This window comes from Paraburkholderia sp. XV (assembly GCF_020177535.1).
In the GTDB taxonomy this organism is placed as follows: Bacteria; Pseudomonadota; Gammaproteobacteria; order Burkholderiales; family Burkholderiaceae; genus Paraburkholderia; species Paraburkholderia caribensis.
In genome coordinates this window covers 57,672-113,310 of record NZ_JAGUUD010000011.1, presented here as the reverse complement: position 1 = coordinate 113,310, position 55,639 = coordinate 57,672, and the positions used below count along the sequence as shown (strand labels likewise).

Sequence of the window (55,639 nt, the reverse complement as noted above, 5' to 3'; positions counted from 1 at the left end):
CTGTGGAGCGCGCGTGGCAATGCGCCCGGCGACTTCCCCGACATTTCGGAGCGAGCCAAGGACATCCAGTATTCGAGCCGGACGCGCGCGATCACCAACATGCTCGCCGAGCGTCAAAAGCACGCGCGCTTCATCAAGGAACTGCTCGAACATGTGCCAACGTCGGTGCTGAAGGCGGACCCGCTGTTCCGTCTCGCCCAGCAGGCAGCGGACGGCAGCGCGATCAACGTCGTGCATCTGATCTACAGGAACAAGCCGTACGAAGGCCATTACAAGGACTACGAGTTCAGCGTGGACACGATGCTCGAACACTGGCAGAGCGGCCTCGACGATATCCGCGACTCGTTCTCGCATCGTGACTGGTTCGACGTGCCGAGCCGCGAACTGGGTTTCGTCACGCATGACGTGCACCGCCCCGCCGGGTCCGTGCCCGAGTCCGACAAACCGCCCGTCGAAACCGAACTCGGCAAGCGACGCAAGACAGCAGCTTGAACGCTGCCGTACGGCGCGCATCATGAATTGCGGCTCTGCGACACACGTCGCAGAGCCGCAATGGCATCGAGCCGTGCAAACAGCGCGCAGAATTTACATTCCGCCAGGGAATCCTAGCGCGGTCGCTTTCGCGCGCAAGTCGGCAAAGCGTCCGCCGGGCGCGTTGGCCGCCGCTGCCTGAGATGCTGCCTGAGATGCTGCCTCAGGTGCCACCTGCGAGTCCGAGGTAGACGGCACCTGCTGGCTGTGATCGACGCCGCCCAGCCCCGGAATGATGCCCGCTGTCGAGCACGCGACGCCGAACGTGCCTTGCGTCACCGCAATCGCGGGCGCGTCGGTTCGCGCGGCGTCGGTGAAGTCGAGCGCGTACGCCATGTTGAAGGTGCTCGTGTCGCTCGCGCGCACGCCCAGCGGATCGAGGCCGAAGCGCCACGCAATCAGTTGATGAATCGAGCTGGGATCGAACGGATAGCGCGACACCATGTTCGCGCGCACGCGCGGCCCGAGTAGCATGCACGGCACGCGAAAGCCGAGCCGTCCGTCGTTGCCGACAGCCTGCTCCGCCGCCGATACGGGCTTGACAGGCGGGACCGCGTGCTCCATGAAGCCGCCCCACTCGTCATACACGAGAATCATCAGCGTCGTGCTCCAGTTCGGACTGGTGCGCAGCGCGTCATAGATCCGGCCGAGCAGTACCTGACCGTTGCGCACGTCGGCGTGCGGATGATCGTCGTTCGACGTGCCTTGCGCCTCGCCCGCGAAACTGGGATCGACCATGCAGAACGACGGCAGATTGCCGGAGGCCGCATCCGAGAGAAACTCCGCGAACAGTTTCGAGCGGCCGACATAACGTGAGCCATACAGTGCGGTGAACGGAACGTCGTGGAAGTAATACGTCGATGAGACGCTCTTCGCATCGAGCCGGTCCCAGATGGTCGGCAGCGTCGACGTATCGACGCTGTCGTCGAGTCGGTCGGTCTCGCCGCTATGCAGATAGAGACGGTTCGGAAACGTGGCGGACAGAATGCCGCTCATGTAATAGTCGCAGACCGTGTATTGCGGGACGGCGCCGCGGTAGAAGTCGAGATCGCCTGCGCCGAGATAGCCGATGGGCAGCAGGTCGCCGCGCATGAGGCTCGTACCCGGCGTGAGCAGAAAGCCATTCATCGCACCGTTGGCAAGATGCGTGCGCCCTGCGCTATACAGATGGTTCGGGTCGGAAAAACTGCAAGCCTGGAAACCGTACGCGTCGTTCGACGTCAACGCGAACGACGACCGTGTTTGACCGAATGCGTCGGTAAACTGGCGGGCCTGCTGATGCTCCGCGTTCGGCACCCAGCCAAACATATGATCGAACGAACGGTTCTCCATCGTGACGAGCACGATGTGATCGATGCCCGACGTGGCGGGAGCCGGCAACGCCGGCCGTGGAAGGCTTGCGCGATCGGGCGGAATGCCGTTCGTCGAACCCGCGCTGCCCGACGAGCCGCCGCCCCCTCCCCCACCACACGCCGATAACGCGACACTGCCCGCGAGCGCTGCCAGGATCTTGCGGCGTGTGGGATCGGGTGCATTCGAAGAGTTTGAATCGCTCATGGCCTTACCTCCGTTGTTATCGGTCGGTTCGCCGTTGCCTGATCGCGCGGCGGAGTCAGCCTTTGTCAGCACTTTACGTACCCGTGTGCGACGCAAAACTTGCACTGCGGCGCAGCGCACATCGTTCCTTCCCATCGATACAGGTTTTGGACTGTATTTTTTATTTACAGTTTATAGACTGTATCTTGCTAATACAGGCTTTGACCTGTATTCTGTATCGGCAGAGGCAGCGCGTTCGGCGCCAGCGGCGTGCTGAAGCTCTACCCGCATCTATCCGTCTAATCGAGACCAGCCGTGGACTATTCCGTCAAGACGCTCAGCCAGTTGCGACCCGTTCTGCGCGGCTTTCGCAAAGCCGCAGGACTCACGCAGGCCATGATCGCCGAGCGGCTCGGCATCACGCAGCAAAGCTATGCGCAGTTCGAGGCAGACCCCGCCGCCGCAGGGGTCGAGCGGCTCTTCAAGGTCTTGCGGCTGCTGAACGCCGGGATCACGCTCAGTCAGGACGAGCCTTCGCTCGCAAGAGCGGCGCCCGTGGCAAAGATGGCATCGTCGAACCGCGTGAGCGCATCGCGCCCTGCCGCGTCAAAAGCAGCGACAAAAGCAGCGCCGGAAACGGCGCCGAAACCAGCGGCGCGCAAACACGCAGCGCAGCCCGCAACTGAACGCGCCGCACCCGCCCTGAAAGCGATGCAACGCGCGCCCACAGGCGTGGCCGCGCAAGGCGCCCGACCCGCACCGCGCAAGCCCGCGGCCACGCCGGATACGCGCGCTGCCGCACGCGCCCCGCGCACGGCTAGTGCACCGAAGAAACGGGAGCAGTGGTAAGCATGGGGCGCCCGTCACAGACTCAACGCCTCGACCTGTGGATGAACGGACTCGCCGTCGGCTACTGGGAAAAGTCCAGCGGCGGCGAGCGTCTTGTCTACTTCGACGACTGGATCGCCGACGAACAGGGCCGTCCGCTGTCGCTGTCGCTGCCGTTCACGCCAGGCAATCAACCGTATCGCGGTGCCGTCGTGTCGGCGTTTTTCGACAACCTGTTGCCCGACAGCGAACCCATCCGACGCAGAATGGCGCAGCGCTACAGGACGGGCAGCACGGCGCCGTTCGATCTGCTCGCCGCGCTCGGGCGCGATTGCGTCGGCGCGATCCAGATGCTGCCGCCGGGTGAAGCGCCCGCCCACCTCTACCGCATCGGCGGCGACACGCTGACGGGCGATGACATCGCGCGGCTGCTGCGCGACACGACCGCGGCGGCCCCCCTCGGCCAGCGCAACGAGGCAACCGACTTGCGCCTCTCCATCGCCGGTGCGCAGGAAAAGACGGCACTGCTGCGGCACAAGGGCCGCTGGGTGTTACCCACAGGCAGCACGCCGACCACCCATATCCTGAAGCTGCCGCTGGGGCTGGTCGGCAACATGCGGGCCGACATGCGCACGTCGGTGGAAAACGAATGGCTGTGTTCGCAGATCGTCGCCGCCTACGGCCTGCCTATCGCCGCGTGCGAGATCGCGCGGTTCGGCGATCAGAAAGCGCTCGTCGTCGAACGCTTCGACCGCAGGTTGTCGAGCGACGCCACGTGGATCGTACGCCTGCCGCAGGAAGACATGTGTCAGGCGACAGGCACGCCGCCCATTGCCAAATATCAGGCCGACGGCGGGCCGGGCATCGACGCCGTGATGCACATTCTGGCCGGTTCGGACGATGCCGCCGAAGACACCACGCGCTTCTTCACGACGCAGCTGATCTTCTGGCTGCTCGCCGCCACCGACGGCCACGCGAAGAACTTCAGCATCGCGCATCTGCCGGGCAACCGTTATCGCGCGACGCCGCTCTACGACGTGCTGTCCGCGCATCCCATCATCGGACGCGGCGCGAACCGCATTCCGATGCAGAAGGCGAAGCTGGCAATGGCTGTGCGCGGCACGAGCAATCATTATCTGATCAGTCAGATACTACGGCGGCATTGGATTGCGCAAGGGCAACAAGTGGGCTTGCCGCCGGATGCCGTCGACACAATGATCGACTCGGTTACACACGCCACGCAGCGCGTGATCGATACCGTCGCCGCGCAACTTCCCTCGGGCTTTCCGGAAGATCTGGCAGCGGCGATCTTCGACGGCATGTTGAAGCAGAACAAAAAGCTCGCGGCCGTTTGAACCAGGTTCTCCAATGCCTGTCACCGCATAGGGGCATTTTTGGCGAGCGTTGTCATCAAGATGTCACGTCTCATACTCAACATCGGCGGACACTATGGGCGCATGGCGGCTGAGAGCGCCATCGCATCGCGCGGCATGGGGCGTGCTGACGCTGCTTTCGCGTCCCTACATGGAAGAGACACTGTGAAGCAACGTGCGACTGTCGTGTGCCGGATGGGCACGCGCATTCTGCTGGTCGGCAAGGCCAACTCGCGCTGGTCGCTGCCAGGCGGCAAAACCGACGCCGGCGAGAGCTTCGAAGCCGCCGCCGTGCGCGAACTGATGGAAGAAACTCGCCTTCAGGCGACGGGCATGCAATATCTGTTCGAGTTCGCGGGCGCGCGCACCTGTCATCACGTGTTCGCCGCGCATGTCGACGAGCGTCAAACCCCCGTGCCCAGCAACGAGATCATGCGCTGCACGTGGGCCAAGGTCACCGATATTTCCGATCTGGACACGAGCGTTTCGACGCGCGGCATCGTCGACGTGCTCGCGTTGAACCGGAACTACGATCCGCGCGTACGGAGCCGCTATCAGCGCGCCGATGCGTTCGTGCAGAATCTGCGCGAGGCGTTGCAGGATGCGCGGCTGCGAGGATGGACACCGGCGCTGTGGTAGTCCCGTTTCAAATGCGTCTTTCTTGATTTATTTCGACATCCATATCAACTGGATGCAGGCCTATCAAAACAAAACCGCCAGCCTTATCCAGACCGGCGGTTTCATCGATTCAACCTCTTCTTACACGGATAGCGTCGACTGATGGCGCGCTGCGCGTGCCCGGCGCGAGCGCGCTACGATCTTCGCGATCGTCACGCGGCCCAACGATCGACGTGTGTTCGATGCGAGATTCGCGAGCCGCCTGTCGCTCACGCGATGACGCGCCCACACGAACGCCGCAATCCAGCCAATCACGGTCCAGCCGAACAGCACGTTGAAGATTGTCAGCGCGAATGCATCTTCACGTTCGCGCGCATCGGCGACGATGGCGGGCAGAAAATACGCGACGACTGCCGCCAGCAACACCACGCCTTCGAAGAATGCTCTCATGGGATCACCTCCTGCTTCTTTTGGGCGCGGCGAGCATTGCCCGCCGCGCGCAGCGATCAATGACCCTTGAACACGTTGACGTCGTTAGCGGCTTGCGCCGGCTGACGGCTACCCGATTCCGACAATGCGCCCGTCACGCCGCCAACAGCCTCGTTCGCCGCAACCTGGTTGCGTTCGGCGGCGAAAGTCTGCGCGCTGACGCCACGTTGCGAAGCGGGCGCGCCAACGGACGGACGATAAAACGGCGCCGGACCATAACCCGATGCAAAAGCGGGAGCGGCGACAGCGGCGGACACGGCGACCAGCAAGGCTGCGATAAGGCGGGTTTTCATGACGTAACTCCAGAGAATATTGAATCAGGGAGGCGTCGCAACCGGAAGGATCTGGCGCGGCGTCGATTGAGAGTGAGTTTAGTCGAGCTCTATCGAATTTCTATGCTCATAGATTGAAATCACAGTTCCCAAATTCCAAACAATGGGACGGCAGGCACGGGCGTGCGTCCTTGTCCATTGCCCGGTGGGATTTGCGGCGCGATGCTAGGATCGGCTTCCATTGAATCGCCGCCATCGCGGGCATCCTGCCGACTGCGGCAAAGCAGGCAACCGTCGATGAGCGCCGCCAAATCCACAATCGATCACCGGGTATTTTCCGCAGGCCGTCTGTCGCTCGGACTGACGCTGCCCTTGTTGCGCGCGGGCGAGATCGTCGCGGACTTTCGCGAGCAGATCGGATTGGCGGCGCTGGCCGACATGCTCGGTTTTCGCGCGCTCTGGGTGCGCGACGTGCCGTTGAACAGCGCCGACTATCCCGATCCCGTCGGGCATCTCGATCCGTGGGTGCTGCTCGGCGCGCTCGCCTCGCATACCACGCAAATCGCGCTCGCGAGCGGCGCGATCGTGCTGACCTTGCGCCATCCGCTGCATATCGCGAAGGGCGCGGGATCCGTGCAGACGCTCTCGAATGGCCGCTTCATACTCGGCCTCGGCTCAGGCGACAGGCCGCCTGAGTACGCCGCGTTCGGGCGCGATGCCGAAGCACGGCGCGAACTGTATCGAACGCACTGGGACACGGTCGCGGCTGCACTCGGCGACGCGCCGCGTGTGATACCCGATCTGCGGCCGGAAAATGCACCCGACTTCATGCTGCTGCCCGAGCCGCCGTTGCCCGTGCCGATGCTCGCGGTCGGCTCGGGCGGACAGAGCGTCGACTGGATCGCGCGGCATTCGATCGGCTGGATGACCTATCACCGCGAGCCCGAGACGCAGCGCGCACGGCACAGCATGTGGCGCGCGGCCGTCGATCGTCTGCCTGCGCCTGCGTTTCGCGCGTTCGGCGTCGCGATGCGGCTCGATCTGAGCGACAACCCGCACGAGCCGGCAACGCCATTGTCGTTGGGATATCGCGCGGGACGGCATGCGTTGCTGGCTGTGCTGGACGACATGCGCGAGAACGGCACGCATCATGTGACGCTGAATCTGGGTTCAGACCGGCCAGTGCGGGATGTGATGGAGGAGTTGGCAGCCGACGTCCTGCCGAAGTTCCACGCGTGACGCCTTTGTCGATTCGGGCAGCGTGAGATTATTTTCCGGTCTTCCTTGACGCGGCTGCGGTTGCCGTTCGGGCCGCGCTTCGTCTGGCAGCAGTTTTCTTCACTGCCGTTTTCTTCACTGCAGTTTTCTTCACTGCAGTTTTCTTCACATTGACCGCGCGCGCATCGAGATCCAGCACAACCCACGTAGGAGCATGATCGCTAGCATGCGGCTCCCCTCTCACCCAGCGGTCGACGCCCGCGTCGCGCATCATCGCGGCGACCTGCCCGTTCAACAGCAGATGATCGATGCGCAAGCCTGAATTGCGCTGCCAGTGCTGCCGGAAGTAATCCCAGAACGTGAAGACCTGTTCATCGGGAAAGCGCACGCGCAACGCGTCTGTCCACCCCTGCTTCAGCAGCCGTGCATAACACTCGCGGCTTTCCGGTTGCAGCAGCGCGTCCTTGAGCCACGAGCGCGGGTTATAGATATCGAAGTCAGTCGGCACGACGTTGTAGTCGCCTGCCAGCACGACGGGATGACCGGAATCGAGCAACTTCTTCGCGTAGGCGATCAGCCGCTCGAACCACGCGAGCTTGTAGTCGAACTTCGGCCCCGGCTGCGGATTGCCATTGGGCAGATACAGACAGCCGATCAGCAGGCCTTCGACAGCGGCCTCGATATAGCGGCTATGCGTATCGTCGGGATCGCCGGGCAGACCACGACGCGTTTCGACAGGCTGGGCATCTTTCGCGAGAATCGCAACGCCGTTCCACGACGTCTGTCCATGCCAGATCGCACCGTAGCCGGCGCGATTGATCTCGGCCTCGGGGAAGCCCGCGTCGGGCGCCTTCAACTCCTGAAGGCACACGACATCGGGCGCTTCCCGTTCCAGCCATGCAAGCAATGCCGGCAAACGCGAGCGAATGCCGTTGATGTTGAACGTGGCGAGCTTCATGATCCCGCGCCGCCGCAAGTCGCGTGCCTGCGAAGCCACGCGACACGCCCGCGCGAACCGCTCAGTTCTTCAGATCGTCCGGCACCTTGCCGCCGTTGTCGGCGAGCTTGATCATCACCTGTTTGTGCAGCCAGATATTCATCGATGCGGAATCGTTCATGTCGCCGCTGTAGTCCAGTTCCTCCGCGAGCTGCTTGCGCGCGCCGAGACTGCTATCGAGCCCCAGCAGCTTCATCAGATCGACGATCGATGTGCGCCAGTTCAACTTCTCAGAATTCTGTTCGGCGAGCGCCGTGAGGATCGCTTCGACATCGACAGGCTCCGCCGGCGCGGCAGCGGGAGCCGACGCGGGCGCGGCATCTGCGGCTGGCGCCGCGTCCGGCGTCGAGGCAGGCTGGACGGCCGGATGGCTCGACGGGAAAATCTTGCTGAGGATCGTGCTGAAAATGCTCATGGCTTGCCTCCGGGAAACGGTTGAACGCAATAGCGCGCACGGGCCGAGCGGCCGTGAAGACCCGCCGAGTCCTCGCACCACACGAAACGCTGGCGAACATAGCCAACGAACGCACGTCCAGGCCGCATTGCACGTACCCGGACGCTCCCATCCTCGCCGCAAAAAATGACAGGACGATGCCGCTTATTCTTACGCGAGGACGTAAAATCCGGCCGCCAAACTTGCGCAGGAATCAGACTTGGAACCGGCGACGGCTCACAACAAGGCAAAATACGGGTTTTGACGCGGACATATCGAGCGATATCGAGCGCGCGTCCGCCCGTTAGCGGCGGCCGCCACCGTCCGCCCCGAATTCCACGCCGCCGCGCGACAGCCGCGCGGCGCGACCGTATCCCAAAGAATCAGGAGCGATCTTTCATGACCGAACCGAACGTTTCGTTGCTGGGCAGGCTGTCGCTTGCCTTCGGAACATTTTTCAGCATTCTCGGCGATCGCGATTTCGCCGCCAGCGTGCTGCGCCTGCGCAGCGGCGCGGTGCCCACGCCGGCACCGGCCGCAGCGCCCGTAGCAGCCCCGGCGCCCGCCCCGGCACCGGCGCCGGCGCCCGTCGTCATCAAGGAAGCCACGCCCGAGGCCGCGCTCCAGTTGCTCGGCCTGCTCCAGCGCGATGCACGCTTCATCGATTTCGTCGAGGAAGACATCGCGAAGTATTCGGATGCCGACATCGGCGCGGCCGCGCGCCTCGTCCACGACGGCTGCCGCGCGACGCTGCGGGAGCACTTCACGATTCAACCGGTGCGCGACGAAGCCGAAGGCAGCCGCGTGACGATCAACGAAGGCTTCGACGCGACGGCCATCCGCCTGACGGGCAATGTGGTCGGCAAGGCGCCGTTCACGGGCAGCATCAGCCATCGCGGCTGGCGCGTCGCCGACGTGCGTCTGCCGAAGCTCACGCAAAGCCACGACGCCGCCGTGCTCGCCCCTGCCGAGGTGGAACTATGAGCGAGCCGCGCTATTCGATCGGTATCGATCTGGGCACCACGCACTGCGCGCTGTCGTACGTCGATCTCGCCGCCAGCGACGGCGAAAAGACCGAGCAGCAGGTGCTGCCCGTCACCCAGCTGACCGCGCCCGGCGCGATCGAAGACCTCGATCTGCTGCCGTCGTTTCTGTATCTGCCGCATGAAAGCGAGCTGACGCCCGGCGATCTCGCCTTGCCGTGGACGGGCGAGCGCAGCTTCGCCGTCGGCGAAATGGCGCGCAGCCGGGGCGCAGGCACGCCGATCCGGCTGGTGTCGAGCGCCAAAAGCTGGCTGTGCCATCCCGGCGTCGACCGCCGAGCGGCCATCCTGCCCAGCGACGCACCGCCTGAAGTCACGCGCGTGTCGCCGCTCGAAAGCTCGGTGCGCTATCTGACGCATCTGCGCGAGGCCTGGAACCACGCGCATCCCGATGCGCCGTTCGACCAGCAGGAAATCACGGTGACGATTCCCGCATCGTTCGATCCCGCCGCGCGCGAACTGACGGCGGAAGCCGCCAGCGCAGCAGGCTACGGCCAGATGACGCTGCTCGAAGAGCCACAGGCCGCGCTCTACAGCTGGATCCAGAAGAGCACGGGCGGATGGCGCAAGCAGGTCAAGGTGGGCGACATCATTCTGGTGGTCGACGTCGGCGGCGGCACGACCGACCTGTCGCTGATCGCCGTGATCGAGCGCGAAGGCAATCTCGAACTGCATCGCGTCGCGGTCGGCGATCACATCCTGCTCGGCGGCGACAACATGGACCTCGCGCTCGCCCACGTGGTCGCGCGCAAGCTGGCGTCGCAAGGCACGCAGGCCGATCCGTGGCAACTGCGCGCCCTCACCTACGCATGCCGTGGCGCGAAGGAAACATTGCTGTCCGATCCGTCGACGGATGCCGTGCCGCTCGTCGTGCCGAGCCGCGGCTCGAAGCTGATCGGCGGCTCGATCCGCACCGAGCTCACGCGCGACGAACTCACGCAGACGATCCTCGAAGGCTTCTTCCCGCAAGTCGAGTCGTCGGCCCGGCCGATGACCCGCACGCGCGCCGGCCTCACGCAGCTCGGTTTGCCGTACGCGCAGGACGCGGGCATCACCCGTCATCTCGCGGCGTTTCTCGGCCGCCAGGTCGCGGCGCTCGCCGAACTGCAGGGCACGCAGGCGCCCGGTCAGTTGCCGCTCGAAGCCAGCGCGACGTTCCTGCATCCAACGGCCGTGCTGTTCAACGGCGGCGTGTTCAAGTCGCCGCTGCTGGTCGAGCGGATCATGACGACGCTCAACGGCTGGCTCGCGGCCGACAACGCCGCGCCCGCGCGCCTGCTCGAAGGCGCGGACCTCGATCTCGCCGTCGCGCGCGGCGCGGCGTACTACGGCTACGTGAAGCGCGGCCGCGGCGTGCGCATTCGCGGCGGCACGGCGCGGGCGTACTACGTCGCCATCGAATCGGCGATGCCCGCCGTGCCCGGCATGGAGCCGCCCATTTCCGCGCTGTGCGTCGCGCCGTTCGGGATGGAAGAAGGCACCGATGCGCCGCTGCCGGAACAGGAGTTCGGCCTCGTGGTCGGCGAGCCGGTGCATTTCCGCTTCTTCGGTTCGTCGGTGCGGCGTCTCGATCAGGTCGGCACGATGCTCGATTACTGGTCGCCGGATGAATTGCAGGAACTCGAGGAGATCGAGGCGTCGCTGCCCGCCGAAGGCCGCACCGTCGGCGAAGTCGTGCCCGTCAAGCTGCACGCGCGCGTGACGGAAGCGGGCACGCTCGAACTCGAAGCGATTCCGCGCGGCACGAACGAGCGCTGGAAAGTCGAGTTCGACGTGCGCGGCGGCGCGCAGGCCTGAGCGTCAAGGCTTCGATGAAGCAAAAGCAGAAGCAGTCAGCCGCGCGCTTCACGGTCGGCATCGACCTCGGCACAAGCAATACCGTCGTCGCGTACGTGGAAACAGGTTCCGATGACATCCGCGTGTTCGAGGTCGATCAGCTCGTCGCGCCCGGCGAAGTGGCGGCGCGGCCCCTGTTGCCGTCGGTGCGCTATCACCCGGCTGCGGGCGAGCTGAATCCGGGCGATCTGCAACTGCCTTGGCCGCAGGCCGATTCGCAAGCCGATGACGCGCCACGGCCCGTCATCGGCCAGCTTGCGCGCGCGCTCGGCGCGCAGGTGCCGGGGCGCTTCGTCACCAGCGCGAAGAGCTGGCTGTCCCACGCGTCGGTGGACCGGCTCGCGCCGATCCTGCCGTGGGGCGCGCCCGACGACGTCGCGAAAGTCTCGCCCGTCGCCGCCAGCGCGAGCTACCTCGCACACGTGCGCGCCGCCTGGAACACGCACTTTCCCGACGCGCCGCTCGAACAGCAGAACGTCGTGCTGACGGTGCCCGCATCGTTCGACGAAGGCGCGCGGGCGTTGACGCTCGAAGCCGCGCGTCTCGCGAAGCTGCCCGCGCTGCGGCTGCTCGAAGAGCCGCAGGCCGCGTTCTACGACTGGCTGTTTCATCATCGGGTCGATCTTCGGGATGCGTTGAACGACACGAAGCTCGTGTTGATCTGCGACGTCGGCGGCGGCACGACCGATCTCACGCTCATCAAGGTTCACATCGACGCGAGCGGCGAGCCGCAGTTGACGCGCATCGGCGTCGGCAATCATTTGATGCTCGGCGGCGACAACATGGACCTCGCGCTCGCGCGGCTGGCCGAAACACGTCTTACACAGTCGCAGGACGGTCAGGCGCGGCTGTCGGCGGCGAGTCTGTCGCAACTGGTCGAGCGCTGCCGCGTCGCAAAAGAGCAATTGCTCGATGCGAACGCGCCCGAGTCGGTGGCGATCACGCTGCTCGGCTCGGGCTCGCGCCTGATCGGCGGCGCGCGCACCACGCATCTGACGCGCGACGAGATCGCGCGCATCGTGGTCGACGGATTCTTTCCGCAAGTGTCGGCCGACGACATGCCGCGCCGCTCGCGCGCCGCCATCGTCGAGTTCGGCCTGCCGTATGCCAGCGACGCCGCCGTCACGCGGCACGTCGCGGCGTTTCTGAAGCGGCTCGCCGCGCAATCGCGCGAGGCGCTCGGCCCGGCTGTCGAGAACCCGGACGACACGCTGCCCGTCCCCGACACACTGCTGCTGAACGGCGGCGTATTCCGCGCGCACGCGCTGACGCGAAGACTCGCCGACACGCTCGGCAGCTGGCGCGGCAAACCGCTGCATGTATTGCAGAACGATCATCCCGACGTCGCCGTCGCGCGCGGCGCGGTCGCCTATGGGCTCGCGCGCGCGGGCAACGCGCCGCGCATCGGCGGCGGCTCGGCGCGCAGCTATTTCCTCGTGCTCGAAGGCGATCAGGGCATCTGCCTGTTGCCGCGCGGCACGGAAGAAGCGCACGAAGTGCATCTCGACGACCGCGTGTTCGCGCTGCGGCTCGGGCAGCCAGTGCGTTTTCATCTGATGTCGACAGTTGCCGATACGCGCTTCACGCCCGGCGAACTCACCGATCTGTCGCAAGGCGATTTCATCCGGCTGCCGCCCATCGCGACCGTCGTGCAACGCCAGCAGACATCCGATGCCGACGAGCGGCCCGTGAAGCTCACCACGTCGATCACCGAAGTCGGCACGCTCGAAGTGAACTGCATCGCCACCGACGACCCGTCGCAACGCTGGCTGCTGCAGTTCGAACTGCGGCGCGACGAGGCGTCTGCGACGCCCCATGAAGGCGGCGAAAGCGCACGCCACGCGTCGCTCGGTCAGGCGATCGAGCTGATCGAGCGCGCGTTCGGCGCGCGTTCGTCGAATGTCGGGCCCAGCGAGGTCAAACGTCTGCGCGCGCAGCTCGAACACACGCTCGGCCCGCGCGAAAACTGGGACGTAGCGCTCTTGCGCGAACTGTTCGGTGCATTGTGGGAGCGCGCCAAGCGCCGGCGCCGCTCGGCGGATCATGAGCGGCTGTGGCTCAATCTCGCGGGCTATTGCCTGCGGCCAGGCTTCGGTTATCCGCTCGACGAATGGCGCGTCGAGCAGCTGTGGTCGATTTTCGACGACGGCATCCAGTACATCCACGAAAGCCAGGTGTGGTCCGAATGGTGGACGCTATGGCGTCGCGCGGCAGGCGGCCTGAGCGAGGATGCGCAGTTGCAACTGCTCGACGCAATGGAGTTCCTGCAGGCCGCGAGCATCAAAAAACAGAAGCTGCCGTTCGATCCCGCCAAGGTCGGCTATGCGGACATGATTCGCGTGCAGGCTTCGCTGGAGCGCATTTCGGTGGAGCGCAAGATCGCGCTCGCGCAGCAATTGCTCGAACGGTTGCGCAAGCCTTCGGAGAATCATCCGACGTGGTGGGCCATCGGGCGGATTGGCGCGCGCCTGCCGTTCTACGGCAGCGCGCATGGCGTCGTGCCGCCCGAGGTCGCGCTGAACTGGCTCGAAGCCGTGCTTGCGCTGGACTGGAAGAAGGTCGAACCCGCGGCGTTCGCTGCCGTGCAGCTGTCGCGCATGACGGGCGACCGTTCGCGCGACCTGCCCGACGCCGCGCGCGAAACGGTCATACGGCGGCTCGAAACGCTCGGCGCGGCGCCCACGTGGATCCAGATGGTCCGCGAGACCGTCGCGCTCGATGAAGCCGACACCGGCCGCGTATTCGGCGAATCGTTGCCGGCGGGGCTGAAGCTGATCGGCGGCGCGTAGCCCGCTCAAAGCGTTTGCGCGCGAGCGGATCCGCTCGCCCTGGCCTGCTGACGGCGATGTGCCTGGTCGTCCGCGGGCCCGTCGCGGCGCGTATCGGCTGTTGCCGAGACCAGCACCGCGCGACGCGTGCAGCGCGCGATCACGTCGCTCATCCGCTCTTCCCAGAAGCGCCATTTCGAGCCATGCCCCGCGCCGACCACGATCATGTCCGCGTCGAGTTCATCGGCGAACCGTGCGATTCTGCGGCCCACGCTGCCGCCTTCGAGCGGCACCGTGACGGACTGCGTATGAATGTCCCATGCGTCGAGTTCGAACACTTCGTTGCAGCGGCGCTCGACCGTGCGCTCCAGTTCCTCGACCATCTGTATCGACTCGAGGCAACCGTGCTCGACACCCGCCATCGCCCACCACGGCATCGTATCGACGACATACACGGCCGTCAGCCGTGCGCCCGTGTGGCGGGCCTTGTCGATGGCGGACTTCAATACGCTGTTGTCCGGGTTCGTGCCGACCGCTACCAGAATGTGCCTGATCATTTCGTGTGCCTCCGTCGTTGCGTTACTCCATGCGATGCATGATGCGACGCGAGACTTAGCGATAAATGAGCGAGGCGGAGCACGCTGCGGCGACTGCGGAGCGCGATTTGAACTGAGGATTCAGACGGGGCGCGGACGGCGCGGAGCGCGCCATCCGTGGCATGCGATCAGACCAATACGAGAACGAATGCGAGACGGGTGCGCTCAGATAATAAGGCGGGAAATCTTCGAGCCTTCCAGCGATACGCCCGCCATCAGCCCCGCGTTCGTGAGCACGAACGCTTCGACGGGACTCATTGCCGTCGACGTATCGACATTGCCGTTCGCGCCGACGTTCACGAGCGCGACCGACGCATCGACGCCCGCCGACCACCCCTGGCTGCGCGTGAAGTTGTTGAGCGCATCATCCGTCATGAACAGCATGACGATCGCCTTCGACTGCGCGCCGATCTGCAAGCCGAACGACGCCGCCGCGATGCTGTAATAGCCCGACGTCTGCCCGCCGACGCGCAGCGCACCTTGCCCGTACTGCCCGCCGATCCAGAAGCCCGCCGAGATCACGGAAGGGAATGCGAGAATGCCGCGCGACTTGTCGGCGAGTTCGCGCGAGCCGCCGATGGTATTGAACAGACGCGTGAGTGTTCCGTCGACATCGGCATCGATCGACCGGCGCTTGCCCGCGTTCGCCTCGGGCGACGCATCCGACGACGGCCCCGTGGTCGTGCAGCCCGCAAGCGCCAGTCCGCCCGTCGCGAGCGCGGCCGTGGACATGGCGATGAATCGGCGGCGGTGCATTGTCATTGTTTCTCCCTTGCTTGATGCCGTTGTTGATACCGTGGTTGATCCCGGTAGCGGGTGTGCGTCGATCGTTCTGTCTCGATCCTTTGACGAACGTCAATCCTATCCGATGACAGCCAATGCCACGTTCGAGTTCCTTACGGCCCGCATTTCAAGCCCTGGCGATACGCGCATGCACCGCGCGGCAATGGCGCACCAGTTCGGGCCGCGACAGCACATACGCCTTGAGCGGCGTGTCGATCTCATAGAAGTAAATATTCGCGACGAAGCCGTAGATCGCCGCGTCGATGGTCGCCGGTTCGGGGCCGAACACGAAGCCGCTATCGCCGAGCAGATCGGCCACCACCCGCAAATCGCCGATGCCCCGCGCGTACACCTGATCCGGCTCGTAACGGCCGATGCCCTGATAGTGATAGCGCTGCCTGTTGTACTCGCGCGCCGCATCGAGGTCGCTCGCGGCGACGTCGGCGTGCTCGCGCAGCACGGCGTCACGAAACGCCGGCCAATAACGATCGTCACGCCAGCGCGAATAGCTCATCGGCCAGTAGAGATCGTCAAGTGTACGGCGCACGAGAAAGTCGAGATTCGTCTGCCCTTGCGACAGCCCGCTGTCGATGCGCGGATCGTACTTGTCCTTCAGATACGCGATGATCGCGTCGCTGTCGCCGATCGTCTCGCCGTCGTCCGACAGATACGGCAACTGGCCGCGCGGCGCGCGCGCTGTATCGAGAATATGCCGGTGCTCGAAATCGAGCCCGCACAGCCACATGAACGCGTAGACCTTCAGGCCGAACGCGTTGTTGTCGGCGACGCCGAACAGATCGGGATACGAATACAGCGTCAGCATGAATGGAGTCTCCGGGGCCGGTGAAGTGCGTGACTATCGCGTTCTGCGGGCACTCTTCATGCCCGCAGCGGTGTGCCACTGGCACGTCTTTAACACCATTGCGCGCCGCGATGCGTGCGACACCCCACATTCGGGCGCCCCGTTTTTTTATTCGGTTTTAATGCGAATCGCGCTACGCTAGATTCGTTGTCAGTCTGGAGAAAGGGCATGACGAAGACCCGAGCCATTCTGCGCGCCATTTTCGGCGTTCACCCTCGTCACGACGATATTGCGCGGCGCCGCGCTTCCGGTCGCAGCGTGATGATGCGCGTGACGCTCGACGCGCAACACGTGACACCGCTGCGCCGCGCGTTGACGCGCGACTGTGCGGGCCAGCCATGGACCATCCGCATCGCGACGCTGCCGCATACCGAGCGCGTGCAGCTCTCGCTATATCTGCCGAAAGACGCGGTCAACGGCGCGATCCAGCAGGTGACGCGCATTGCGCCTGCCGCGCAGTTCGGTCATCTGTTCGAGATTCCCGACACGCCGACGGACGGCTGGCGCGACCTGCTGCGCGCAACCTCATGGGCGCAGGCAGCGAGCGCGTTGCGCCCCGCGAAGCCGCCTGTCAAAACCGGCGACGACGACGTCGAGACGCTCGACCGCCTGCTGAGCGCCGGCAACGTGCTGCTCGACGCGGCCGCCGTGGATCGCGCGGCGCTGTTCGCGCAACTCGGCGCGTTTTGCGAAACGCACTATGGCGTGCCCGCCGGCCAGGTGATCGAAGGACTGAACACGCGTGAAGCGCTCGGCTCGACGGGGCTTGGACAAGGCGTCGCCGTGCCGCATAGTCAGATCGCGGGCTTGCTGACGGCCGTCGTGCTGTACGTGCGTCCGCGCATGCCGCTCGATTTCGACGCGCCGGACGCGAAGCCGGTGCGCGACGTGATCGCGCTGCTCGTGCCCGAAGGCGCGAACACGATGCATCTGAACCTGCTCGCGGACGTCGCGCAGCGCTTTTGCGACCAGCATTTTCGCGAGCGCCTGCACGCGTGCGCCAGCGCGACTGAAGTGTGCCGGCTGTTCAGCAGCGCCGCCGAGCCTGCGGACGTCCCTTCACTGATGCCGCATCCCGCCGCGCGTGGCGATGCGTCCAGCGCGCGGCTGCGGGCGTGACGCCCGCGTCGCCTGTGTTGGGCACCTTGCCCCTTCATTCCCAGCCGGCTTCTTCGCGGTCTTGCAACGCCGCAACCCGCAAGGTTTCCTGCGTACGCCGGAACACGCGCGGCGGCACGCTCGGCGAGTCCTCCGCGAGCCGGTCGAGGATATCGCGCACTTCACTCACATAGCGGCCGTCGCGGGCACCGGGGTCGCCCGCGTAGATTGCTTCCAGCCTGCGCCGCACCGCACCATAACGCGCCCCCGCCGAGCGGTGCTGCTCGGCACGCTCCGCATAGCGCAGAAACGTCTGCAACGCCGCCGACACGGCCGCCGCGATGCTCACCAGGCCGACGACGAGCCGCACCCAGGGCGAATCCGCCGACGCCACCAGCGACAGAAACACCGTCGTCCCGACCACGGCCGACACGGCCGTCACGCCGATGCCGAACATGCGGTTGCGCGCGGCAAGCAGATCGGCCATGTCGTAGTGGCTCTTCTGCGACTCGCGCGCGCGGCGAATCCACTTCAGCAGCAGCTCGTCCTCGTTGACGGGCGGCCGGTACCCGGCGCCCCCGCTCGAAGCTGGATCGGGACGCGAGCCCACACGGGGGCCCGGCTCCGCATGCGTATCGACCGTCGTCATGCACTTGCCTTCCTTCGACGAAGAGAGGCCAGCATAGCATCGCCGCTTGCGCGCGCGGCGACAGGTGCGTGCCGCGAAAGTTGGTAGGATGATGGGATTCGCAGGGGCATCGATGGCAAAGCGTGAAGTGGAGTCCTGGTATCGGCCGCCGGTGGAAGAAGCGTGTCCGTTGTGCGGCCGCGCGATTCCAGCCGATCAGCGCGACGAGCATCATCTGGTTCCAAAGACCGAAGGCGGCCGCGAAACGGTCGCGCTGCACCGGATCTGCCATCGGCAGTTGCATGCGCTCTTTTCGGAGCGCGAACTGGCGACCTCTTATGCATCCGTCGATCGCCTGCTCGAAAACGAACAAGTCAGAGCTTTCGTGAACTGGGTACGCACGAAGCCCGATGGGTTTCACGAACGGACGCGCAGCAGCCGGCGCAAGCGCTGAAACATATCGTGCACATCGGGCGCGTGGTGCCTGTGGTGTCGATAACAACGGAACAAGTCATGCCTGTCTACGACTACGAGTGCGCCGAATGCGGCACCTTTGAAGCAGTACGGCGCATCGCCGAACGCGACGAACCGGCCGGTTGTCCGCGCTGCGGCACGTCGGCGGAACGCGTGCGGGTGGGCGCGCCGGCGTTGCTAGGCAGCGCCTCGGGCGGCTCGTCGGGCGGCGCATCCGAAGGCGAAGGCGGATATGGCATGCGGCATCGCGGCTGCTCGTGCTGCCCATGAGCGGGTGCGAACGGCGCGGCATGCCCTCGCGTAACGCTCGCGGCGCCCGGCACGCCGCCTGTCTCTAGCCACGCCATGCTGGCTGCGCCGACTGCCTCGCGCGACATCCCTTCCCTTCACCCACGACGCCCAAAGGTTGCGCCATGCCGCTTCGCCTGCCCCCGCTGAACTCGCTGCGTTTCTTCGAGGCGGCGGCGCGGCACGGCAGCTTCAAGCTCGCCGCCGCCGAACTGAACGTGACGCCGAGCGCCGTGAGCCACGGCATCGTCGCGCTCGAAGAAGCGCTCGGGGTCGCGCTGTTCGCGCGCGAGCCGCGCAAGCTGTCGCTGACGCCCGCGGGCGAACAATATTTCCCATACATCGCCGAGGCGTTTTCGCTGATCGCGCTCGGCACGCAGCGGCTGCCTGACAACCGCACGCACCGCACGGTGACGGTGAGCTGCGCGCCGACGCTCGCGATGCGCTGGCTCGTCCCGCGCCTGTTCGAGTTTCGTGCGCAGTGGCCGAACATCGACGTTTCCGTCGATACTTCGCGCCGCCAGGTAGGCTTTCCCGTCGACGGTTTCGACTTCGGCATCCGCCTGAGCCGCGGGCCGGTGCCGGGCAGCGACTGGAGCCGGCTGTTCGGCGAGCGCCTCGTGCCCGTCTGCAGTCCCGCGTATCGCGACACGTTGCGCGACGCACAAGGCAACATCGACTTGCGCCGCGCGACCCTGATTCATGTCGACACCGCGAGCGAAGACTGGCAGGCATGGCTGGACGGTGCGGGGGTCCGCGATATCGACGCGGCGGGCGGCGTGCGTTTCGACACGATCCAGCTGGCGCTCGAAGCGGCCGCGACGGGCGTGGGCGTCGCGATCGGCAGACGGCCGCTGGTGAACCGCGAGCTGGACGCGGGCACGCTCGTCGAAGCCAGCACGCCGACCGTCGATGCAAAGACGGCATACTGGCTGGTCAGCGCGGAAGGCACGGACGAGCGGCCTGATCTGCAGGCATTCAAGCGCTGGCTGCTTCACGAAGCGCGCACGTTCGATGACGCCGGTTCAACGGGCGAATCCACGCATTTCACGACGGCAACCCGCTAGCGCCCCACTCGCCGCGCGAGTGAATTTTCTTCATCTGTCGCCGAAAACTTTTCGTTTGTCGCGTCTGCTGGCTGCTGCGACGATGCCGCCAGGAGGAAACGAAACATGTCAACGGCCAAACCCGCTTACGCAGTTCCCCTTAAAAACCCGACGTTTTATGTGATCGTCGCCGCCGCGCTGATCATCAGCGCGGCCATGGGCATCCGGCAGACCTTCGGCCTGTTCATCGGGCCGTTTTCGTACGATCGCGGCCTGCCCGTCACGCTCGTGGCCTTTGCAATCGCGCTGCACAATCTCGTGTGGGGCTTCGCGCAGCCGTTCGCGGGTGCCGCCGCGGACCGCTACGGCGCCGCGCCCGTCGTCGCGTTCGGCGCCACCACCTTCGCTGCGGGCCTTGCGCTCGCGGCCGGTTCGCCGTCCGCCGTCGCGCTGATTGCGGGGCTTGGGCTGCTGGTCGGCATCGGAGTCAGCTGCACGACGTTCGGCGTCGTGCTGACGGCCGTCGGGCGCGCCGCGACGCCGGAGCAGCGCAGCATGGCGATGGGCATCGCGAGCGCGGGCGGCTCGCTGGGACAGGTGCTGATGGTGCCGTTCGCGCAACTGCTGCGCGAAACGTCGGGCATATCGACGTCGCTCTATGCGCTCGCCTTCCTGATGCTGGTCGCCGCGCCCTTCGGCATGCTGCTCGACCGCCGCAAGGACGTCGGCGCGACGCACGTGGCCGCGTCGCCCGCAACGGCCACGGTCGCGCCGCTGCGCGAGACGCTCGCGCACGCCATGCGCCATCGCGGCTACCGGCTGCTGACGCTCGGCTTCTTCACCTGCGGCTTCCAGCTCGCGTTCATCGCCACCCATCTGCCCGGCTATCTGAGCTTGTGCCACATGCCGATGGGACTCGGCGCCACCGCACTCGCGCTGATCGGCCTGTTCAACATGGCGGGAAGCTGGGCATGCGGCTGGCTTGGCGGGCGCTTCCGTCAGCAGCATGTGCTCGGCTGGCTGTATCTGATTCGCGGCGCGACGATTGCCGCGTTCTTCCTGCTGCCGAAGTCAACGGTTTCCGTCGTGCTGTTCGCCGCCGTGATGGGCCTGACGTGGCTCGGCACCGTGCCGCTCACCAGCGGCCTGATCGCCAAGGTGTTCGGCACGCGGCATCTCGGCACACTGTTCGGCGTCGTGTTTCTCAGTCACCAGTTGGGTTCGTTCCTCGGCGCGTGGCTCGGCGGCTACGTGTTCGACGCGACGGGCTCGTACACGCTGATCTGGGCCGCGACGGCATTGGCGGGACTGTTCGCCGCGCTGCTGCATTTCCCTATTGACGACACCGTCCACGCACCCGTCGAAGCGGCGCGCGCCTGACTTTCCCGGAGGCTTTTCCAGAGGCCAGTGTTCAGTATTGGCCATTGACGCGGACGGCTCGCGCCGTCCGCTTTTTTCTCTGCGCTCCCGCTCTCATGCCATGGCGGCGGCGGTTGCAGCCTCGCGCTTGCGCGTCGCATAGCAGCGCCTGACGAACATCGCCGCCTGCCGCAGCGCCTGATTCGCCTCGGGCAGAAATGGCGCGAAACACGGCAGCGCGTGCGGCATCGCATGCCATTGGGCGACCTGCACCGTCACGCCCACGCGATTGAGGCGCGCCGCGAGCGCGAGCGCATCCTCGTACATCGCTTCCGCGTCGCTGATCTGCAGATGGATGGGCGGCAGATCGTGCAAATCGCCGCGCGCAGGCGACACATACGGGTCCCACGCGCTCGCGTCGCCGATGTACATCTGCGCGGCGCGTTGCATCGCGATACGCGTCGTCGGTCCGGCGCCGCGCGCGGCGCGCCATGTCGTGGTCAGATCGGCCCACGGCGAAAACAGCACGGCGCCCGCCGGCAAGGCGTCGCCCGCATCGCGCAGCGCAACCAGCAACGCGAGCGCCAGCCCGCCGCCCGCCGAGTCGCCCGCGACGACGATCGAATTCGCCGCGATGCCGCGCGCGATCAGGGTGCGGTACGCGTGCAGCGCATCATTTAGCGCGGCGGGAAACGGATGCTCGGGCGCGAGCCGGTAATCGGGCGCGAACACGGGCGCGCCGCTATGCGCGGCGAGCGCCGTGGTCACCGCGCGATGGGTCGCCGACGATCCAAAGTAATAGCCGCCGCCATGCAGGTATAGAATCGCGTTCGCGATCGGTCCGGGCCGGCTGGACGGTAACGTCCACAGCCCGTCGAGACCGCCGTCGCGCACCCTGCGCGAACGCGGATTGAAAAGCGCCGCTAGCCCCGCGCCCGGCAACGACAGCCAGTGCGAGCGCACGCGCAGCCGCGCGACATCGGGCGCCACGCAGCGCGCACGAGCGCACCGCCCGGCGAACAGCGGCATGGCCATGAGAACGGCACGCGCCTGCCAGCTCGCGGCCATGCGATCCGTGAGACCGTCGATAGCCGGATGGTTCGACATGGCCAAGCCTCAGCGTTGCGTCGAACCAAAACCGTCGCCCCAGCCGGCGCAACGCGGATAACGCACGCGTACGCCGATACGGCACCGCGCAGGCTGCATCCGGTACACGCGCGCGGCATAGACGGGCGCGCGCAGGTCCGCGCCTGCGGCGCTGCATGGCGGCATGCAGTCGATATGCACGGCGATCCGCGTGCGGGTGCTGGGGTCGTACCTATCGAATGTGGCCGGCGTGTCGTTGAACGCATCGTTGCGCCCGCCCGCTGCCGTGACTTCTGGAATGCCTTTCATCGCTCTCTCCTCGCCGCGCGTTTCAGCGTGATTGCTGTGCGGTCGAGAAGATTGTGTCGATGCAGAGTGAGGGAAGAATGAGGATGCGCAGCCTTCAGGTTTTCGGCGCTTCGCCGAGCATGACGGTCCAGCCGAGCCCGCGCACATTGCGAATCACCGACTGCCCGAACTTCTTGCGCACGGAGTGAATGAGCACGTCGACGGCATTGCTCTCGACTTCCTTGCCCCAGCCGTACAGCTTGTCCTCCAGCTGGTCGCGCGACAGGATCGTGCCGGGCCGTTCGAGAAACGCGAGCATCAGCGCGAACTCGCGCGCCGACAATACCGACGACACCCCATTGCAGCACAGCGTGCGCTTGTCGAGATCGAGGTTCAGCGCGTCGTCGCCGAGACGCGACGACGCATAGCCCGCCTTGCGCCGCAACACGGCACGCATGCGCGCCATCAGCTCGGGGACGTCGAAGGGTTTGAGGACGTAATCGTCGGCGCCGACGTCGAGGCCCTGCACGCGCGCGTCGAGGTCGTCGCGCGCCGTCAGGATCAGCACGGGCACGGTGTTGCCCGCCGCGCGGGCCGACCTCAGCAATTCGATGCCGCCCATGCCCGGCAAGCCGAGATCGAGCAGGACGACGGTATATTCGGCGGCAGCGATGGCGGCGCTGCCCGCATTGCCGTCGCGCACCCAGTCGACGCTGTAGTCAGCGTCCTGCAGCGCGCGCATCAGACTTTGGCCGATCTGCAGATCGTCTTCAACCAGTAGCACTCGCATGATGTCGTGTCCACAGCAACGAAGCGTTGTCGTTGGCCGCAGCGCAAGGACCCGTCAGCCGCGCGGCGCGCGGCGCATCGCGCGCGGGCGGCGGTTTGCGATTCCGGACCGTGGCTGCCGGTGCGCCCCACTCCCGCGCACCCGCCAGATCGCATGATAACCGAGCCCGCACAGGCTAACCCGTCCGGTGTCGACAGCAAAAAAAAAGCCGACTGCATACGCAGTCGGCCGAAGGATTCTGGCGTGCACCGATCGCCGTGCCAGAACCAGAGGGGCCTGCTCCAACAGTTCCCATCTTAGGCACGAAGAATTAGCAAAGAATGAGCGGCGCGGCTGATGACACCGCTTACGGCACCGAGGGAAAACCGATCGACGCGACGATCCCCGATTGCCCGTCCGCACGATTGCGCAGGCTCGCTGCGCCGCCGTACCGGTTCACGATGGCCTGCACGATCGACAAACCGAGCCCGCTGCCCTCGATCTGCGCATTGGCGCGGAAAAACCGGTCGAACACGCGCGGCAGCAGCGCCTCGTCGATGCCCGGCCCGTTATCGACCACTTCGATCCACACCATCCCGTCGCGCACCTGGATGCTCAGATCGACCTTGCCGCCATCCGGCGTGTAGCGGATCGCGTTGCTCACCAGGTTGCGCAGCGCGATGCCGATATCGGCGTCGTTGGCGTGCACGAAAGCGCTCGTCATCTCGTCGGCGCCGATGTCGATGCCGCGCTGCATCGCGATCGGCAGGACTTCGGCCACGGCGTCGACGACCACCTCCGACACGTCGACGCGCGTCAGCGTGTCCGCCTTCATCGGCGCATCGGCGCGCGCGAGCCGCAACAACTGCGCGATCATCCGGCCGCTGCGCCGGATCCCGCTTTGCAGTTCGCGGAAGCGCTCCTGGTTGCCGGGCGCGATATGCGGCTGCAGATTGTCCGCCTGCAACTGCAACGCGGTGAGCGGCGTGCGCAGTTCATGCGCCGCGTCGGCAATGAACTTCCGCTCGCTCTCGATGGACTGTTCGAGGCGCCCGATCATGGTGTTGATCGACAGGATGAACGGGCGTATCTCCGTCGGCACGCCCGAGGTCGACAACTGCTCGAAATGCGCCATGTCGATGGCCTGTACCTGTCTGCCGAGCCGCGTCAGGCGCCTCAGTGCGCGCCGCACGACGAGCAGCACGGCGAGCCACACCAGCGGCACGAGCACGATCATCGGCCACAGCGTGTTCAGCGAGCGCGCTTCGGCAAGCTCCTGGCGCACGCGCGAGCGCTGTGCGACCTGGACGACCATCGACGGCTCGCGCAATGTATAAATGCGCCAGTTCTCGCCGTTCACCATCGCGTTCGAGAAGCCCGGCTCCGCGTCGCGCGGCAACGCAAGCGACGGGTCGGTCGAGCGGTAAGGCGTATCGATGCCTTCCTTCCAGACCGTGAGATAGACGTCGCGCTCCGGCTGCGAACCGCGAGCGGGCGTGGTGGGCAGCGCATCGGCGAGGCCGCTGTGATAAAGGCGCGTAGCCACCTGTTCGAGTCGCAGATCGAGCAGCGCGCTCATGCCGGCTTTGGCAAGCTGCCATGAACTGATGCCCTGCACCACGCCGACGATGCTCACCAGCACACAGAGGGCGAGCACGAGTTGATTTCTGAGGGAGCGGATCTTGGGCATGGACATGGTCTGATGCGTGCCGTCCGGTGAGAGTTGTGCAAACGGGATTGAACGCCGGGGCTGACGTGCCGCTTCGGCGCCGATAGCGGCGTACCCGTTCGGCGAGCCTTCCGGCGAGCCTTTCGGCGAGCCGATTCTACACCGCACAGCGCACGCTTCTGGTTGCAAAGACAATGATGCGGGCGCGCAGAATTCTCTGCGCGCCCGCGGGTTCATATCGGCTTGACCGGCTGCTTCGGCGGTGCCTGAGCGGCCGTTCAATGACCGACGTAAATCGACTTCATCCCGACATCGTACTGAGGATGAAACGCCGCTCCGCTTTGCGATGTGCCGTCCGCGACGCCGCCATATCCGTCCCCGTGCTGTGCGTCGAGACGCGCCTGCGCAGCTTCGAGGTTCGCTGGGTAGTGCGCCTTGTCGCCACTCGGGTTGTAGCCAGCGCTTTCCAGCTGCGCGAGTTGCGCCTCGACTTCGGCACGCGAAACGGGTGCCGTCGTTTGCGCAAACGAGGCGATGGGCAGCGCGAGCAACACAGCGACTGCAGCCGTCTGAATGAGCGTTTTCATGATGTTTCCCTCCGGGTGATTGGCTCGATGAGCCTTGCGATGAAGTGGATCGTAGCGATCGAAAATTAGAAATAAATGAGCGCCCGTCATGGCACGCTCGCCGTTTGCCTAACGCCAGTAGCCGTAGCCGTAATAGCCGCGATAGGCATAGTGCGGATGCCCCCAGTAACCGACCACCACGGGCGGCGCGTACACCGGCGCAGGCGGCGCGTAATACGCGGGCGGCGGCGCATACACGGGCAGCGGCGCGACGGAGACGACGGGCATGACAGGAACGACAGGCGCAACGGGTCCAATCCCGACGCCGACGAACACGTGTGCCTGCGCGGCGCTCACCAGTCCCAGGCCGAGCAATGCGGCGACTGCAATGTGGCGAATCCCTTTCATGTTGTTCTCCTCGACGTTCGATGCCGTGTCAGTGATGCATCGGATGGTTCGCATTCTGCGCGCCGACAGTGAGCAAAGAATTAGCCTTTGAATCAGGCTCGAAACGGGTTATGGCACACCGTGACATAACGTTTCAGCGCATGTCCGGCGCACTCATTTCCGGCTAACTCACCCCGCCTACGATGCATTCCGTCGATGCAGCGTCATGGTCGAAACCGACGAAACGGCAAGCAGCACAAAGCCCGCGCATCGCCGTCACGCAGCCGTGCGGAGCCCCATTTCGCCGGCGCGTTTCCTTATCGCACTACTGAAGGAGCACATCATGTTCAACCAGCTCGCACACCGTCTCGGCATGCTGTTCACGTCCTCGCGCGACAGCGAACGCGAAGCGTGGCTCGCGTCGTCGACCGATCTCGCCGATCTCGAACGCCGCCAGCGCATGCTCGACGACAGCAGCTATCCGTTTCACGTGCACTCGAACCTCGCGCCGCGCGACTGGATTGCGTGATGCGCCGCGCCGTCAATCGAATCGAAGCAAAGGAGAGATGAAATGCGTCACTATCGAAGCGACAGTCCCGAAGCAGCGGCCCGCATCGTGGCCGCCTGCCTGCTGTCGGACGGACACGTCGGCGCCGACGAGCTCGAAGCGCTGGAGCGTTGCGGGATGGAAGCACGGCTGAAGATGAACCGCGGACAACTGCTCAGCGTCATGCAGCAGATGTGCGAGGACCTGACGTCGACGGCCTACCTGAACTGGGGCGACACCTGCCGCCTCGACCCTGCCGTGATTTTCTGTCTCGCGCAGGACATCAAGGACTGGCGCATACGCCGCGAAGTCATCGCGCTATGCAACGAAGGCGCGCACGCGGATGGACACCTGTCCGAAGGTGAAGCGGCGTTCATTCAACTGTTGCGCGCGGCGTGGCAAATACCCGAAGCCTGCGACATGCACGACACGCGGAGCTTGCGCCGCAAACTGAAGCTCGTTCCCGTCCAGCCGGGCTGAGCTGCCGCGACTTTGCTCTTAGACCACCGTGCTTTCCCGCCGACGCGTCCTGTGCCGAGGCGGGAAAGCTGCGCGCGCATGGGTTCGACGGATGGCATGGGACCCGTCCCTGTTCCCTCGGGCAAGCGTGCCGCTCGCATAGCACGAATCAACCTATCGATAGCGCAATCCGCCTGCACACCTTCGCACGAAATGTCAGTTCTCTTTGCGCGAGCGCGCTGCTTGAATGGACGTTCCCACTTACACGGAGACGTCAGATGTCGAATACGCAAGCGGGTTTCGCCCCATCGAACGCAGGCGCGATTGCCACACACGCTGCGCACGAAACGCTCGATCTACGCCGCGTCGCCGGCCGCATCGGCGCCGAGATTCGAGGCGTCAGACTGTCCGGCTCGATCGACGCGCAGACCTTCGATGCGATCCACGCCGCGCTGCTGAAGCACAAGGTGCTGTTCTTTCGCGGCCAGCAGCATCTCGACGACACGGAGCAGGAAGCGTTCGCGCGGCGCTTCGGCGAGACCGTCGCGCATCCGACCGTGCCGTCCGTCGACGGCAGCCGCCATCTGCTCGAACTCGATTCGCAGCATGGCGCGCGCGCGAACTCATGGCATACGGACGTCACCTTCGTCGATGCGTATCCGAAGATCTCGATCCTGCGCGCCGTCGTGATTCCGCTGTACGGCGGCGACACGGTCTGGGCCAACACGGCGGCCGCTTACGAGAACCTGCCCGAGCCGCTGCGGCGGCTTGCCGACACGCTCTGGGCGCTGCACACGAACGCCTACGACTACGCCTCGTCGCACGTGAACGCCGACACCGAGCAGCTCAAGCGCTACCGCGAAGTGTTCACGTCGACCGTCTACGAGACCGAGCATCCCGTGGTACGCGTGCATCCGGAAACGGGCGAGCGCTCACTGGTGCTAGGCCATTTCGTGCAGCGCCTGAAGGGACTGTCGGCGGGCGACTCGACGCATCTGCTGCAGACTTTCCACGATCACGTCACGCGGCTCGAGAACACGGTGCGCTGGAACTGGACGCAAGGGGACGTGGCAATCTGGGACAACCGCGCGACGCAGCACTACGCGATCAACGATTATGGCGACGCGCATCGCGTCGTGCGGCGCGCGACCGTGCACGGCGATGTGCCCGTCAGCATCGACGGGCGGCAGAGCGTGGTGCTGCGGGGTGCGGGCGCGACACTGCAATGAGCGGCGCGCTGCCGGCAGACAGCAATGACTAAAAGTCGCCGCGGCCGATCGTGGTCGGCTTCACGGTGCTGCCCGGCAACGCGTAGAGCGTGATGCTCACGTTGGTCGCGTCGACGCTGTTGCCGACGGCCTGTTCGCTGAGTTCGAAACCTTGCGACTTGTACAGGCCGCCGTCGTCGAGATTCTGATAGCGGACGTCGTACGCGCCCGGCGCGACGCCGATCAGCGTGAAAGTCTTTCCGGCCGGAACGAAGAAATGGCGAACCGGCTGGTCGAATACCGACGCGTTGTAGACGAGCTTGCCGAACACGTCGAAGCGGTTGACGGAGTTGTCGACCGTCACCGACGAATGCCCGCCCGCCGCGCCCACTGGCATGCCATCGAGATAGGACGGCTTTGACGGCCATGGCACGCCGTTCGGCGCGAGCGTTGGCCTCACGAACAGCGCATGCGAGACTGACGGATCGCTGCTCGCGACGGCCCCGTCGCCGGACCACGGCGATGTCGCCGCCTGTGCCGACGACATCGCTGCAAGCCCGCGCCGCTTGCCATCCGGGGACGTGGCGTCATCCGGCCCGGCATGACTGCGCGTACCGTAGGGCGAGCCGTACGAAGTCGTGTTGCGGGTGAACGGCCATGGCGTCGTCGATTCCGAAATCGCGACATAGCCGAAGAATGCGCAGACGCCGATGACCGTCCAGCTTCGCAGCGAAATCTTGCGCAGCGAAAAACCGGACGCCGCGCGCGGCTTTCGCTTCGCGGCGCGCGGATCGATATGAGCCTGCGACGTCCATGTGCTGGAACGCGGCGGAACTTCGCGCCGGCTCTGCGCGGCGGCCGACTGCCAGTTCGTCCGCTGCGACGCGGGCGCCGGCTGACGCGGCGAGCGTTGCGGCGCAGCCGCTGCGGCCGCTTCGCGTTCCTTGCGCGCGAGCCATTCGTCGTGCTCCTTGCGTTGCATGGGGTCGCTCAGAACCGCATAAGACGCGTTGATGATCTTCATCACCCGCTCGGCATCGGGATCGTCGATCCGCCGGTCAGGATGATATTTCTGACTCAAGGTCTTGTAGGCCGCGCGGATCACCTCTTGAGGGGCGTCCCGCGAGACTTTCAGATTGTCGTAGTGGCTGTGAATCTTCACGCCCTTCCCCGATTTGCCGTGCTGGTCTTTTATGATGATTCTACGCGAGCGCCGACCTGCCGACCGCTCGCGAACGCGGCCGGAAGCCGGCTTTTCTATCGCCGTTGTGGGCCAGGCCGCATTTCGCGCAGCGCCCGGCCGTATTGCATTGCGGCATGCGCCGCGCCGTTCAGGCCGTTTTCTGATCCTGCAACCGGACGTCCGCCTCTGCCGTCGTTTCAGGGCGCTGTTGCTGTTCGTTCCAGATCTGGCTGTCCGGGAACCAGAATGCGCCTTCGCGCGGCGGCACGGCGAGTTTAACCGGAAGCGACAGATTGAACATTTTGGACCAGGCGGACAAATACGACGGGGTCTTAACCAGATAGCCGCAACTCGCGAGGAGCAGACTCGCGACCAGCGCCTCGCGTCCGATCGCCAGTCCCGGATGACCGCTGAAGTGCACGGGCGTGCTGCCCGTTGCGAGCAGTCGCGCGGGCGCGACGCTGACGGGCACGGGAAACGCCCATTTGACGAAGTAATCGATGAACGCCTGCTCGTCGCTCGACACGAAAATGTTGGTCAGTTGCGGCTCTTCGGCCAGCGTCTTCTCGACCAGACGGCAAAACGCCTCCCACGCGATGGTATGCGCTTCGGCCTTCTTGTCGGTGCCGCGAAAATGCACGCCGAGCGTCGACGCGCCGATGCCGAGGCGCTTGCGGATCGCGTCCACTTCGTCGCGGATCGGCGCAGCGGGCTGGTAGTACGAGCGGAACAGCGCGCTGGCGTGCCGCAGATCGAGCCTTGGCTCATAACGCCGGCGAAATCCGAGCCCGCCGAGATCGCGCACGACCGACGTACGCAACCGCACGCTCGACGACGGCAGCGGCGCCGCCCCAATGGTGTCGAAGTATTCTGAGAACCAGTCGACCTTGCCTTCGGCGTCGCCGTAAATTCCGCCGCGCGCGGAAATGAGCGGCGTGAGGCGCTTTTCCTCGCAATACATCAGGATGAACAGCACCATCTGCATCACTGAAAAGAAGCCGGAGTGCGCGCGAATCTCGATCGCAAAGTAGCCGCGGTTCAAACGCTGTTGCGCGTGCAACGTGATGCGGCCCGGTGTGCTGATCGAATGTTTGAAGCGTTCGCTGCGTCGGATGTGTCTCGCGATGTCGATCAACTTGTTCAACATGCCACGTCCCTCTCGTGCGCCGGGCAGCCCTTCCCGGCAAGCCGTCTGTGTTCGAAGAAATCAGGCACGTTGCGGCGCGGTGTGTGACGCAAGCGAGGCGTCCAGCATGCAGGCAGGTCCTGCCGCACCTCGCTTGTCATGGCTAACGGGCCGCTTGCCCGATGCAATATCAGCCAGCAAATAGACGTGTTGCGTCACGCGCCATCTTATCGGGCATAAACGCGATGGTCGAGCGTCGCAAAATTGACTGTGTGCGAAGTCGTACACTCGGCAGTTCGCGCTGCTAATCGTATGAACTTATCGGGCGGCGGGATGGGGATGAAACTGATGAGCGGGTTCGCGACGGTCCGCCCGCTTCGCGCGACGCGCCGCACGTAAGCACCGGCGGAAAGCGGGATGCGGGATCAACCTTTCATGTCGACCCAGATGCGGCCCCAGGCGGTCGCGTACCTGAGCGCCTGTTCGCCGTCGTAGAAGTAGTCGAGGGCGTTGAAGATGCGGGCCGGCAGGCCCGGTTTTTCGATGATCAGATCGGCGGCGTGCAGGCCGTCGTCGCGAATTGCGGCGCTGGCTTGCAGGCGATAGCCACGGTGTGTGGTCAGCATGGGAATGGTCATGAATGCGTCTCTGGCTTCAATCGGGATGGCTGGCGCTGCGCGCGGCCGACGCCGCGCTTCACGCCCGTCCCGATTGCTCTCAGGCCAGCATTCGCATTATCGCGAAGCCCCGTTACTGTTCAATGACTGCCGCCGTTCTCGCGCACCGGTACGCTTTTATGGTTTTATCTGATCAATCGGCGATTGGCTTACCGGATGCGTCCTTGACCTTGGCCTTCCATTGCGTGCGGATTTGCGACACGACGCCATCCGGCAGCGGGATGTAGTCGAGTTCCTGCGCGGTCTGGGTGCCGTTCCTGAACGCCCAGTCGAAGAACTTGAGCGTTTCCTTGCCGTGATCCGGCTTGTCCTGCGACGCATGCACGAGCACGAACGTCGCGCCGACCACGGGCCATGCATCCTTGCCGGGCTCGTTGGTAAGGATCTGATAGAACGACTTCGACCAGTCCGCGCCTGCTGCCGCGGCCTTGAAGCTGTCCGTCTTCGGCTCGACGACGGCGCCCGCCGCGTTCTTCAGTGACGTGTAGGTCATCTTGTTCTGCTTCGCGTACGCCCATTCGACGTAGCCGATCGCGCCCGGCAGCCGCTGCACGAACGCCGCGACTCCGTCGTTGCCCTTGCCGCCCGTGCCTGTTGGCCAGTTGACCGTCGTGCCTTCGCCGACTTTGCTTTTCCACTCGGGGCTCACCTGCGCCAGATAGTGTGTCCAGATGAAGCTCGTGCCCGAGCCGTCCGCGCGACGCACGACGGCGATGTCGGTATCGGGCAGCTTGACGCCGGGATTGAGCGCGGCGATGGCCGGGTCGTTCCACTTCTTGATCTTGCCGAGGTAGATGTCGCCGAGCAGCGGACCGGAGAGCACCAGCGCGCCCGGCTTGACGCCCGGCAGATTGACGACGGGCACCACGCCGCCGACCACGGTTGGAAACTGGAACAGGCCGTCTTTCGCGAGTTCGTCGTCCTTGAGCGGCGCGTCGGAGCCGGCGAAGTCGACGGTCTTGGCGAGCACCTGCTTGATGCCCCCCGACGAGCCGATGCCCTGGTAGTTGACCCGGCCGCCGCCCGTTTTCTGGTACGCGTCGGCCCATTTGGTGTAGATCGGGGCCGCGAAGGTGCTGCCTGCACCCGTGACGTCGGCCGCGTGCGCGACGGCACCGGACAGCGCGCCGAGCAGGCTGGCGGCTGCAAACAGAGCGATTTTCATGGTTTGCCTCCTGTCGACGGGCGTTGGCGCTTTAGCGCCTACACCCGTCCCATGCCGTGTCGGCCGGAGTTGGCGCTTTAGCGCCTACATCAGCCCCACGGCGAGTCGACGGGCGTTGCCGCTCTGGCGCTTACGCCCGTCCCATGCCGTGTCGGCCGGAGTTGCCGCTTTAGCGCCTACATCAGCCCCACGGCGAGTCGACGTGCGTTAGCCCTTCAGCGCTCACATCCGTCCACTACCGTGTCGGCCAGAATTGGCGCCTCAACGCCTGACTCAAACCCACGCAAGCGAGTTGCTGAAAGCTTTGTATGGGGTGCTTTTCGAAGTTAGTCGCGCATCGTGACAAAGCGGTGACGGATGCACCAGTCGTCGGAGCGCAGTTCGCATTGACAAGTCCGCACACGCCCGGCGCGCCTTCCCAACGCGTCCCGGCCGTCAGGCGACTTCCCCCGCGAGGCGTCCGAGTTGACGAAGCGCCGCGTCCATCCGTTCATCGAACGGCCCCGGGCAACTGAGGCGGATAAAAGAGCGAAAGCGCTCCGAGTTCGAAAATATCGAACCCGGCGCAATCCGGATACCGTGCGGCAACGCAGCTTCAAAAAGCGCATCCGACGACTTGCCATCCGGCAATTCGACCCACAGCAGCAGCCCGCCAGGCGGCAGGCTCAGCCGCGTGCCAACGGGAAAATACCGGCTGATCGCGTCGGCGCTCGCCTCGCGCTGTACGCGCAGCTTCTCGCGCAACCGGTGCAGATGCCGGTCGTACGCGCCCGAGCCGATGAACTCCGCCGCGACGAACTGCGCCAGCGACTCGTTGTTCCGCGTCTGCGCGAATTTCAGCAGCCGCACGCGCGCATGCCAGCGCCCCGACGACATCCAGCCGAGCCGCATGCCCGGCGCGAGCACCTTGTTCAGCGACGCGCAGTAGATCACGCCGCCGTCGCGATCCCAAGCCTTCAACGGCCGCGCGGGTTCCGTCGATTCGATCAGCTCCCGATACGGCTCGTCCTCGATCAGCGCGACGCCACGGCCCGCGCACAGCCGCACGAGTTCGGCCTTGCGCGCGTCCGCCATCACGCAGCCGAGCGGATTCTGCAGGTTCGGCACGACGACCAGCGCCTTGATGTCCGGGCACGCGGTCAACGCGATGTCGAGCGCTTCGAGCGACAGGCCCGTGGTCGGGCTGGTCGGTATTTCGAGCGCGCGCAGCCCGAGACTTTCGAGTATCTGCAACAGCCCGAAAAACGCCGGCGATTCGACGGCAATCGTATCGCCCGGCTGCGCCACGGCACGCAGCGCCAGGTTCACCGCTTCGACGCCGCCGCTCGTCACCAGCACATCGTCGGGCGAGGCCGTGACGCCCGTCGACAACGCACGCCTGGCGACGGCCTGCCTCAACTCCGCCGCGCCGCCGTCTTCGCCGACCTCCGTCAGCAGCGTCGGCCGATGGCGCAGGATGCGTGAGGCGAGCGCCTGCAGCCGCGCGGTCGGATAAAGCGCGGCATCGGCCGTCGCGCCGCCGAGATTGAGCGCGTCCGGAAAGGCCTGAGCCCGCTCGATCACGCGCGAGATTCGCTCGTGCAAGCCGACGTAGCGCGCCGGCTCAGCCAACGCGGCAATGTCCGGCTCCGCAACGGCCGCCAGTTTCGAGGCGGGCGCGCGCCGCACGAAGTAACCCGCACGCGGCCGCGCCTGCAGCCAGCCGCCGTCTTCGAGACGGCGAAACACCTGGATCGCCGTCGACAGACTCACGTGGTGCTGGCTCATCAACGCGCGCACCGACGGCATGCGGTCGCCGGGCGCGAGCGTGCCCGACGCGATCACCCGGCGATAGTGCTCAGCGAGCCGTTCATAGAGCGGCGCGCCCGTGTCGGGCGGCGCGAGAAGAGGTTCATCGTTCAGCAAGATCATCCTTCGGATCGTGCCTGCTGCGTGGATAGATCGCCAGATACAGACCGTGGCAATTCAGACGGAAACAGGGCAACCAAACCGGCCCCTGTATCGGTACAGATTCTAAACGTGTGAGTCTGTTGCGGTCCGATGACTGTCTTTACGCTTTCGACATGTGGCCCGCCGATCCTGCTATCGCTGGGCCGATCCGTTGACTGCTTTCGGACTGAGTTCTCGATGAAACCCTTCGAACACCGATACGCCCCCGACCAGATCCACGCCGCCTGGTTCAGATGCGGCAGCGCGATCGTCGCGCTGGAAGGCACGCTGCGACTGACTTACCGCGATGCATCGCTGGATTGGCTGCTGGGCGACGCACCCAAGGTGACGGTCACGCTTTGCGAAGGCGACTGCCATGTGCTGCCGTATGAAGCGTTCGTCGAGGTCCTCGCGAGCGGGCAGCGTGCCGCGGTTGCCCGCATCGATACAGGGCCGCGAGGATGGCCGATGGCCGCGACGATCGGGCGCTGGCTCGTTTCGCGCTGGCTCGTTGCGCGCTCGCTCGTTGCGATTAGCCGCTTGAGCGGCGCACTGTTTCGGCGAGGTTGAAGCGGTGGCGTTGGGGATGCGCGCGCTGCTGTCGCAACTCAAGCCGTGAATGGCAGTTCGGCCTGTATGGGCAACGGCGGAGCCTGCTCGCTCGCGAGCGAGAGCCCGCTCACGCGCACGCCAAGCAGCCGCAGCTTGCGTGTCAGCGCGACGCGTTTCAGGCACTCGGTTGCGGCGCGCCGGATCGCCGCCGCGTCCGAGGTCGCGGCGGGAATGGTCAGATCGCGCGTGACGGTGGAGAAATCGTCGAAGCGCAACTTGATGCCGATTGTGTGTCCGACGTAGCCCTTGCGCTGCAGGTCCTCCGCGACGCGCACGCACAGACGCGTGAACGACTCCGACAGCGCGGGCCGGTCATGGCGCGGATGCAGGTCGCGTTCGAACGTCGTCTCGCGGCTCATCGACTTCGGCTCGGATTCGACGACGACAGGACGCTCGTCGCTGCCTTGCGCGACATGTGTGAGCCATGTTGCGTATTTGAGTCCGAAGTTGGCCTGCAGCAGATCGGGCGCAGCATGCGCCAGATCGCCGACCGTGTTGATACCGAGCGCGGCCAGCCGATCGCTCGCCTTCGGCCCGATACCGTTGATCTTCCGCGCGGCGAGCGGCCAGATGCGCGTGGGAATGTCTTCTGGCGTCAGGATGGTGAGACCGTCCGGCTTGTCCAGCTCGGAGCCGATTTTCGCGAGCAGTTTGTTCGGTGCGACGCAAATCGAACACGTCAGGCCTGTTGCGCCATGTACGGCCTGCTTGATGCGCGAGCCGATGTCGGCGGCATCGCCCGGTACGTCCGTGAGGTCGATATAGATTTCGTCGATGCCGCGATCTTCGATACGCGTCGTGAACCTGGCCACTTCCGCCTTGAAGAGACGCGAGTAATGACGGTAGGAATCGAAGTCGGTAGGCAGCAGAATCGCGTCCGGCGCGAGTTGCGCGGCCTTCATCATGCCCATTGCCGAGAACACGCCGAATGCGCGCGCCTCGTAAGTCGAAGTCGTGACCACCCCGCGACCCGCGTAGTCCTTCAGCTTCGCAAAACGGCGTGTGCCGTCAGGCAAGGTTTCCGGTATCGCATTGCGCCCGCCGCCGATCACGACGGGCTTGCCACGCAACTCCGGATAGCGCAGCAATTCGACGGATGCGTAGAACGCGTCCATGTCGAGATGCGCGATACGGCGGACGATGACACTCATGTTGCGTGATGCGGTTGGCGAGGGAGGACTGTGGTTGGGGCACGCGACGCCGGATTATTCCGCCTGCGCCGCTCACGCGAGCCACGGCGCGACAAACGGCCAAGGGGCAAGGGGCAAGGGGCAAGAACAAGCAGTTTAGCAAGTTGCCCGCGCGACATGGATGAAGCGCCCGCCGCCTTTGCATCCGTCAAACGCGAAACACATTGCCATCCGGACCGATCTTGCGTGGGATGCTTCTGTTGCCGAGCCGCTTTGTCGCCACCACCGACGAAGCGCTGTGCCCCGCCTGTACGCTGCCGGGCTCGGTGACCTTTCTCGCAAGCCTTGGCGCTCCCGGCTTTTGCGCATGCGGACGCAATGGCTTTTGCACGGCCCGGGCCGCCGAATGACCCCGCGCTTCCGGCGGATTCCAGATTTCGACGTACTTTTCCGCGTGCGCCGCAGAAGTCAAAACCAGCGCAATGATCCCGACGCACAGACGACCTGCCTTCATCGCTCACTCTCCTTGCCTGGAACTTCCTGACGGGCTTCGCTTGCCGGGATGCGCGCAGGATCTTGCGCGAAGGCATGTGTCACTGCCGGGCGCGCCGTGCCGACGGACCGGCCATTCTCGCATGCATAGAACGTGGGCTCCCCCGCTTTCCCGCGACGGATCGCCTCGTCGATCTCCCACTCGCCGAACGCCGACTTCAGGTCCGCGACAAACGCCGCGATCTCCGGCATCGGATGACCGGCGGGTTGATGCACACGCATTTCCATGACGCACGCTCCTCTTGAATCGCATGACGATACTGTATATTCATACAGGCTTTTGCGCAATTGACATGCGGCATTCGCGGTCCGAACGGCGCACGAAAAAACGCCGGGTCGTCGCAATCTCGCAACGCCCGGCGTCAAGTCGTGATGAATCGCGGCAAATCGCTTGCCGCGTTCAATGAAAACGTGGTCAGAACGCGTGACGAATACCCACCATGCCAACGAACTGCGACGGTCCCGACGAAGGCGTCGTGTTCTGCGAATCGCCGACGACAGCCACCGCGTCCGCGATCTTCACGCCCGAACCCGACGCGATCAGCGACTTGCCGCGCGCCAGTTGATACGCCTCGAGTGCGTAGAACGTGGTGCGCTTCGACAGGCTGTAGGTCTGCTCCAGCGAAATCTGGTGATACTGCGCCGGGTCGTCGATCCCGTTCGCCTTGCTTGCGCGCGTGTAGCTATAGCCGATCCCCGCGATCACCGACGGCGTGAACCGGTAGGTCGCGATCGCGCCATACGTGTTGAACACTGCCTCGCTCGCGAACAGCGAGCGCGAACCGGGCGCGTACTGCACGTTCGAGTAGTTCACGCCGACCATCAGGTCGCTGATGTTGTAGCGGGCGGCCGCCGCGATCATCTGCGTGCTGCTCGCACTCGCGTAGCCGTTGTTGACGGGCGAATTGATCGCGAAGCTGCCGAGCGACTGGCTCGTCGTGATGTCCTTCAGCTTCACGTAGCCCGCCGCGACCGAGAACGACTGATAGTCGTAACGCAGCGCCGCGCTCAGATTGCTGCCGTTCGTCACGCTGCCCGGCACGCCGCCGAGCCCGTACTGCGCGGCGAATGTGAGCCCCGCGATATTCGGCGAGGCATAGGTGATCGAGTTGTTGAAACGCAGCGTCGTGTCGAGCGCATCCAGATCGCCCGGGTGGGCGCCCGTGGCGCCCGTCAGCACGCCCGTCGGGCCGAGCGCGCCGACCATGTTGAAGTAAGGCGTGTACTGGCGGCCGAGCGTCACCGTGCCGTACTTGTCATTGCTCAGGCCGACATACGCCTGTCGGTTGAAAAGGTTGCCCGCGCTGCTTTGCGCGCCCGTCAGCGAATTGAAGCCGCTTTCCAGGCGGAAGATCGCTTTGGTGCCGCCGCCCAGTTCCTCTGCGCCTAGCAGGCCGAACTTGCTCGCCTGCAGGTTGCCCTGGCTCATGTAGAAATTCGAATGGCCGCGCTGATTGCTGACATAGCTGAATGCGTTATCGACGACGCCGTACAGCGTGACGCTGCTCTGCGCGAAAACGCCTGTCGACAGTACCGCGCCCGCGAGCGGCAGGCATGAGAGGGCCATTGCACGCGTGCGCGTGCATTTCAAAGTCTTCATTGCTGGTAGTCTCCTTGCGACGGAGCAGGCGCTTCAACGCTCTGCTCGCGTCCCATGCAACATGGTGGTGGATTGGATTGGCGACCTGCCGGTCGCGTCGTGTGTCGGATTTATGGATGCGCGAGACGCAGCGTCAGTCGGCGCCAGCCGCTCACGATTGAATCGCTGATCACTTCGCCGTTCGTGCAGATGGCCACGCGGGTCTCGGATGAAGGCAAGCTGAGTTGCACGTCGTGTTGCTCGAACGGCATCTGCCCTTCCCGGTCGATAGCGATACGCAGTGTGGTGGCATCGCTTGCAATAGCGACCTTCCAGTGCCCTTGCGCGCCATCGCGCCACGCTTGCGTTTCGCCGTCGTCCTCGACACAACCGCCTTGCGCCGTCCCGGCGCCTTCAAATGGCAGCGCAATGAACGCGCGCTCATCAGCGGGTCGCGCAAAGTGCTGCTCCGCGACGTTCAACGGCATGACACCGCCTTCGCGCAGCAGCATCACGGGTTGCTCGAACGGCGCCGGCAGCGTCACGCCCTGCCCGCCCTCGAACACCTCGCCGCTCCAGTACGACGCCCAGCGCGCGCCCGCCGGCAGATACACGGCGCGCTTGCTTTGCCCTTGCTCCACGACAGGCGCAACGAGCAGCGACGCACCGAGCATCATGTCATCACCGTCCGCGAGGCAGCGCGGATCGTTCGGAAACTCCGCGAACAGCGGCCGCAGCACCGGTTCGTACGAACGGTGCGATTGCCACAGCAGTTCGTACAGATACGGAATCAGCCGATACCGCAGCTTGATGAGCCCGGCAATCTGCGCAGTCGCTTCGGGATACATCCAGGGTTCGTTGACGGTGCCGTCGTCGTTCCACGAATGGATGCTGAAACGCGGCAGAAAAATGCCGAACGCGACCCAGCGCAGCAGCAGTTCCGGCTCGGGCGCCGGACCGGAAAATCCGCCGATGTCATGACCGCTGTTCGACACGCCCGACATCGCGAGGCCAAGACCCATTTTCAGGTTGTAGCGCAGCGTCTCCCACGACGTGTAGTTGTCGCCGGACCACGTCTGCACATAACGATGCATGCCGACGCCGCCCGAGCGCGACACGAGGAATGGCCGCGTGCCGGGCGAGTGCTCGCGCTGTGCGTCGCGTGACGCGCGCATCATCAACTGTGTCTGCAGCACCTTGGCCTGGTGCGCCGGGAACGGCTCGCCGAAGCCCTGCGCGATCGCGTCGGGCGTCCAGATTTCGAACTCGTTGTTGTCGTTCCACGTCGATGCAATGCCATGGCGCAGCAGACTGTCCTTCACGCGTGCTTTCCACCAGTCGATGGTGGCGGGATTCGTGAAGTCGAGATACGCGCCCACTTCGTCCCAGAACTGAACCCATGCGGGCTCGCCGTCGCGGGATTCGATCAGCAACCCCGCCTGTGCGGCTTCGTCGAATGCCGGGTGATCCTGCAACAGGCACGGCTTGATGTTCGCGCACAGCTTCACGCCCTCGCGCAGATAGCCGTGCACGAAACCGTCGATGTCCGGAAATTTCTCGTGATTCCAGTTGAATACATAACGCTTCGCGCCAATCGACGTGTAGCCGGACGACAGGTGGAACGAATCGCACAGCACGTCATGCTCGCGGCAACGCGCGATGAATTCGCCCATCTTGTGTTGCGCGTCGGGCGCGTCGGTATAGCTCATCGTCGAGCCGGAATAGCCGAGGCCCCACTTCGGCATCAATGCCGGCCGGCCCGTGAGCCAGGTGAAGCGGCGCACCGCGTGCAGCGGCGTATCGGCCGACGCGATGAAGTAGTAGTCCAGGTCGCCATGCTCGGCGACGAAATGACGGTAGTGGCCGTGATAGTTGTCCAGTTCGCGGCCCATGTCGAAGCGGCAATCGGCGAGCGTGTCGTAGAACACACCAAAGCCCATCGATGTTTGCGGCTGCCACGTCACGTAGAACGGGATGTGCTTGTATAGCGGGTCCGTGCTGCGCGCGCTATAGCCCATCGCGTCGATGTTGCGCATCTCGTAGCTCTGGTTCGCGCGGTCCAGCGTGCCGGCGCGTTCACCGAGGCCGACGTACATTTCGCCGCGCTGCCGTTCGACGTAGTGATAAACACGCTCGTCCCACCAGCCGAAGTTGTACGCCTGTGTCTTGCGGTCGTTCATCACGTCGTGCCACGCGCCGTCGCGCGCGATGGCCCACGAACAGAAGCCGCCGTCCAGCGCGACGGTCAGACGGATCTGCGCCGTTTCGACGACCAGCCGTTGCGCGTCGCGCGTCGCGCTGAATACCGTCGGCCCGAAGCCGCTCATATCGCGCCGGTCGCGGCCGTCGAGCGGCACGTCGTCCAGACCGGGCGCAATCGACCAGGTGCGCGGTCCGCGAAGCTCGCCCGTCGGCAGCACGAGCACGCGGATGATGTCGTCGGCGAGAACGAACAGTTCGATCCGCGCGCCATCGGCAGCGGACAACACGATCGGGTTGCCGGCTGGTACGGGAAGCGCTTCGGCGGGCACTTCAATGACGGAAAACTGCGGTCGGTTCTTCAACGTAGCCATGATGTGTTTCCAGGTCAGTCAAGTTCAGGCCGCGCTGCCCGCGCCGTTTTCGACGCGTTGCAGACGGGCGTCGCGCGACACGCCGCGCATCAGGATCACCAGCAGCGTCGCGCCGATCAGGTCGAACGCGCCGAGCGCGCCAAACAGCGGCGTGTAGCCGATCTTGTCGGCCAGCGCGCCCACCATCAGCGAAAAACCCAGCCCGCCGATCCACGCCGCCATGCCCGCAAAGCCCGCTGCGGTGCCGACTTCACCGGGTTCGAACACGTCGGCGGCGAGGGTGTTGACGAGCGCGGAAATCATCTGGTGCGCGAAGCCGCCGACGCAGAACAGCGCAATGGCCTCGTACGGCGAAGCGACCAGCCCGATGCACGCCGGACCGATCATCATGAATGCGCCTAGCACGACGCCCGTGATGCGCGACCAGATCAGCGGCACGCGCAGCCGCTTCATCAGGAACGGCGACAGATAACCGCCGAACAGACCGCCGAGGTCGGCTGCAAGGAACGGCAGCCACGCGAACATCGCGATCTGCTTCAGGTCCATGTGGCGCTCGGTGGCGAGATAGAGAGGAATCCAGAAGCTGAAGGTTTGCCAGGCGGGCTCGGCGAAAAAGCGCGCCTGCGCGATCGCCCAGAAACGGCGCGTGCCGAGCACTTCGCGGATGCGGCGTTTGTCCTGCCCATGGGCGGCGGGCGGCGTCTGCCCTTCTACGATGGCCGTGCGTTCTTTCTCGCTGATGCGCTTGTGGTCGGCGGGCGCGCGATAGAACACGTACCAGAGCGCCGCCCACACGAAACCCAGCGCGCCCGTCACGGCAAACGCGCTCTGCCAGCCGTAGCGCAGCGAGAGAAACACCACCAGCGGCGGCGCGAACAAGGAGCCGAGCGACGTGCCCGCGTTGAAATAGCCGACAGCCACCGACTTCTCGCGATTCGGAAACCACTCGGCAACCACCTTCATGCCGGCAGGAATCGCGACGGCTTCCGACAAGCCCATCAGACCGCGCAATGCGGCGAGCGACAGCCAGCCGCTCGCGAGACCATGCAGCATGCCCGTCGCCGACCACAGGCAGGCGAACAGCGCGAAGCCCAGACGCAGCCCGATCAGATCGATGATCAGGCCGCAGACCGGCTGCATGATCGTGTAGCCGATCTGGAACGCGCCGACGACATACGAATACTGCTGCGTGTTCATGTGCAGCAACGTCTTCAGCTCCGGCGCCATGACGCCGAGCGCGTTGCGCGACAGGTAGTTGACGATGGTCCCGAGGCACACGAGCGCGATGATCCACCAGCGCAGGCCAATGATTGTTCTCAAGTCAGTCTCCATTTCCTTGTACAGACCGGGCCCGAGGGTTGCCCGGCGGTGTCGCTGACGGATGCGCGAATTCGAACATTCAATCAGCGTTTATCGTCGGTCATCGTATCACTCAAACGTCTGTCGGATACCAGGGAAAACCATGTAGTACACGGATTAGTCGAGACGACAGGCCCGTCAGATGGCCGTTCAGCGCAAATTACGGGCGGCTGTGTTGTGAAAGGACAAAACGCGGATCGCGCGCGCATGATGTTCATTCGAACATCGGATTGTTCTCTTGTGCGCTAAAAGGAAGATTGGAACACTGGGAAATTGTCCGCAAGGTTGGGCGAGAGCGGTCCCATCGTGCTCAAGGTCTCGCAAAACGGGAAACAAGCCGGAAGAACAGCTATGCAGTCGGAAAATTCGCTGAGATACGTCGTCGTACAAGTAACGACGGTCGCACACCGGCGAAAAATGAGCCGATACTTTCTTTTACCTTTCTTATTTCTTTCGATTTAGACTAGCGCCACCACCCAGAACACTACGGAGCGCTACATGGGGAATTTAGGAGGTTTCATGCAAGGTGCAGTCGCGTTGGGCGGCTGCATAGGACTGTTCGCGACGGTCGTCTGTCTCGTCGAACTGTTCAGCGGCTGATCGCCGGATCGAGCGCTGGAGACCACATAGCAACAAAGAGCCGTCGCCAATCGACGGCTTTTTTTTCACTCATGTTCGACGGCGTGGGCTTCTTCCATCGTCGACGCCCTCACCCGCTCGGCGAAGCTCTGCAGCGCCGCCAGCGATCCATGCACACTGTGATATTCCTGTCGACCGATCCGTGCTTCGAGCACGACCGTCATGCCTGCTTGTCGCGCTACATCGAGGATGTCCATTTCAATCTCCACCATTCGTCCGAACGCCTGAATCGCCTGGCGCCCTCGAAACCGGCGCGCCTTGGTATCTATTCTATGAATCCCTCGTCAAGCATCAATCGTATGCGCGGGGAATCTATGTTTGCGTGGCGACAACAATCCGCGCGTCGTGCTGGCACGAAAGTCCATGCGCGCTGAACTGGCCGGATTCACCTCGCGCACGCGTGCCTGTAGGATCGCGGTTGCGAGCCACGCGCAGCACACGCAGCAGCACAAAGGCGCATGAGAGGACGTCATGATCGTTTACAAGTTCGGCGACGGTTCCGGCGCAATGCCGCCCGATCTCAGTCCATTCGTCGTCAAGCTCGAAACGTGGCTGAGGCTGTCGGGCATTCCGTACGAAGGACGCATCGGCAAGCTCAACGCGATGCCGAAAAAAAAGCTGCCCGTCGCCGAGATCGACGGCGTGACGATCTGCGATTCGTCCGCGATCATCGCCTACCTGCAACGCCGCCACCCGAACGCACTCGACGACGCGCGGCTCGATCCGCAGCAGCGCGCGCGATCGGCCGCGATCAAGGCGCTCTTCGAAACGCATCTGTATTTCGTGACCGTGTATTTTCGTTGGGCTGTCGAGCGCAACATGGCGGCCTACACGCCGCTTCTGATCGACTACGCGCGCCTCACGTCGCCGCCGCCCGTCCGCCCGCTGATCGGCATGTTCGCGCCGCTGCTGATGCCCGTGATTCGCCGCAAGGTGTTACGCCAGGCGTGGGAGCAAGGTACGGGACGGCATAGCTACGACGAAGTCGCGCAGATGGGCATCGAAGGCTGGCAGGCCGTCGCCGGTCTGCTCGGCGACCAGCGCTTCCTGCTCGGCGACGAGCCGACGACGATCGACGCCACCGGCTTCGCGTGGGTCCACACGGCAATCGCGCCGCCCTTCGACAGTCCCGTGCGCGATTTCGTCTCGCAGCATCCCGCCTTGATGGCGTATCGCGAGCGGATCGCCGAACGCTGCTGGCCCGACCTGACGCGAGCGTCGCGACGCTGAACGGGTGACGCTGTCATGAACCGTCAGTGCCGCTGGCCCGCCTTGCGCACCGCGAACTGTCTATTCCGCGCGACGCACGCAGCACCGACAATCTCCGCTAACCCCATTTTCCGCGCCCATCCCATGACCAGCCTTCCGATGCTCTCCGCGAACGTCCTGTTCGCCTACTCCGCGTATTTCGTCGGCACGGCAAGCCCGGGGCCGAGCAATCTGGCCATCATGTCGATCGCGTCAACGGACGGGCGCAAGGCCGCCTTCGCGTTCGCGGCGGGCGTCGTGTGCGGCTCGTGCTTCTGGGCGATGCTGGCGGCGCTCGGGCTGTCGGCGGCGCTGCTGGCGTTCTCGGGAGCGATGGTCGGGCTGAAGATTGTCGGCGGCTGCTATCTGCTGTGGCTCGCGTTCAAGTCGGGCCGCGCGGCATGGCAGCCGCGCGCTGCGCGGACGCAGGCGGCGGGCGGGCAACTGACGTTGCGCCGCATCTACACGCGCGGCTTGCTGCTGCATCTGACGAACCCGAAGGCGATTCTGGTGTGGATTTCGGTGGTGGCGCTCGCCTCGCCTGCGAACGGCGGCGCACCGCATATGCTGGCCATCGTCGCCGGATGCCTCGCGATCGGCATGCTGGTGTTCGGCAGCTATGCGGCGCTGTTCTCGACACCGCTCGCGCGCCGCGTGTACCTGTCGATTCGCCGCTGGCTCGACGGCGGCCTCGCGATCGTCTTCGGCCTCGCGGGTTTGAAGCTGTTGACCTCGCGCACCTGATCGCTCAGATCCCGCGCGCCTTCACGACTTCTACCAGTAGCACACGACTCCCTGCTTCGCGCTGCTGTCCGAGGCATACGGCACGAAGCCTTTGGCACGGCTGCGCGTGAACACACGGCGCGCTTTCGCGGCCGCATCGCAACCGCCGACATAGTCGAGCGTCGCAATCCAGAACGCGTGTCCATTCGGCCTGAGCGCCAACGCTTGCCACGCGCCCAGTTCCGCTTCCGCCGCAGCGTCGTACTTCGGCGCATACACCTCTTCATGCGCGACGCCATCGAGCAGCGATGCGAACGCGATGCCGCCCGTCATGCCCTCGCGCGTCGTGCGGCCGGTGGCGTTCTGCATCACGAAGACGAGTGCCGGGTATTTCTCGCGCAGCTTGCGCACGAGATCGAGGCCGCCTTGCGCGCACGCGGCGTCGCACGGGCCGTTGCGCGTCGACGTACCGTGTTCGACGATTTCGAGGTTGTCGAGATAGAAGCCGTCGGCGCCCTGCGCGACCAGACGCGGCGCGACGTAATCGACGATGAGCCGCTGATAATCCGCATTCGACAGGTTCATCCATGTCTCCTGCCGATAGCCGCGATACGCGCCCGCGTGCGCCGCCTTGTTCGCCCCGCATGACACGAAGCCTTCCGGCACGGCGCGCCAGTACGAGCGATACGTTTCGCACGATCCGAGGTTCAGGTAGCTCAACACGATGTTGCGGCCGTCGTGCTTGAGCGCGGCGACTTCGGCGGGCGTGAAGTTGTCCGCGTCGGGATCGAGATCGACGTCGATGACGCGAAAGGTCGACGCTGCCCGTGTCACGCTGCCGAGCGCCGCTGCATCGCCGTAATACGACATCCACGGCGACGCGTCGAATGCGCGGGTCTGCACGAGGCCGGCGGGTCGATCCACGGACTGCGATGCCGGCGGCGCAGCCACGCTGGCATCGGCCAGCGAGAACGCCAACGTCAACGTCAACGTCAACGTCAACGTCAACGTCAACGCCGCAACCAGCACGGCGCAACCACGCCGCGCACCATCAAACGCGCTCTTCAGAACTGCGTCCACGCATCGCTCGCAAGGGAAAAAACGAGCGCCAGTGTAACCGCCCCGCGTGAACGAACGTGAAGCCGCATCGATCAGACGCCCGCCTGCAGCCGCTGCGCTTCACGCGCGAACTCGCCCGGCACGACGGGCCGGCCGAACAGATAGCCCTGCTGCCGCTCGCAGCCGATCGAGCGCAGAAACGCCGCCTGCTCGCTGGTTTCGACGCCTTCCGCCGTCACGTTCATGCCGAGCGAATGCGCCATCGCAACGACGGCATGCGTGATGGCGACGGCATCGCGATGCCCGGGCAAACCCGCGACGAACGAGCGGTCCACCTTCAGACTGTGCAACGGAAAGCGCTTCAGATAGGACAGCGACGAATAGCCGGTGCCGAAATCGTCGACGGATATGCGCACGCCCATGCGCGCGAGCGTCGTCAGCAGCGGCATGACGGCATCGCTGTCGCTCATCAGCACGCCTTCCGTAATCTCCAGTTCGAGCGCCGACGCTTCCAGCCCCGCGTGCTCCAGGCTCAACGCCACATGCCCGATCAGCTCGCCGTTGATCTGACGCGGCGACAGGTTCACGGCCATCATCAGATGCGGCGTGATCGTCCGGCGCCATTCGACGGCCTGCAGGCACGCGTTCTCCAGCACCCAGCGGCCGATATCGATGATGAGGCCGGTATCTTCGGCGACGGGAATGAATTCGGCGGGCGACACATTGCCCAGCTCGCCGTTATGCCAGCGCAGCAGCGCTTCGGCGCCGACGATGCGCCCCGTCGCGCCCTCGACGATCGGCTGATACGCGAGGCTCAGTTCGTCGGCGACGAGCGCGCGCCGCAGCAACTGCTCGATCGCGAAGCGCCGTTGCAGACGCTGGCTCAACTCGGCCGTGAAGAACTGGAAGTTGTTGCGGCCGCGCTGCTTCGCGTGGTACATCGCCGAGTCGGCGTTGCGCATCAGCGTCTGCGCGTCGTGTCCGTCTTCGGGATACAGGCTGATGCCGATCGACGCGCCAAGGTAATACTCGTTGCCGCCGACCGCGAACGGCATTGCGATCGTGTCGAGCACGCGCTGCGCGAACGAAGTCAGGAACGATGCGTCGTCATAGCCGCCCGTCGCGATCACGAACTCGTCGCCGCCGACGCGCGCAAGCGTGTCCTCGCGGCGCACGCAGGCCGCGAGCCGCGCGGCGACGCTGCATAACAGCGCATCGCCCGCCTCGTGGCCGGCGATGTCGTTGACTTTCTTGAAGCCGTCGAGATCGACGAACAGCACGGCCAGTCGCGTCACCGCCCGTCGAGCCGCCCCGGCGTCGTGCCCGTCGGCGCCCGCATGCGGTGCGAGCAGCGCGCTCATCCGGTCGGCGAGAAACGCGCGGTTGTAGAGCCCGGTCAGCGAATCGCGCGTGGCGAGGTGCTGCAGTTGCGCACGCGCCGAGCGCACCGCGCTGATGTCGTTGAACGATATGAGCACGGCGTTGGGCTCAGTCTCGCCGGGCTTGACGATGGGCACCACGTTCTCGGTGATCCAGAGCGATTCGCCGCCTGTCAGCTCGAGCCGCAGCGTCATGCCGACCACGGGATTGCCCGTGCGCAGAACGCGCTGCGTCGGCTGGTCGCCTGGCTTGACGGGCGAGCCGTCCTCCCAGTACGCGGCGCGAATCACCTTGTAGATGTCCTGGCCGATCACTTCGCCCGTCGCCCGCAGCATGCGCCGCGCACTCGGATTGCAGGCCAGCACGATGCCGTCGCGCGTCTGCACGACGATGCCTTCGTTGAGATGATCGACGACGAGCCTGTGATGCTCCTCGCTTTCCGCGAGGCGCTTGCGCATCAGATCCTGATGAACGGCAAGACCGACACTCTGGCCGATCTCGCGCAGCAGCGCATGTTCGTCTTCGTCCGGACCCCGGCGCCTGTCGTAGTAGACGCCGAACGCGCCCAGCACCTGACCCGCGTCGTCCTCGAACGGCACCGACCAGCAGGCGCGCAGCCCGAGCGGCAGCGCGAGATGCCGGTAGTCCGCCCACAGCGGATCGCTTTCGATGTCCTCCACGATCACCAGCCGCCGGTCGTACATCGCCGTGCCGCAGGAACCGGCGCACGGGCCGATCGACATGCCGTCGATGGCCGCGCTGTACTGCGCCGGCAGCGACGGGGCCGCGCCGACCCGCACGGTGAAGCCATCCGTATCGAGCACGAGGATCGAGCAGCGCGAGCCCTCGCCTAGCAGCGTTTCGGCGCGGCGGCACACCTCCGCCAGCAGTTCGGGCAATGGCGTGCTGCGCGTGAGCAGGCGCAATACGCTCTGCTCCGACGCCAGCACCTCGACGGCCAGATCGGACCGGTGGCGAGTGCTGTCGGATGGTTTGTCAGTCGCGATGTCTGCAGTCACTGGACGACTCATGGTTGCACTCCCTTCATGCAACAACGGCAGACGGACGCGCGCTGCGTATCAGGGTTTATACGGAGCGCGTGGCCGTGGACGTGCAACGCTACTACGTTCCATGCGGATCGAATGGCCGTGCCTCGATCCCGCCGCCCTTCGCGACGATCGCCGTCGATTCCGGTATTTCCTCCCACCAGCCTTCCAGGTCGACGAGCGGCTCGGACAGCACGAGGAACGCATCTGCGCCGACGGCGGCAAGACGCGGATCATCAGGATACAACTCCATCAGATGACGGATCGAGGTGCTGTGGAAGAGCGAGCGCGACTGCCGCTCGCTCGAATAACGCACTGAGACGATCTGTTCGCCGTCCGTCGCGCAGACGGTCATGTTCAGCGGCGCCGCGATGCCGTGCCGCCGCCCCGTCTGCTCGACGAAGCCCGCCATGCGCTCCAGTGCGAGCACCGGGTCGATTTCGAGTCCGAAGGTGAGCGCGAGAAAGAACATGACTTCGGAATCCGTCGAGCCTTCGATCGATGCGAACAGGTCCGGGTCGATGCCGAGCATCAGGTCGCGCCGCACTTTAGGATAGTCGCGCACGAGGCCGTTGTGCATGAATAGCCAGCGGCCATAACGAAACGGATGGCAGTTGGTTTCCTGCGAAGGGGTGTCCGTGGCGGCACGGATATGCGCGACGAACAGCGACGCGCGCACGGCCCGCGCGGCGTCGCGCAGATTGCGGTCGCTCCATGCGGGATGCGCGCAGCGGTAGCGGAACGGAATGTCGCTCGGATGGCCGTACCAGCCGACGCCGAAGCCGTCGCCGTTGGTGGTGGTCTGCCCGAGCCGCGAATGCAGGCTCTGGTCGATCAGCGAATGCTTGGCCCGGAACAGCACGGCTTCGAGCTGAATCGGGTTTCCTGTGTAAGCCAGCCAGCGGCACATGATCGCTCTCCTCGATGAAAAACGCCTACGTCCGCGCCGGTTTCAAACTGTCACATACGGGGTCGCGTCCGCCAAGACTCCGAAGTTCATCCGTTCAACCGCCTGCCCGGCCACTGGCGATCGGCGCAAGAAACTCGGCCAGCCCCGTCAGGATGATCTGCACGCCAATGCAGAGCAGCAAGAATGCGGACACGCGCAGCGCCACCTTGGTGCCTTCCTTGCCCAGATAGCGGCCGAGCGTGGCGGCGTGGTTGTACGTGAACCAGACCGCGAGCATGACAAGAAACGAAATCGTCACGGACGCGATCGACGACATCACGAACTCCGACAGCTTGTGACTGCGGTTCGCGTTCAGCGCGATGGCCGTGGCCATCGTGCCGGGTCCGGTGGTGAGCGGCACCGTCAACGGAAAGAAAGCCTTCGACATCGCGTTGTCGGGATCGACGGGCTTGACGGCCGCTTCGTTCGGCTGGCGTTCCGGCGCATTGAGCATATTCCACGCGCTGACAGCCACGGCGAGGCCGCCACCGATACGCAGCGCTTCCATTGAAATGCCGAAGAAATGCAGGATCGGCGTGCCGACAAAGAATACGACCAGCAGCACGAAGAACGCATTGATGGACACGCGCTTGGCGAGCGCGGCGCGCTCCGCGTCGGTCAGCGAATCCGTGCGGTCGAGAAACACGAAGGCGATCGCGATCGGATTGATGATGCTGATCAACCCGGTGAAGCCAAACAGAATCTCCGAAATCAGGCTCGAGATCATCGATGAATTTGCTCTTTGATGGTTTTGATTTTTGCGCCGCGCAACGGAGCACGAGGGCCGAACAGTGTAAATGCAACCAATTGCGCACGCCATGCGAGAGGCACCTTCTTCATGCAATGCAGCACGCCTGCGATGCATGCCGATACTCACGGGCACTGCGTTTGCGCATGTTCCTTTCAATATACCTGCATATTTTTGGCGACCTTTACCGGAATATGGCTAGAGGCATACAGTCGGTGCGCGGCATCCCAGTCATTGCTTCAGGAATTGACGTTCATCGAGACCGGCTCATTCTCATTCGAGGAGTTGTCCCATGTCATTTCGTCTGCTCGCCGTGCTGCCGTTCATCGGCATTCTGCTCGGCGTTCCGTTCGTCAACCGGGTCGAGCCGCTCGTGCTCGGCATGCCGTTCGTGCTTGCGTGGATCGTCATGTGGGTCGTGCTGAGCTCGATCATCATGGCCATCGTCTACCGGTTCGATCCTGTAAACCGGCAAGCGCATTCCGGCGAGGAGGTGCGTTCATGAGCAGCGCACTCGCAATCATTGTCGCCGTCACGCTGTTCGCGCTCTATCTTGGCGTACGCGCCCGTCGCGGGCATGACATGAGCCTCGAGCAATGGACGGTGGGCGGCCGCAGCTTCGGCACCGCGTTCGTGTTCCTGCTGATGGCGGGCGAGATCTACACGACGTTCACCTTCCTTGGCGGCAGCGGCTTTGCATATGGCAAGGGCGCGCCCGTCTATTACATCCTCGCGTATGGCACGCTGGCGTATGTGCTGTCGTACTGGATGCTGCCGCCTGTCTGGCGATTTGCGAAGACGCATCGCGTGGTGTCCCAGCCGCATTTCTTTACGCGCAAGTACGATAGCGCACCGCTTGGGGTGCTGGTTGCCGTCGTTGACGTGGCTGCGCTGATTCCGTATCTCGTGCTGCAACTCAAGGGGCTGGGCATTATTGTTTCGACGGCTTCCTATGGCGCGATTTCGTCGTCGGCGGCGATCTGGATCGGCGCGGGCGTGGTGACGATTTATGTGATCGTGTCGGGTGTGCGCGGTTCCGCGTGGAATTCGGTCGTCAAGGATATGCTGATACTCGGCATCGTGCTGTTTCTCGGGATCTATCTGCCGATGCATTACTACGGCGGCCTCGGGCAGATGTTCCATGCAATCGATGTAGCGCGGCCCGGCTTTCTCACGTTCCCCGAGAAGGGGTCGAGCGTGACGTGGTTTCAGTCCACCGTGCTGCTCACGGCGCTCGGGTTTTTCATGTGGCCGCATACGTTCGGGTCTGTTTTTACCGCGAAGGATGAACGCATCTTTCGGCGTAATGCGATTGTGTTGCCGCTTTATCAGTTGATCCTGCTGTTTGTGTTTTTTGTCGGGTTTGCTGCGGCGCTCAAGGTGCCGGGACTCAAGGGCGGTGATATCGATCTTTCGCTGTTCAAGCTGTCGCTGCAGACTTTTGATCCGTGGTTCGTTGGGGTGATTGGTGCAGCAGGCATACTGACGGCGCTCGTGCCCGGGTCGATGATCCTCACGACGGCTTCGACGCTGCTCGCCAATGATATCTATCGCGGGCTCGTGCAGCGCAATGCTTCTGATGAAACTGTTGCGAAGCTTGCGCGCGTGTTTGTGCCTTTGGTCGCGGTGGTCGCCGTGCTTTTCACGCTGCACGGCGGGGAGACCATCGTTGCGCTGCTTTTGATGGGGTATAGCTTTGTTACGCAACTGTTTCCCGCTGTCATCTGCAGTCTCGCGCCGCGGAATCGGGCTACGAAGCAAGGGGCGTTTTGCGGGATTCTCGCCGGCGTAGCTGTCGTCGCCGTCACGACGATCTTCAAGATGAGCGTCGGGCAGTTGATGCCGTTTTTGCCGGATGCGCTGAAGGACGTCAATATCGGCTTTATTGCGCTGGCGGTGAATGTCGTTGTGTTCGTCGTTGTTAGTGCGGTGACGCAGCCTCACGCCGAGGCGGAGCGGGCTCGCGCGCAGACGCATTAGGTTTGGTGTGTTTTGTTGCTGACGCTTTCGTCGTGGCTGGCGCGGTGCGGCGCGGGTATTCGTGTTTTGTTTTCGTCGTAGCTGGACACGTCGACCGAACACGCCCGTCGCCGCCTGCCGTTAAACGGAGACGTCAACCTTCCGCATGCGGCGGCAAATACTCCATCTTCGCTTCCTCATAAAGCCGATAGATCAGCTCCAGCATCTCGGTCAGATCTTCTGACTCATCGAGCATCCGCATGCTCATGATAATCGGCGACACGAGGTTCGCGTCGTCCAGCTCCTTGTAGCTGACATCGTCGCGCTTGAGCCCATACACACTACTCGGCACAACCGATATCCCCTCTCCCGCCGCAACCAGCCCGAGCGCAATCTGCAACTCCCGCGTCTCATAGATGCGCGCCGGCTCCAGGCCACGATCGCGGAACGCGGCCAGCACCTGGTCGGCATAGCTGGGCCGTGGCGCCTTGGGAAAAATAATCAAGGTCTCGTTGATCAGATCGTGCAGCGACAAAACGGGCTTCACTTCAGACAACGAATGCCCAAATGGCAACGCAACAATCATCCGCTCCTCGCGTAACACGATCCGCCTGATACTCGGGTCCTCGTGGCGAATGCGCCCAAACCCGACATCGATCGTGCCTTCCTTGAGCGCCTTGATCTGGTCCATCGTGGACATCTCGTGCAACGTCAATTCGACCGCACTGTGCTCGGTGCGAAAGCGCCGAATGATCTTCGGCAACATTCCGTACAACGTCGAGCCGACAAACCCGACAGAAAGACTGCGCTCGATCTTGCCGACACGCCGCGTCATCGACTCCAGCTCGGCCGTTTCCGCGAGCAGCTTCACTGCGTGTGAATAAAAGAACCGCCCCGTGTCCGTCAACTCGACCGGCCGCGAATTGCGCACGAACAGTTGCACGCCAAGCAGTTCTTCCAGTTGCTGCATCTGGCGGCTAAGCGGCGGCTGCGCGATATGCAGGCGTTGCGCGGCGCGCGTGAAGTTGCGCTCCTCAGCCACGGCGACGAAGTAACGCAGATGGCGCAACTCCATGACGATACCCCTGAGATATTGAACTGATACTAAATCAGTGTTGGACGCTCTGTATGTGCGCCAACTACTCTTCACTCACACGCAGCGCCCTAACAAATTATACCTTTCGGGTAGCCACCGAACGGGACGCGAGCGCCGACATCGAACTGGAGACTTCCGATGATCCCCATCTACCCGGACCGCAGTCCGAAGCTCAAACATATCGACGACTATCTGGTCGAAGACAGCACGCGCGGCGACTACCGCCTGCACCGCAGCGCATTCACCGACGAAGCGCTGTTCGAGCTGGAAATGCAGCACATTTTCGAAGGCAACTGGATCTACCTCGCGCACGAAAGCCAGATTCCGTCGAACAACGATTACTTCACGACCACGATGGGCCGTCAGCCTATCGTCATCACGCGCAACCGTCAGGGCGAACTGAACGCGCTCGTCAATTCGTGCACGCATCGCGGCGCGATGCTGTGCCGCCACAAGCGCGGCAACAAGGCGACCTTTACCTGCCCGTTCCACGGCTGGACCTTCAACAACAGCGGCAAGCTGCTGAAGGTGAAAGACCCCGAAGGTGCGGGTTATCCCGAGTGCTTCAATCACGAAGGCTCGCATGATCTGAAGAAGCTCGCGCGCTTCGAAAGCTATCGCGGCTTTCTGTTCGGCAGCCTGAATCCCGATGTGAAACCGCTCACCGAATTCCTCGGCGAAGCCGCCCGCATCATCGACATGATCGTCGATCAATCGGAAGACGGTCTGGAAGTGCTGCGCGGTTCGTCGACGTATACGTATGAAGGAAACTGGAAGCTGACGGCCGAAAACGGTGCGGACGGTTATCACGTGTCGGCCGTGCACTGGAACTACGCGGCAACCACCAGTCAGCGCAAGGAAAAGAACGCGGCCGAAGACAAGATCCGCGCGATGGACGCGGGCGGCTGGGGCCGCCAGGGCGGCGGCTTCTACGCGTTCGAACACGGCCACATGCTGCTGTGGTCGCGCTGGGCGAACCCCGAAGACCGCCCGAACTTCAATCGCCGCGATGAATTCGCCGCGCGTTGCGGCGGCGAAACCGCCGACTGGATGATCCAGAACTCGCGCAATCTGTGCCTCTATCCGAACGTGTATCTAATGGATCAGTTCGGTTCGCAGATTCGCGTGTTGAAGCCGCTGTCGGTGAACAAGACGGAAGTGACGATCTACTGCATCGCCCCCAAGGGCGAATCCGATGAAGCGCGCGCACGCCGCATCCGCCAGTACGAAGACTTCTTCAACGTGAGCGGCATGGCGACACCCGACGACCTCGAAGAATTCCGCGCGTGCCAGCAAGGTTATGCTGCGCGCTCCGTTGAATGGAACGACATGTGCCGCGGCTCGACGCATTGGATTGAAGGTGCCGACGAAGGCGCGCAGAAGATCGGACTCAAGCCCTTGCTGAGCGGCGTGAAGACGGAAGACGAAGGGCTTTACACGATCCAGCACCGCTACTGGGTCGAAACGATACGCGACGCACTCGCGCGAGAAAGGAGCGCAGCATGAGCACGATCATCACGGCGCCCGCACTCGCGGACATCCAGGCGTTTCTGTACCGCGAAGCGCGTCTTCTCGACGACGAGCAATGGGACGAATGGCTCGATCTCTATCACCCCGATGCCGTCTTCTGGATGCCTTCATGGGACGACACCGACCAGTTGATCACGGACCCGCAACGCGAGATCTCGCTGATCTACTACCCGAGCCGCCAGGGCCTGGAAGACCGCGTGTTCCGCATCAAGACCGAGCGGTCGAGCGCGACGATTCCCGACACGCGCACGTGCCACAACATCAGCAACGTAGAACTTGAGAGCCACGACGACGGCGTCTGCACGGTGCGCTTCAACTGGCACACGCTGAGCCATCGCTACAAAACCAATTACAGCTATTTCGGCATGTCGCGCTACGTGATCGATTTCAGCGGCGCTGCGCCGCGCATCCTGAACAAGTATGTCGTGTTGAAGAACGACTACATCAATCAGGTGATCGATATCTATCACATCTGAGCGCGTTGACGATCGGCCACGATACACAGCAGCATCAGGCAGCACAGGAGCAGTCCATGGAACATCGCATCGCCCTCCAGTTCGAAGATGGCGTCACGCGCTTCATCACGTGCCGCGACAACGAAACCTTGTCGGACGCAGCGTACCGGCAGAAGATCAACATTCCGCTCGATTGCCGCGACGGCGCGTGCGGTACGTGTCGCGGCTTCTGCGAATCAGGCACGTACGACCTGCCTGAATCGAGCTATATCGAAGACGCGCTGACGCCCGAAGACGCGGCGCAAGGCTATGTACTCGCTTGCCAGACGCGTCCGCGCTCCGACTGCGTGATTCGCGTGCCGGCTTCGTCGGCGGCCTGCAAGACGGGCGTTGCACGTCACGAAGGCACACTTGCCAACGTGCAGAAGCTCTCCGATTCGACAATCGAATTTTCAATCGACGTCGATGCACCCGATCAACTGAGCTTTCTTGCAGGCCAGTATGTCAACGTCGAGGTGCCCGGCAGCGCGCTGACGCGTTCGTATTCGTTCAGTTCCGCGCCGGGCGAATCGCGCGTGTCGTTCGTCGTGCGCAACGTGCCCGAAGGCAAGATGAGCACGTATCTAAGCCAGCACGCGCAGCCGGGTCAACGCGTCGCGTTCTCCGGGCCGTACGGCGCGTTCTATCTGCGCGAAGCGACGCGGCCCGTGCTGTTTCTCGCGGGCGGCACGGGCATCGCGCCGTTCCTGTCGATGCTCGACGTGCTCGCCGCGAAAGACGGCGCAACGCAGCCGGTGCGGATGGTGTACGGCGTGACCAACGACACCGATCTCGTCGCGCTGCCGCAGCTGGATGCGGCGCAAAGCA

Annotated in this window: 56 protein-coding genes (2 of these 56 only partly in view); 24 read left to right on the top strand and 32 right to left on the bottom strand. The window is 64.4% G+C overall.

The features are described from left to right. Positions 1 to 492: the final stretch of a DUF3734 domain-containing protein gene (locus KFO72_RS09075; protein WP_225031924.1), read on the top strand. 762 nt of this gene lie to the left of the window's left edge; 492 of the gene's 1,254 nt are visible here — the last part of the coding sequence; the start codon falls outside the window, past its left edge; the stop codon is at positions 490 to 492. A gap of 93 nt (positions 493 to 585) precedes the next feature. Here KFO72_RS09075 and KFO72_RS09070 read toward each other — a convergent pair whose 3' ends face one another. Then, positions 586 to 2,088, bottom strand: a complete 1,503-nt coding sequence (locus KFO72_RS09070) for an alkaline phosphatase family protein (protein WP_225031923.1) — start codon at positions 2,086 to 2,088, stop codon at positions 586 to 588. Between the two features lie 294 nt (positions 2,089 to 2,382). Between KFO72_RS09070 and KFO72_RS09065 the strand changes: the two genes are divergently transcribed. The 3 genes from KFO72_RS09065 (at position 2,383) to KFO72_RS09055 (ending at position 4,907) form a co-directional block, all read left to right on the top strand. Further along, positions 2,383 to 2,916, top strand: a complete 534-nt coding sequence (locus tag KFO72_RS09065; RefSeq protein WP_225031922.1) for a helix-turn-helix domain-containing protein — start codon at positions 2,383 to 2,385, stop codon at positions 2,914 to 2,916. A 2-nt stretch (positions 2,917 to 2,918) separates the two neighbouring features. After that, positions 2,919 to 4,250, top strand: a complete 1,332-nt coding sequence (locus tag KFO72_RS09060; RefSeq protein ID WP_225031921.1) for a type II toxin-antitoxin system HipA family toxin — start codon at positions 2,919 to 2,921, stop codon at positions 4,248 to 4,250. Positions 4,251 to 4,433: 183 nt separating this feature from the next. After that, on the top strand, positions 4,434 to 4,907 hold the full coding sequence (locus KFO72_RS09055; protein ID WP_224101070.1) for an NUDIX hydrolase: 474 nt from the start codon (positions 4,434 to 4,436) through the stop codon (positions 4,905 to 4,907). Between the two features lie 120 nt (positions 4,908 to 5,027). Here the strand turns inward: KFO72_RS09055 and KFO72_RS09050 are convergent, their stop codons facing one another. Continuing rightward, on the bottom strand, positions 5,028 to 5,336 hold the full coding sequence (locus KFO72_RS09050; RefSeq protein ID WP_054934861.1) for a superinfection immunity protein: 309 nt from the start codon (positions 5,334 to 5,336) through the stop codon (positions 5,028 to 5,030). Between the two features lie 56 nt (positions 5,337 to 5,392). After that, entirely contained in the window at positions 5,393 to 5,668 is a 276-nt protein-coding gene (locus tag KFO72_RS09045; RefSeq protein ID WP_225031920.1) for a hypothetical protein, read from the bottom strand. 276 nt (positions 5,669 to 5,944) lie between these two features. Between KFO72_RS09045 and KFO72_RS09040 the strand changes: the two genes are divergently transcribed. After that, a complete protein-coding gene (locus KFO72_RS09040) occupies positions 5,945 to 6,886 on the top strand; it encodes a TIGR03571 family LLM class oxidoreductase (protein ID WP_060606610.1) in 942 nt (313 codons plus the stop codon). 28 nt (positions 6,887 to 6,914) lie between these two features. On the opposite strand, the gene xth is transcribed toward KFO72_RS09040, so the two are convergent. Both xth and KFO72_RS09030 read right to left on the bottom strand, forming a co-directional pair. Next, entirely contained in the window at positions 6,915 to 7,823 is a 909-nt protein-coding gene (gene xth / locus KFO72_RS09035; RefSeq protein WP_225031919.1) for an exodeoxyribonuclease III, read from the bottom strand. Between the two features lie 61 nt (positions 7,824 to 7,884). Further along, positions 7,885 to 8,277, bottom strand: a complete 393-nt coding sequence (locus KFO72_RS09030) for a DUF3597 domain-containing protein (protein ID WP_054934865.1) — start codon at positions 8,275 to 8,277, stop codon at positions 7,885 to 7,887. Between the two features lie 417 nt (positions 8,278 to 8,694). Between KFO72_RS09030 and KFO72_RS09025 the strand changes: the two genes are divergently transcribed. From KFO72_RS09025 to KFO72_RS09015, 3 genes are read left to right on the top strand one after another with little or no spacing between them, the layout of a single operon-like run. Continuing rightward, the gene (locus KFO72_RS09025; RefSeq protein WP_060606604.1) at positions 8,695 to 9,279 is read left to right on the top strand and encodes a DUF2760 domain-containing protein; all 585 of its coding nucleotides are present in this window, start codon (positions 8,695 to 8,697) and stop codon (positions 9,277 to 9,279) included. After that, the gene (locus KFO72_RS09020) at positions 9,276 to 11,135 is read left to right on the top strand and encodes an Hsp70 family protein (protein ID WP_107203521.1); all 1,860 of its coding nucleotides are present in this window, start codon (positions 9,276 to 9,278) and stop codon (positions 11,133 to 11,135) included. The genes KFO72_RS09025 and KFO72_RS09020 overlap by 4 nt, the downstream gene beginning before the upstream one ends. 14 nt (positions 11,136 to 11,149) lie before the next feature. Then, a complete protein-coding gene (locus KFO72_RS09015) occupies positions 11,150 to 13,963 on the top strand; it encodes an Hsp70 family protein (protein WP_225031918.1) in 2,814 nt (937 codons plus the stop codon). A 5-nt stretch (positions 13,964 to 13,968) separates the two neighbouring features. Here the strand turns inward: KFO72_RS09015 and KFO72_RS09010 are convergent, their stop codons facing one another. The 3 genes from KFO72_RS09010 to KFO72_RS09000 all read right to left on the bottom strand — a co-directional run bounded on the left by KFO72_RS09010 (position 13,969) and on the right by KFO72_RS09000 (position 16,144). After that, complete coding sequence (locus KFO72_RS09010; protein WP_054934868.1) at positions 13,969 to 14,499, bottom strand: universal stress protein; 531 nt, start codon at positions 14,497 to 14,499, stop codon at positions 13,969 to 13,971. Positions 14,500 to 14,703: 204 nt separating this feature from the next. After that, on the bottom strand, positions 14,704 to 15,294 hold the full coding sequence (locus KFO72_RS09005; RefSeq protein ID WP_225031930.1) for a YSC84-related protein: 591 nt from the start codon (positions 15,292 to 15,294) through the stop codon (positions 14,704 to 14,706). A 154-nt stretch (positions 15,295 to 15,448) separates the two neighbouring features. Further along, positions 15,449 to 16,144, bottom strand: a complete 696-nt coding sequence (locus KFO72_RS09000) for a glutathione S-transferase C-terminal domain-containing protein (RefSeq protein ID WP_225031917.1) — start codon at positions 16,142 to 16,144, stop codon at positions 15,449 to 15,451. A 207-nt stretch (positions 16,145 to 16,351) separates the two neighbouring features. Here KFO72_RS09000 and KFO72_RS08995 point away from each other — a divergent pair, with 207 nt between their 5' ends. Further along, entirely contained in the window at positions 16,352 to 17,302 is a 951-nt protein-coding gene (locus KFO72_RS08995; RefSeq protein WP_225031916.1) for a PTS sugar transporter subunit IIA, read from the top strand. 34 nt (positions 17,303 to 17,336) lie between these two features. Here KFO72_RS08995 and KFO72_RS08990 read toward each other — a convergent pair whose 3' ends face one another. After that, positions 17,337 to 17,930, bottom strand: a complete 594-nt coding sequence (locus KFO72_RS08990; protein WP_225031915.1) for an SLATT domain-containing protein — start codon at positions 17,928 to 17,930, stop codon at positions 17,337 to 17,339. A gap of 112 nt (positions 17,931 to 18,042) precedes the next feature. Here KFO72_RS08990 and KFO72_RS08985 point away from each other — a divergent pair, with 112 nt between their 5' ends. From KFO72_RS08985 to KFO72_RS08970, 4 genes are all read left to right on the top strand, one after another. Continuing rightward, positions 18,043 to 18,363: an HNH endonuclease gene (locus KFO72_RS08985; protein ID WP_054934873.1), complete on the top strand. Its 321-nt coding sequence runs from the start codon at positions 18,043 to 18,045 to the stop codon at positions 18,361 to 18,363. A 59-nt stretch (positions 18,364 to 18,422) separates the two neighbouring features. Further along, positions 18,423 to 18,653 (top strand): FmdB family zinc ribbon protein, encoded by a 231-nt coding sequence (locus KFO72_RS08980; RefSeq protein WP_035988631.1) that lies wholly within the window; start codon positions 18,423 to 18,425, stop codon positions 18,651 to 18,653. A gap of 143 nt (positions 18,654 to 18,796) precedes the next feature. Then, positions 18,797 to 19,738: a transcriptional regulator GcvA gene (gcvA, locus tag KFO72_RS08975; RefSeq protein ID WP_225031914.1), complete on the top strand. Its 942-nt coding sequence runs from the start codon at positions 18,797 to 18,799 to the stop codon at positions 19,736 to 19,738. 105 nt (positions 19,739 to 19,843) lie between these two features. After that, positions 19,844 to 21,097 carry an MFS transporter gene (locus KFO72_RS08970; RefSeq protein WP_225031913.1) on the top strand — a complete coding sequence of 418 codons (1,254 nt, stop codon included), beginning with the start codon at positions 19,844 to 19,846 and terminating at the stop codon, positions 21,095 to 21,097. 93 nt (positions 21,098 to 21,190) lie between these two features. Here the strand turns inward: KFO72_RS08970 and KFO72_RS08965 are convergent, their stop codons facing one another. From KFO72_RS08965 to KFO72_RS08940, 6 genes are all read right to left on the bottom strand, one after another. Beyond that, positions 21,191 to 22,183 (bottom strand): alpha/beta hydrolase, encoded by a 993-nt coding sequence (locus tag KFO72_RS08965; RefSeq protein WP_225031912.1) that lies wholly within the window; start codon positions 22,181 to 22,183, stop codon positions 21,191 to 21,193. Between the two features lie 9 nt (positions 22,184 to 22,192). Next, complete coding sequence (locus KFO72_RS08960; RefSeq protein WP_062916577.1) at positions 22,193 to 22,471, bottom strand: hypothetical protein; 279 nt, start codon at positions 22,469 to 22,471, stop codon at positions 22,193 to 22,195. A 94-nt stretch (positions 22,472 to 22,565) separates the two neighbouring features. Then, entirely contained in the window at positions 22,566 to 23,240 is a 675-nt protein-coding gene (locus KFO72_RS08955) for a response regulator transcription factor (RefSeq protein ID WP_035987902.1), read from the bottom strand. Positions 23,241 to 23,586: 346 nt separating this feature from the next. Next, entirely contained in the window at positions 23,587 to 24,915 is a 1,329-nt protein-coding gene (locus KFO72_RS08950) for an ATP-binding protein (RefSeq protein WP_225031911.1), read from the bottom strand. A 251-nt stretch (positions 24,916 to 25,166) separates the two neighbouring features. Continuing rightward, positions 25,167 to 25,475, bottom strand: coding sequence for a DUF4148 domain-containing protein (locus KFO72_RS08945; protein WP_054934878.1), 309 nt, complete (start codon positions 25,473 to 25,475; stop codon positions 25,167 to 25,169). Between the two features lie 108 nt (positions 25,476 to 25,583). Further along, positions 25,584 to 25,862: a hypothetical protein gene (locus KFO72_RS08940; RefSeq protein WP_225031910.1), complete on the bottom strand. Its 279-nt coding sequence runs from the start codon at positions 25,860 to 25,862 to the stop codon at positions 25,584 to 25,586. Between the two features lie 322 nt (positions 25,863 to 26,184). Between KFO72_RS08940 and KFO72_RS08935 the strand changes: the two genes are divergently transcribed. From KFO72_RS08935 to KFO72_RS08925, 3 genes are all read left to right on the top strand, one after another. After that, positions 26,185 to 26,370 carry a DUF3563 family protein gene (locus tag KFO72_RS08935; RefSeq protein ID WP_054934914.1) on the top strand — a complete coding sequence of 62 codons (186 nt, stop codon included), beginning with the start codon at positions 26,185 to 26,187 and terminating at the stop codon, positions 26,368 to 26,370. Between the two features lie 42 nt (positions 26,371 to 26,412). Then, positions 26,413 to 26,868: a TerB family tellurite resistance protein gene (locus tag KFO72_RS08930; protein ID WP_107203533.1), complete on the top strand. Its 456-nt coding sequence runs from the start codon at positions 26,413 to 26,415 to the stop codon at positions 26,866 to 26,868. A 257-nt stretch (positions 26,869 to 27,125) separates the two neighbouring features. Beyond that, on the top strand, positions 27,126 to 28,076 hold the full coding sequence (locus KFO72_RS08925; RefSeq protein WP_225031909.1) for a TauD/TfdA dioxygenase family protein: 951 nt from the start codon (positions 27,126 to 27,128) through the stop codon (positions 28,074 to 28,076). A gap of 28 nt (positions 28,077 to 28,104) precedes the next feature. Here KFO72_RS08925 and KFO72_RS08920 read toward each other — a convergent pair whose 3' ends face one another. The 5 genes from KFO72_RS08920 to KFO72_RS08900 all read right to left on the bottom strand — a co-directional run bounded on the left by KFO72_RS08920 (position 28,105) and on the right by KFO72_RS08900 (position 34,117). Beyond that, on the bottom strand, positions 28,105 to 29,217 hold the full coding sequence (locus tag KFO72_RS08920) for a J domain-containing protein (protein WP_225031908.1): 1,113 nt from the start codon (positions 29,215 to 29,217) through the stop codon (positions 28,105 to 28,107). Positions 29,218 to 29,386: 169 nt separating this feature from the next. Then, positions 29,387 to 30,385, bottom strand: coding sequence for a hypothetical protein (locus tag KFO72_RS08915; protein WP_224101078.1), 999 nt, complete (start codon positions 30,383 to 30,385; stop codon positions 29,387 to 29,389). 404 nt (positions 30,386 to 30,789) lie between these two features. Next, a complete protein-coding gene (locus KFO72_RS08910) occupies positions 30,790 to 31,002 on the bottom strand; it encodes a hypothetical protein (protein WP_007743864.1) in 213 nt (70 codons plus the stop codon). Positions 31,003 to 31,174: 172 nt separating this feature from the next. Then, complete coding sequence (gene pstS, locus KFO72_RS08905; protein WP_054934883.1) at positions 31,175 to 32,206, bottom strand: phosphate ABC transporter substrate-binding protein PstS; 1,032 nt, start codon at positions 32,204 to 32,206, stop codon at positions 31,175 to 31,177. Positions 32,207 to 32,641: 435 nt separating this feature from the next. After that, complete coding sequence (locus tag KFO72_RS08900; RefSeq protein WP_225031907.1) at positions 32,642 to 34,117, bottom strand: PLP-dependent aminotransferase family protein; 1,476 nt, start codon at positions 34,115 to 34,117, stop codon at positions 32,642 to 32,644. A 216-nt stretch (positions 34,118 to 34,333) separates the two neighbouring features. Here KFO72_RS08900 and KFO72_RS08895 point away from each other — a divergent pair, with 216 nt between their 5' ends. Next, positions 34,334 to 34,705 carry a hypothetical protein gene (locus KFO72_RS08895; protein WP_225031906.1) on the top strand — a complete coding sequence of 124 codons (372 nt, stop codon included), beginning with the start codon at positions 34,334 to 34,336 and terminating at the stop codon, positions 34,703 to 34,705. Between the two features lie 38 nt (positions 34,706 to 34,743). Here KFO72_RS08895 and dinB read toward each other — a convergent pair whose 3' ends face one another. The 7 genes from dinB to KFO72_RS08860 all read right to left on the bottom strand — a co-directional run bounded on the left by dinB (position 34,744) and on the right by KFO72_RS08860 (position 42,776). Continuing rightward, positions 34,744 to 35,898, bottom strand: coding sequence for a DNA polymerase IV (gene dinB / locus KFO72_RS08890; RefSeq protein WP_060606568.1), 1,155 nt, complete (start codon positions 35,896 to 35,898; stop codon positions 34,744 to 34,746). Between the two features lie 187 nt (positions 35,899 to 36,085). Next, on the bottom strand, positions 36,086 to 36,391 hold the full coding sequence (locus tag KFO72_RS08885; protein ID WP_060606564.1) for a hypothetical protein: 306 nt from the start codon (positions 36,389 to 36,391) through the stop codon (positions 36,086 to 36,088). After that, positions 36,388 to 36,657: a hypothetical protein gene (locus KFO72_RS08880; protein WP_225031905.1), complete on the bottom strand. Its 270-nt coding sequence runs from the start codon at positions 36,655 to 36,657 to the stop codon at positions 36,388 to 36,390. The genes KFO72_RS08885 and KFO72_RS08880 overlap by 4 nt, the downstream gene beginning before the upstream one ends. Positions 36,658 to 36,844: 187 nt before the next feature. Then, positions 36,845 to 38,029 carry a porin gene (locus KFO72_RS08875; RefSeq protein WP_054934889.1) on the bottom strand — a complete coding sequence of 395 codons (1,185 nt, stop codon included), beginning with the start codon at positions 38,027 to 38,029 and terminating at the stop codon, positions 36,845 to 36,847. Between the two features lie 110 nt (positions 38,030 to 38,139). After that, entirely contained in the window at positions 38,140 to 40,581 is a 2,442-nt protein-coding gene (locus KFO72_RS08870; protein WP_225031904.1) for a glycoside hydrolase family 31 protein, read from the bottom strand. A gap of 24 nt (positions 40,582 to 40,605) precedes the next feature. Next, positions 40,606 to 41,901, bottom strand: a complete 1,296-nt coding sequence (locus tag KFO72_RS08865) for an MFS transporter (protein WP_225031903.1) — start codon at positions 41,899 to 41,901, stop codon at positions 40,606 to 40,608. Between the two features lie 704 nt (positions 41,902 to 42,605). Further along, positions 42,606 to 42,776 (bottom strand): hypothetical protein, encoded by a 171-nt coding sequence (locus KFO72_RS08860; RefSeq protein ID WP_167352369.1) that lies wholly within the window; start codon positions 42,774 to 42,776, stop codon positions 42,606 to 42,608. A 274-nt stretch (positions 42,777 to 43,050) separates the two neighbouring features. Between KFO72_RS08860 and KFO72_RS08855 the strand changes: the two genes are divergently transcribed. After that, positions 43,051 to 43,809, top strand: a complete 759-nt coding sequence (locus tag KFO72_RS08855; RefSeq protein ID WP_225031902.1) for a glutathione S-transferase family protein — start codon at positions 43,051 to 43,053, stop codon at positions 43,807 to 43,809. 123 nt (positions 43,810 to 43,932) lie between these two features. Continuing rightward, complete coding sequence (locus KFO72_RS08850) at positions 43,933 to 44,571, top strand: LysE family translocator (protein ID WP_054934893.1); 639 nt, start codon at positions 43,933 to 43,935, stop codon at positions 44,569 to 44,571. Positions 44,572 to 44,601: 30 nt separating this feature from the next. On the opposite strand, the gene KFO72_RS08845 is transcribed toward KFO72_RS08850, so the two are convergent. The 4 genes from KFO72_RS08845 to KFO72_RS08830 form a co-directional block, all read right to left on the bottom strand. After that, positions 44,602 to 45,630, bottom strand: a complete 1,029-nt coding sequence (locus KFO72_RS08845) for an endo alpha-1,4 polygalactosaminidase (protein WP_225031901.1) — start codon at positions 45,628 to 45,630, stop codon at positions 44,602 to 44,604. A 71-nt stretch (positions 45,631 to 45,701) separates the two neighbouring features. Further along, the gene (locus KFO72_RS08840; RefSeq protein WP_062916593.1) at positions 45,702 to 48,020 is read right to left on the bottom strand and encodes a putative bifunctional diguanylate cyclase/phosphodiesterase; all 2,319 of its coding nucleotides are present in this window, start codon (positions 48,018 to 48,020) and stop codon (positions 45,702 to 45,704) included. Positions 48,021 to 48,111: 91 nt separating this feature from the next. Then, on the bottom strand, positions 48,112 to 48,945 hold the full coding sequence (locus tag KFO72_RS08835; RefSeq protein ID WP_225031900.1) for a class II glutamine amidotransferase: 834 nt from the start codon (positions 48,943 to 48,945) through the stop codon (positions 48,112 to 48,114). 94 nt (positions 48,946 to 49,039) lie between these two features. Further along, positions 49,040 to 49,711 carry a MarC family protein gene (locus tag KFO72_RS08830; protein WP_035987953.1) on the bottom strand — a complete coding sequence of 224 codons (672 nt, stop codon included), beginning with the start codon at positions 49,709 to 49,711 and terminating at the stop codon, positions 49,040 to 49,042. Positions 49,712 to 50,024: 313 nt separating this feature from the next. On the opposite strand from KFO72_RS08830, the gene KFO72_RS08825 reads away from it, so the two are divergent. Both KFO72_RS08825 and KFO72_RS08820 read left to right on the top strand, forming a co-directional pair. Beyond that, positions 50,025 to 50,237: a DUF3311 domain-containing protein gene (locus tag KFO72_RS08825; protein WP_054934897.1), complete on the top strand. Its 213-nt coding sequence runs from the start codon at positions 50,025 to 50,027 to the stop codon at positions 50,235 to 50,237. Continuing rightward, the gene (locus KFO72_RS08820; protein ID WP_224101088.1) at positions 50,234 to 51,712 is read left to right on the top strand and encodes a sodium:solute symporter family protein; all 1,479 of its coding nucleotides are present in this window, start codon (positions 50,234 to 50,236) and stop codon (positions 51,710 to 51,712) included. Before KFO72_RS08825 ends, KFO72_RS08820 begins: the two co-directional genes overlap by 4 nt. A 133-nt stretch (positions 51,713 to 51,845) precedes the next feature. Here the strand turns inward: KFO72_RS08820 and KFO72_RS08815 are convergent, their stop codons facing one another. Continuing rightward, positions 51,846 to 52,766, bottom strand: a complete 921-nt coding sequence (locus KFO72_RS08815) for a LysR family transcriptional regulator (protein ID WP_054934899.1) — start codon at positions 52,764 to 52,766, stop codon at positions 51,846 to 51,848. A 159-nt stretch (positions 52,767 to 52,925) separates the two neighbouring features. Between KFO72_RS08815 and benA the strand changes: the two genes are divergently transcribed. The 3 genes in view from benA to benC are tightly spaced (at most 56 nt apart) and all read left to right on the top strand, a layout consistent with a single transcriptional unit that may run on beyond the window. Then, positions 52,926 to 54,293, top strand: coding sequence for a benzoate 1,2-dioxygenase large subunit (gene benA, locus KFO72_RS08810; RefSeq protein WP_054934900.1), 1,368 nt, complete (start codon positions 52,926 to 52,928; stop codon positions 54,291 to 54,293). After that, positions 54,290 to 54,793, top strand: coding sequence for a benzoate 1,2-dioxygenase small subunit (benB, locus tag KFO72_RS08805; protein WP_054934901.1), 504 nt, complete (start codon positions 54,290 to 54,292; stop codon positions 54,791 to 54,793). The genes benA and benB overlap by 4 nt, the downstream gene beginning before the upstream one ends. 56 nt (positions 54,794 to 54,849) lie before the next feature. Further along, on the top strand, positions 54,850 to 55,639 hold the 5' portion of the coding sequence (gene benC, locus KFO72_RS08800) for a benzoate 1,2-dioxygenase electron transfer component BenC (protein ID WP_224101089.1). 233 nt of this gene lie beyond the right edge of the window; the window shows 790 of its 1,023 coding nt (coding positions 1–790); the start codon lies at positions 54,850 to 54,852; its stop codon lies off the right edge, out of view.

Excerpts from the sequence above, each read along its gene's own strand:
- KFO72_RS09070 (WP_225031923.1), bottom strand. The coding sequence starts at position 2,088 with ATGAGCGATTCAAACTCTTCGAATGCACCCGATCCCACACGCCGCAAG.
- KFO72_RS09060 (WP_225031921.1), top strand. The coding sequence starts at position 2,919 with ATGGGGCGCCCGTCACAGACTCAACGCCTCGACCTGTGGATGAACGGA.
- KFO72_RS09050 (WP_054934861.1), bottom strand. The coding sequence starts at position 5,336 with ATGAGAGCATTCTTCGAAGGCGTGGTGTTGCTGGCGGCAGTCGTCGCG.
- KFO72_RS09045 (WP_225031920.1), bottom strand. The coding sequence starts at position 5,668 with ATGAAAACCCGCCTTATCGCAGCCTTGCTGGTCGCCGTGTCCGCCGCT.
- KFO72_RS09040 (WP_060606610.1), top strand. The coding sequence starts at position 5,945 with ATGAGCGCCGCCAAATCCACAATCGATCACCGGGTATTTTCCGCAGGC.
- xth (WP_225031919.1), bottom strand. The coding sequence starts at position 7,823 with ATGAAGCTCGCCACGTTCAACATCAACGGCATTCGCTCGCGTTTGCCG.
- KFO72_RS09030 (WP_054934865.1), bottom strand. The coding sequence starts at position 8,277 with ATGAGCATTTTCAGCACGATCCTCAGCAAGATTTTCCCGTCGAGCCAT.
- KFO72_RS09025 (WP_060606604.1), top strand. The coding sequence starts at position 8,695 with ATGACCGAACCGAACGTTTCGTTGCTGGGCAGGCTGTCGCTTGCCTTC.
- KFO72_RS09020 (WP_107203521.1), top strand. The coding sequence starts at position 9,276 with ATGAGCGAGCCGCGCTATTCGATCGGTATCGATCTGGGCACCACGCAC.
- KFO72_RS09015 (WP_225031918.1), top strand. The coding sequence starts at position 11,150 with ATGAAGCAAAAGCAGAAGCAGTCAGCCGCGCGCTTCACGGTCGGCATC.
- KFO72_RS09010 (WP_054934868.1), bottom strand. The coding sequence starts at position 14,499 with ATGATCAGGCACATTCTGGTAGCGGTCGGCACGAACCCGGACAACAGC.
- KFO72_RS09005 (WP_225031930.1), bottom strand. The coding sequence starts at position 15,294 with ATGCACCGCCGCCGATTCATCGCCATGTCCACGGCCGCGCTCGCGACG.
- KFO72_RS09000 (WP_225031917.1), bottom strand. The coding sequence starts at position 16,144 with ATGCTGACGCTGTATTCGTATCCCGATCTGTTCGGCGTCGCCGACAAC.
- KFO72_RS08995 (WP_225031916.1), top strand. The coding sequence starts at position 16,352 with ATGACGAAGACCCGAGCCATTCTGCGCGCCATTTTCGGCGTTCACCCT.
- KFO72_RS08990 (WP_225031915.1), bottom strand. The coding sequence starts at position 17,930 with ATGACGACGGTCGATACGCATGCGGAGCCGGGCCCCCGTGTGGGCTCG.
- KFO72_RS08985 (WP_054934873.1), top strand. The coding sequence starts at position 18,043 with ATGGCAAAGCGTGAAGTGGAGTCCTGGTATCGGCCGCCGGTGGAAGAA.
- KFO72_RS08980 (WP_035988631.1), top strand. The coding sequence starts at position 18,423 with ATGCCTGTCTACGACTACGAGTGCGCCGAATGCGGCACCTTTGAAGCA.
- gcvA (WP_225031914.1), top strand. The coding sequence starts at position 18,797 with ATGCCGCTTCGCCTGCCCCCGCTGAACTCGCTGCGTTTCTTCGAGGCG.
- KFO72_RS08970 (WP_225031913.1), top strand. The coding sequence starts at position 19,844 with ATGTCAACGGCCAAACCCGCTTACGCAGTTCCCCTTAAAAACCCGACG.
- KFO72_RS08965 (WP_225031912.1), bottom strand. The coding sequence starts at position 22,183 with ATGTCGAACCATCCGGCTATCGACGGTCTCACGGATCGCATGGCCGCG.
- KFO72_RS08960 (WP_062916577.1), bottom strand. The coding sequence starts at position 22,471 with ATGAAAGGCATTCCAGAAGTCACGGCAGCGGGCGGGCGCAACGATGCG.
- KFO72_RS08955 (WP_035987902.1), bottom strand. The coding sequence starts at position 23,240 with ATGCGAGTGCTACTGGTTGAAGACGATCTGCAGATCGGCCAAAGTCTG.
- KFO72_RS08950 (WP_225031911.1), bottom strand. The coding sequence starts at position 24,915 with ATGTCCATGCCCAAGATCCGCTCCCTCAGAAATCAACTCGTGCTCGCC.
- KFO72_RS08945 (WP_054934878.1), bottom strand. The coding sequence starts at position 25,475 with ATGAAAACGCTCATTCAGACGGCTGCAGTCGCTGTGTTGCTCGCGCTG.
- KFO72_RS08940 (WP_225031910.1), bottom strand. The coding sequence starts at position 25,862 with ATGAAAGGGATTCGCCACATTGCAGTCGCCGCATTGCTCGGCCTGGGA.
- KFO72_RS08935 (WP_054934914.1), top strand. The coding sequence starts at position 26,185 with ATGTTCAACCAGCTCGCACACCGTCTCGGCATGCTGTTCACGTCCTCG.
- KFO72_RS08930 (WP_107203533.1), top strand. The coding sequence starts at position 26,413 with ATGCGTCACTATCGAAGCGACAGTCCCGAAGCAGCGGCCCGCATCGTG.
- KFO72_RS08925 (WP_225031909.1), top strand. The coding sequence starts at position 27,126 with ATGTCGAATACGCAAGCGGGTTTCGCCCCATCGAACGCAGGCGCGATT.
- KFO72_RS08915 (WP_224101078.1), bottom strand. The coding sequence starts at position 30,385 with ATGTTGAACAAGTTGATCGACATCGCGAGACACATCCGACGCAGCGAA.
- KFO72_RS08910 (WP_007743864.1), bottom strand. The coding sequence starts at position 31,002 with ATGACCATTCCCATGCTGACCACACACCGTGGCTATCGCCTGCAAGCC.
- pstS (WP_054934883.1), bottom strand. The coding sequence starts at position 32,206 with ATGAAAATCGCTCTGTTTGCAGCCGCCAGCCTGCTCGGCGCGCTGTCC.
- KFO72_RS08900 (WP_225031907.1), bottom strand. The coding sequence starts at position 34,117 with ATGATCTTGCTGAACGATGAACCTCTTCTCGCGCCGCCCGACACGGGC.
- KFO72_RS08895 (WP_225031906.1), top strand. The coding sequence starts at position 34,334 with ATGAAACCCTTCGAACACCGATACGCCCCCGACCAGATCCACGCCGCC.
- dinB (WP_060606568.1), bottom strand. The coding sequence starts at position 35,898 with ATGAGTGTCATCGTCCGCCGTATCGCGCATCTCGACATGGACGCGTTC.
- KFO72_RS08885 (WP_060606564.1), bottom strand. The coding sequence starts at position 36,391 with ATGAAGGCAGGTCGTCTGTGCGTCGGGATCATTGCGCTGGTTTTGACT.
- KFO72_RS08880 (WP_225031905.1), bottom strand. The coding sequence starts at position 36,657 with ATGGAAATGCGTGTGCATCAACCCGCCGGTCATCCGATGCCGGAGATC.
- KFO72_RS08875 (WP_054934889.1), bottom strand. The coding sequence starts at position 38,029 with ATGAAGACTTTGAAATGCACGCGCACGCGTGCAATGGCCCTCTCATGC.
- KFO72_RS08870 (WP_225031904.1), bottom strand. The coding sequence starts at position 40,581 with ATGGCTACGTTGAAGAACCGACCGCAGTTTTCCGTCATTGAAGTGCCC.
- KFO72_RS08860 (WP_167352369.1), bottom strand. The coding sequence starts at position 42,776 with ATGGACATCCTCGATGTAGCGCGACAAGCAGGCATGACGGTCGTGCTC.
- KFO72_RS08855 (WP_225031902.1), top strand. The coding sequence starts at position 43,051 with ATGATCGTTTACAAGTTCGGCGACGGTTCCGGCGCAATGCCGCCCGAT.
- KFO72_RS08850 (WP_054934893.1), top strand. The coding sequence starts at position 43,933 with ATGACCAGCCTTCCGATGCTCTCCGCGAACGTCCTGTTCGCCTACTCC.
- KFO72_RS08840 (WP_062916593.1), bottom strand. The coding sequence starts at position 48,020 with ATGAGTCGTCCAGTGACTGCAGACATCGCGACTGACAAACCATCCGAC.
- KFO72_RS08835 (WP_225031900.1), bottom strand. The coding sequence starts at position 48,945 with ATGTGCCGCTGGCTGGCTTACACAGGAAACCCGATTCAGCTCGAAGCC.
- KFO72_RS08830 (WP_035987953.1), bottom strand. The coding sequence starts at position 49,711 with ATGATCTCGAGCCTGATTTCGGAGATTCTGTTTGGCTTCACCGGGTTG.
- KFO72_RS08825 (WP_054934897.1), top strand. The coding sequence starts at position 50,025 with ATGTCATTTCGTCTGCTCGCCGTGCTGCCGTTCATCGGCATTCTGCTC.
- KFO72_RS08820 (WP_224101088.1), top strand. The coding sequence starts at position 50,234 with ATGAGCAGCGCACTCGCAATCATTGTCGCCGTCACGCTGTTCGCGCTC.
- KFO72_RS08815 (WP_054934899.1), bottom strand. The coding sequence starts at position 52,766 with ATGGAGTTGCGCCATCTGCGTTACTTCGTCGCCGTGGCTGAGGAGCGC.
- benA (WP_054934900.1), top strand. The coding sequence starts at position 52,926 with ATGATCCCCATCTACCCGGACCGCAGTCCGAAGCTCAAACATATCGAC.
- benB (WP_054934901.1), top strand. The coding sequence starts at position 54,290 with ATGAGCACGATCATCACGGCGCCCGCACTCGCGGACATCCAGGCGTTT.